41 protein-coding genes, 1 tRNA gene and 2 pseudogenes (1 of these 44 only partly in view) are annotated in these 44,025 nt (G+C 67.8%); 25 read left to right on the forward strand and 19 right to left on the reverse strand.

The features are described 5' to 3' along the window. Together CDN38_RS09790 and CDN38_RS09795 are read right to left on the reverse strand one after the other, a co-directional pair. Positions 1–469: the 5' portion of a DUF998 domain-containing protein gene (locus CDN38_RS09790; RefSeq protein WP_075511803.1), read on the reverse strand. It extends 29 nt beyond the left edge of the window; only the first 469 of its 498 coding nucleotides appear in the window; its start codon is at positions 467–469; its stop codon lies beyond the left edge, outside the window. Positions 470–543: 74 nt separating this feature from the next. Continuing rightward, positions 544–966 (reverse strand): DUF2784 domain-containing protein, encoded by a 423-nt coding sequence (locus CDN38_RS09795; RefSeq protein ID WP_233026835.1) that lies wholly within the window; start codon positions 964–966, stop codon positions 544–546. Between the two features lie 289 nt (positions 967–1,255). Here CDN38_RS09795 and CDN38_RS09800 point away from each other — a divergent pair, with 289 nt between their 5' ends. From CDN38_RS09800 to CDN38_RS09815, 4 genes are all read left to right on the forward strand, one after another. Next, positions 1,256–2,281: an SDR family oxidoreductase gene (locus CDN38_RS09800; RefSeq protein WP_233428392.1), complete on the forward strand. Its 1,026-nt coding sequence runs from the start codon at positions 1,256–1,258 to the stop codon at positions 2,279–2,281. Continuing rightward, complete coding sequence (locus tag CDN38_RS09805; protein WP_233026837.1) at positions 2,275–2,499, forward strand: DUF4396 domain-containing protein; 225 nt, start codon at positions 2,275–2,277, stop codon at positions 2,497–2,499. Before CDN38_RS09800 ends, CDN38_RS09805 begins: the two co-directional genes overlap by 7 nt. Before the next feature lie 35 nt (positions 2,500–2,534). After that, entirely contained in the window at positions 2,535–3,809 is a 1,275-nt protein-coding gene (locus CDN38_RS09810) for a cation:proton antiporter (RefSeq protein WP_099318919.1), read from the forward strand. 399 nt (positions 3,810–4,208) lie between these two features. Continuing rightward, positions 4,209–5,012 (forward strand): mycofactocin-coupled SDR family oxidoreductase, encoded by an 804-nt coding sequence (locus tag CDN38_RS09815; RefSeq protein ID WP_075511806.1) that lies wholly within the window; start codon positions 4,209–4,211, stop codon positions 5,010–5,012. Between the two features lie 35 nt (positions 5,013–5,047). On the opposite strand, the gene CDN38_RS09820 is transcribed toward CDN38_RS09815, so the two are convergent. Next, positions 5,048–6,169, reverse strand: coding sequence for an LLM class flavin-dependent oxidoreductase (locus CDN38_RS09820; RefSeq protein WP_075511807.1), 1,122 nt, complete (start codon positions 6,167–6,169; stop codon positions 5,048–5,050). A 733-nt stretch (positions 6,170–6,902) separates the two neighbouring features. Here CDN38_RS09820 and CDN38_RS09830 point away from each other — a divergent pair. Both CDN38_RS09830 and CDN38_RS31745 read left to right on the forward strand, forming a co-directional pair. Further along, entirely contained in the window at positions 6,903–7,250 is a 348-nt protein-coding gene (locus CDN38_RS09830) for a 2-thiouracil desulfurase family protein (protein WP_075511808.1), read from the forward strand. 256 nt (positions 7,251–7,506) lie between these two features. Beyond that, a complete protein-coding gene (locus tag CDN38_RS31745) occupies positions 7,507–7,635 on the forward strand; it encodes a hypothetical protein (protein ID WP_267888293.1) in 129 nt (42 codons plus the stop codon). A 16-nt stretch (positions 7,636–7,651) separates the two neighbouring features. Here CDN38_RS31745 and CDN38_RS09835 read toward each other — a convergent pair. Then, positions 7,652–7,735: transfer RNA gene (locus CDN38_RS09835), tRNA-Tyr, on the reverse strand. Between the two features lie 65 nt (positions 7,736–7,800). Between CDN38_RS09835 and CDN38_RS09840 the strand changes: the two genes are divergently transcribed. Together CDN38_RS09840 and CDN38_RS09845 are read left to right on the forward strand one after the other, a co-directional pair. After that, the gene (locus tag CDN38_RS09840) at positions 7,801–8,292 is read left to right on the forward strand and encodes a YajQ family cyclic di-GMP-binding protein (RefSeq protein ID WP_075511809.1); all 492 of its coding nucleotides are present in this window, start codon (positions 7,801–7,803) and stop codon (positions 8,290–8,292) included. A 146-nt stretch (positions 8,293–8,438) separates the two neighbouring features. Further along, complete coding sequence (locus tag CDN38_RS09845) at positions 8,439–9,935, forward strand: flavin-containing monooxygenase (protein ID WP_099318920.1); 1,497 nt, start codon at positions 8,439–8,441, stop codon at positions 9,933–9,935. Between the two features lie 26 nt (positions 9,936–9,961). Here the strand turns inward: CDN38_RS09845 and CDN38_RS09850 are convergent, their stop codons facing one another. Then, entirely contained in the window at positions 9,962–11,479 is a 1,518-nt protein-coding gene (locus CDN38_RS09850; RefSeq protein WP_075511811.1) for a trypsin-like peptidase domain-containing protein, read from the reverse strand. A 168-nt stretch (positions 11,480–11,647) separates the two neighbouring features. Between CDN38_RS09850 and CDN38_RS09855 the strand changes: the two genes are divergently transcribed. The 3 genes from CDN38_RS09855 to CDN38_RS09865 all read left to right on the forward strand — a co-directional run bounded on the left by CDN38_RS09855 (position 11,648) and on the right by CDN38_RS09865 (position 16,339). Further along, complete coding sequence (locus CDN38_RS09855; RefSeq protein ID WP_099318921.1) at positions 11,648–12,673, forward strand: NAD(P)H-dependent glycerol-3-phosphate dehydrogenase; 1,026 nt, start codon at positions 11,648–11,650, stop codon at positions 12,671–12,673. Positions 12,674–12,923: 250 nt separating this feature from the next. Next, positions 12,924–14,477, forward strand: coding sequence for a SulP family inorganic anion transporter (locus CDN38_RS09860; RefSeq protein ID WP_075511813.1), 1,554 nt, complete (start codon positions 12,924–12,926; stop codon positions 14,475–14,477). Between the two features lie 293 nt (positions 14,478–14,770). Then, positions 14,771–16,339 (forward strand): SulP family inorganic anion transporter, encoded by a 1,569-nt coding sequence (locus CDN38_RS09865; RefSeq protein ID WP_082277238.1) that lies wholly within the window; start codon positions 14,771–14,773, stop codon positions 16,337–16,339. Here the strand turns inward: CDN38_RS09865 and CDN38_RS09870 are convergent. The 3 genes from CDN38_RS09870 to grcC1 all read right to left on the reverse strand — a co-directional run bounded on the left by CDN38_RS09870 (position 16,304) and on the right by grcC1 (position 18,850). Further along, a complete protein-coding gene (locus tag CDN38_RS09870; protein WP_082277239.1) occupies positions 16,304–16,660 on the reverse strand; it encodes a type II toxin-antitoxin system HicB family antitoxin in 357 nt (118 codons plus the stop codon). The two genes, CDN38_RS09865 and CDN38_RS09870, sit on opposite strands and share 36 nt — an antisense overlap. A gap of 224 nt (positions 16,661–16,884) precedes the next feature. Next, on the reverse strand, positions 16,885–17,745 hold the full coding sequence (gene htpX, locus CDN38_RS09875) for a zinc metalloprotease HtpX (RefSeq protein WP_075509253.1): 861 nt from the start codon (positions 17,743–17,745) through the stop codon (positions 16,885–16,887). A gap of 97 nt (positions 17,746–17,842) precedes the next feature. After that, positions 17,843–18,850 carry a nonaprenyl/(2E,6E)-farnesyl/geranylgeranyl diphosphat synthase gene (gene grcC1, locus CDN38_RS09880; RefSeq protein WP_075509252.1) on the reverse strand — a complete coding sequence of 336 codons (1,008 nt, stop codon included), beginning with the start codon at positions 18,848–18,850 and terminating at the stop codon, positions 17,843–17,845. A gap of 21 nt (positions 18,851–18,871) precedes the next feature. Here grcC1 and menJ point away from each other — a divergent pair, with 21 nt between their 5' ends. Both menJ and CDN38_RS09890 read left to right on the forward strand, forming a co-directional pair. Continuing rightward, positions 18,872–20,092, forward strand: a complete 1,221-nt coding sequence (gene menJ, locus CDN38_RS09885) for a menaquinone reductase MenJ (protein WP_075509251.1) — start codon at positions 18,872–18,874, stop codon at positions 20,090–20,092. Between the two features lie 38 nt (positions 20,093–20,130). Continuing rightward, entirely contained in the window at positions 20,131–20,478 is a 348-nt protein-coding gene (locus CDN38_RS09890) for a DUF732 domain-containing protein (RefSeq protein ID WP_075509250.1), read from the forward strand. Here the strand turns inward: CDN38_RS09890 and CDN38_RS09895 are convergent. The 8 genes and pseudogenes from CDN38_RS09895 to CDN38_RS09930 form a co-directional block, all read right to left on the reverse strand. Next, a complete protein-coding gene (locus tag CDN38_RS09895) occupies positions 20,475–21,173 on the reverse strand; it encodes a demethylmenaquinone methyltransferase (protein WP_075509249.1) in 699 nt (232 codons plus the stop codon). The two genes, CDN38_RS09890 and CDN38_RS09895, sit on opposite strands and share 4 nt — an antisense overlap. A 106-nt stretch (positions 21,174–21,279) precedes the next feature. Continuing rightward, positions 21,280–22,641, reverse strand: a complete 1,362-nt coding sequence (locus CDN38_RS09900) for a PE family protein (RefSeq protein ID WP_099319364.1) — start codon at positions 22,639–22,641, stop codon at positions 21,280–21,282. Positions 22,642–22,778: 137 nt separating this feature from the next. Continuing rightward, a complete protein-coding gene (locus CDN38_RS09905) occupies positions 22,779–23,930 on the reverse strand; it encodes a glycosyltransferase family 4 protein (protein ID WP_075513199.1) in 1,152 nt (383 codons plus the stop codon). A gap of 62 nt (positions 23,931–23,992) precedes the next feature. After that, a complete protein-coding gene (locus CDN38_RS09910; protein WP_075513200.1) occupies positions 23,993–24,505 on the reverse strand; it encodes a DUF3592 domain-containing protein in 513 nt (170 codons plus the stop codon). Beyond that, a complete protein-coding gene (gene menD, locus CDN38_RS09915; protein WP_075513201.1) occupies positions 24,502–26,151 on the reverse strand; it encodes a 2-succinyl-5-enolpyruvyl-6-hydroxy-3-cyclohexene-1-carboxylic-acid synthase in 1,650 nt (549 codons plus the stop codon). Before menD ends, CDN38_RS09910 begins: the two co-directional genes overlap by 4 nt. Before the next feature lie 25 nt (positions 26,152–26,176). Then, entirely contained in the window at positions 26,177–26,974 is a 798-nt protein-coding gene (locus CDN38_RS09920) for an alpha/beta fold hydrolase (RefSeq protein WP_099318923.1), read from the reverse strand. Beyond that, positions 26,971–27,887, reverse strand: a pseudogene (locus CDN38_RS09925) (o-succinylbenzoate synthase). Before CDN38_RS09925 ends, CDN38_RS09920 begins: the two are co-directional and overlap by 4 nt. Positions 27,888–27,937: 50 nt before the next feature. Beyond that, complete coding sequence (locus CDN38_RS09930; protein WP_075513204.1) at positions 27,938–29,542, reverse strand: amidohydrolase; 1,605 nt, start codon at positions 29,540–29,542, stop codon at positions 27,938–27,940. 77 nt (positions 29,543–29,619) lie between these two features. Here CDN38_RS09930 and fadD8 point away from each other — a divergent pair, with 77 nt between their 5' ends. The 12 genes and pseudogenes from fadD8 to CDN38_RS32960 all read left to right on the forward strand — a co-directional run bounded on the left by fadD8 (position 29,620) and on the right by CDN38_RS32960 (position 42,151). Next, entirely contained in the window at positions 29,620–31,221 is a 1,602-nt protein-coding gene (fadD8, locus tag CDN38_RS09935; RefSeq protein WP_075513205.1) for a fatty-acid--CoA ligase FadD8, read from the forward strand. 88 nt (positions 31,222–31,309) lie between these two features. Then, positions 31,310–31,765, forward strand: a complete 456-nt coding sequence (locus CDN38_RS09940; protein WP_075513206.1) for a nitroreductase family deazaflavin-dependent oxidoreductase — start codon at positions 31,310–31,312, stop codon at positions 31,763–31,765. An 18-nt stretch (positions 31,766–31,783) separates the two neighbouring features. Further along, positions 31,784–32,686, forward strand: coding sequence for a 1,4-dihydroxy-2-naphthoyl-CoA synthase (locus tag CDN38_RS09945; RefSeq protein ID WP_075513207.1), 903 nt, complete (start codon positions 31,784–31,786; stop codon positions 32,684–32,686). Between the two features lie 34 nt (positions 32,687–32,720). Next, entirely contained in the window at positions 32,721–33,608 is an 888-nt protein-coding gene (locus tag CDN38_RS09950) for an SDR family oxidoreductase (RefSeq protein WP_075513208.1), read from the forward strand. A 169-nt stretch (positions 33,609–33,777) separates the two neighbouring features. Next, positions 33,778–34,185 (forward strand): VOC family protein, encoded by a 408-nt coding sequence (locus tag CDN38_RS09955; protein ID WP_075513209.1) that lies wholly within the window; start codon positions 33,778–33,780, stop codon positions 34,183–34,185. 97 nt (positions 34,186–34,282) lie between these two features. Next, complete coding sequence (locus CDN38_RS09960; RefSeq protein WP_075513210.1) at positions 34,283–35,527, forward strand: inorganic phosphate transporter; 1,245 nt, start codon at positions 34,283–34,285, stop codon at positions 35,525–35,527. After that, entirely contained in the window at positions 35,524–35,820 is a 297-nt protein-coding gene (locus CDN38_RS09965; protein ID WP_075513211.1) for a hypothetical protein, read from the forward strand. Before CDN38_RS09960 ends, CDN38_RS09965 begins: the two co-directional genes overlap by 4 nt. 58 nt (positions 35,821–35,878) lie before the next feature. After that, entirely contained in the window at positions 35,879–36,184 is a 306-nt protein-coding gene (locus CDN38_RS09970) for a DUF3349 domain-containing protein (RefSeq protein ID WP_075513212.1), read from the forward strand. 44 nt (positions 36,185–36,228) lie between these two features. Beyond that, complete coding sequence (gene menE, locus CDN38_RS09975) at positions 36,229–37,344, forward strand: o-succinylbenzoate--CoA ligase (RefSeq protein ID WP_075513213.1); 1,116 nt, start codon at positions 36,229–36,231, stop codon at positions 37,342–37,344. 11 nt (positions 37,345–37,355) lie between these two features. Continuing rightward, a complete protein-coding gene (locus CDN38_RS09980; protein WP_099318924.1) occupies positions 37,356–38,708 on the forward strand; it encodes a hypothetical protein in 1,353 nt (450 codons plus the stop codon). Between the two features lie 8 nt (positions 38,709–38,716). Continuing rightward, the gene (locus CDN38_RS09985; protein ID WP_099318925.1) at positions 38,717–40,006 is read left to right on the forward strand and encodes an APC family permease; all 1,290 of its coding nucleotides are present in this window, start codon (positions 38,717–38,719) and stop codon (positions 40,004–40,006) included. A gap of 442 nt (positions 40,007–40,448) precedes the next feature. Continuing rightward, positions 40,449–42,151 (forward strand): annotated as a pseudogene (locus CDN38_RS32960) (PE family protein). Between the two features lie 174 nt (positions 42,152–42,325). Here the strand turns inward: CDN38_RS32960 and CDN38_RS10010 are convergent. The 3 genes from CDN38_RS10010 to CDN38_RS33530 all read right to left on the reverse strand — a co-directional run. Next, entirely contained in the window at positions 42,326–42,988 is a 663-nt protein-coding gene (locus CDN38_RS10010) for a TIGR04282 family arsenosugar biosynthesis glycosyltransferase (protein ID WP_075513216.1), read from the reverse strand. Beyond that, positions 42,985–43,641 carry a glycosyltransferase family 2 protein gene (locus tag CDN38_RS10015; protein WP_075513217.1) on the reverse strand — a complete coding sequence of 219 codons (657 nt, stop codon included), beginning with the start codon at positions 43,639–43,641 and terminating at the stop codon, positions 42,985–42,987. Before CDN38_RS10015 ends, CDN38_RS10010 begins: the two co-directional genes overlap by 4 nt. A 33-nt stretch (positions 43,642–43,674) precedes the next feature. Beyond that, a partial coding sequence (locus CDN38_RS33530; protein ID WP_180276314.1) for a hypothetical protein occupies positions 43,675–44,025 on the reverse strand: 351 nt, incomplete at its 5' end.

Raw genomic sequence — 44,025 nt, forward strand, 5'->3', positions numbered from 1 at the left:
CCCAGAGCAATAGACCCAGCAATACCGCCGAGACCGCTACCGTCCGATACGTGCGCCGCCCCGGGACCGTCACCACGTCCCATGAGACGGCCAGCAACGGGCAGATCGCCAGCAGGACAGCACCGGCAGCGGCAGCCGCCAGGCGGGCGGTTGCGGTACCCAGTCGATCGGGCAGTGCGGCGACCGCCAGACCACAGCAGCCGGCCAGCCCCAGCACCACGCGGGGCAGCACGGCCAAGACACGGAGACCGCCGGCAGTGAGGATGAGGCAGCCGCCACTAACCACGAAACCAGCCGTCATAATCCATGCGCCCCGACCGCTGGCCGCCAGAATGCTCAGCGTCTCACTGACCGGGTCATAGGTCCGTGTGCGCTTCGAGGTGGCAACGGCAGCGCTGATCAGCAGGGCAAGCGGCGGTGCCACCGCCGACACAATCGCCCAGCACGGCACTGTCGACCGGGTCGACATGGTGCGCGGTTACCCGGCTCGCTGGCGTGCAATCGGCGTGCGCGGATTTTTCTTGCCGAATCGTCAAGCCGCTGTTACCCGGTGATCTCGAACAGGCTGTGGGGCTGCGGCCTGTTCTTCGCATCGACCGTTCGGCGGCGCGCCTGCCACCCCAACACCAGGATCCACGAGACGGCGACGAGCGCGAAGACGGCTATCGCGACCGGGCCAGACCACCCGGACGGATACACCACTCCGGTGATGTAGTGCGCGATGAAACCGTCCGGTGGCAGCGGCGCCATCCCGGCATGTGCCCTACCCCATCGCTCAAGGCCCGTCAGCGGACAGTTGAGGTGCCCGGTGAAGCTCACCACCGACCACGCCACCGCGAACGCGTGACAGGCAATCGTCCGACGCCATCGCAACGCGACAAACCCGCCGACCACCAGGTAGGCGATATAGGCGAAGTGGGCGGCAACCACCACGACGACTACGGCGATGTACATGTCTGCGGTCAACGGGTGCACCTTCCGTTACCCATCCAAGGGCCGCTTACCACGGTAGATCGAATGCCCCCCGTTTTCATCGAGACGGCCAGCGGTACGGAGCCCTCGTCGAGCGACAGTCATCAATTCCGCGACTTAACACCTGCCCAACGGGGTAACCGGTGGGCGGATGAGAAGCGCCCAGCGTCTCGATGGATGCCGCAGGCCGTTGTCCACGCAGTCATGTCCGCGGTGTCCGGCCGGCTACCGCAGCTGGTCGAACGGTTCGCCCCAACGAATAGCACTAGCAAAGGAGAATCCTGTGACTCACTCAAAGTCACCGTCGACGGTGGTCATCACCGGAGCCAGCGCCGGTGTCGGGCGCGCGGCCGCCCGCGAGTTCGGCAAACACGGTGCCCGAGTGGGGTTGCTGGCCCGCGGCCAAGCTGGGCTGGATGCGGCCGCTGCGGAGGTGGAGCAAGCCGGCGGGCAGGCGCTGACAATACCCACCGATGTCGCCAGCTACGACCAGGTCGATGCCGCGGCCAAGGAGGTGGAGAGCAGATTCGGCGCGATCGACGTATGGGTCAATGTGGCGTTCACTTCGGTGTTCGCCCCGTTCGACGAGATCACGCCCGATGAATACCGCCGCGCCACCGAGGTGACCTATCTGGGCTTCGTCTGGGGCACGATGGCGGCGTTGCAGCGCATGCGCCCCCGCGATCACGGCACGATCGTTCAGGTCGGGTCGGCCCTGAGCCACCGCTCGATACCCCTGCAGTCGGTCTACTGCGGGGCCAAACATGCGGTCAACGGGTTCACCGAGTCGCTGCGCACCGAGTTGCTGCATGACAACAGCAACGTCCACGTGACCGTCGTCCAGATGCCGGCGCTGAACACTCCGCAGTTCCCCTGGGTGCTGTCCCGGCTGCCGCGACAACCGCAACCGGTACCACCGATCTACCAACCGGAGGTCGCGGCGCGCGCGGTCTACTATGCGGCGAAACACCCCAGGCACAAGGAATACTGGGTGGGCGCCAGCACCACCGCGACCCTGTTGGGCCAGCGGCTTTTTCCCGCCCTGCTCGACCGTTACCTGGCCCGCAACGGCTACTCGTCGCAGCAGACCGACCAACCCAACACTCGAGACGCCAATCTGTGGCAACCGGTGGACGACGGAGACGGCAAAGATTTTGGCGCGCATGGAGATTTCGACAGTCGCTCGCACGCGGTCAGCGCCCAATGGTGGCTGCGCGAGAACGCCAAACCACTGGCGGTGGCGGCGGGCGCGGTACTGGCCGGCGTCGCCGGCGTCGCCGCTGCCTGGGGTTCCGCGACGGCATGGTAGCGGCGGCCAAGGCTGACGTCTTGTCGCTGACCGCATTTGAGGTGGGACTGTTCGGCTGGACGGCCGTGATGTCGTTCGTGCTGTTTCCGGCTTCGCCGCTACACCCCGACACCGCCGCGTACTGGTTTCTGATGCAGATCGGCATGATCATCGGGTTCGCGACGGCGTGGCCGGCGAACGTCTGGCTGATTAGCCGCGGAATCAAGGAAGCTATGTAGCGGCTGCGCGTTGCCACCACCGAAAAAGAGTTTCCGTGACCCTTGTCCTGGCGTTCGGCGTGGTGCTCCTCATCAGCGTGTCGCTGTCCGGGGTGGCTGCCCGGACGGTGCTGTCGGGTGCGCTGATGTTCCTCGTCGCCGGCGCCGTACTCGGGCCGGGGATCCTCGCCTGGGACAAGATCGGCCCGAACGACCCGCTCGTCGCCACGCTTGCCGACGTCGCGCTGTTCACCGTCTTGTTTACCGACGGTCAGCGAGCCAATCTTCAAGAGCTGCGCGAAAATTGGTCGTTGTCGGGACGCGCGCTGGGGATGGGCATGCCCTTGACGATGGTCGGGATCGCGGTGCCGGTCCATTTCCTTACCGGCCTGACCTGGCCGACCGCATTCTTGGTCGGGGCCATCTTGTCCCCCACCGATCCCGTCTTCGCAGCGGCTATCGTCGGGCGCTCCGACATCCCGCAACGGTTGCGCCGGCTGCTCAATGTGGAATCCGGTTTGAACGACGGCTTGGCTCTGCCCTTCGTGATGATCTTCCTGGCCACCGCCCGGGGCGCCGGGTCCGAACTGGTGAAGGTCGGCGTAGAACTGGTGCTCGGGCTGGCACTCGGCGTCGGCGTGGCCGCCGGCGCGGCATTGGCGTGGCGGGCGAAGATACTCACCGCAGAACCGCACCTGCAGCCTCTGGGCCCCATTGCGATCGCCGTGGTGGTGTATGCCGGCTGCCACCTCACGCACGCCAACCCCTACCTGGCCGCCTTTGCCGCCGGTTCGACGCTGGCCACCCTCGATCACGTCGCAGCAGCGGAGTTTCAACGCTTCGGCGATCTGCTGTCGCAGGTCACCAAGTTCGCCGCGCTGATTGTCTTCGGCGCGTTGCTCACCCCGGAACGATTGTCGGGATTTACCTGGCGCGCCTGGCTTTTGGCCGTGGTTATTATCGCGATGATCCGGCCGGCCGCGATGTTGCTGTCCCTTCTGCGGACACGCCTTACCCGACAAGAGCGTCTGACCGCGGCGTGGTTCGGGCCGAAAGGTTTCGCTTCCGTGGTCTACGGGCTGCTGGCGCTACAGACGGGGATAACCAACAGGGAGCTGGTTTTCGATATCGTCGCAGTCACCATTGGCCTGTCGATCGCGCTGCGCTCGTTCACCGACGCGCCGATAGCCAAGATGTTGCGCGTCGAACCACCGACGACTTACCGGGCTGCCGCCAGCAGGACCCAGCCGACGAAAGGTCGCCAGCGATCGCACGCTGAAACCAAGCGGTTGGCTCCTTCGCAGCCTGGGCTCCCCGGAAACCGATATTAGGCAAAAAGTTAAGATTATTATCTAAACCACGTCGCTGGCTGTGAGGAGGCGATTCCAGTGGTCGCCCTGAAGATGTTGATAGCAGGCGCATTCGGGGCAGCCGCGGTGGTGGCGGGCGATCCGATGGCACAGGCCGACCCGCTGACCCCCGGCCAGACGCAGTACGTCAGCGATGGTGAGGACGACCGGCCTTGCCCGGACGGCAGCTGCCAGCGGCCGCGCCAAGCGACCAAGCCACCTCGCGGTGTCATGGGGCGCGTAAGGGGTGTCTGCGTTCCCCGGCGCGTTCGCCCATAGCGTGCTGAACTGCCAAGCGCGAAATACCCGTCGCTGCAATCGGTTTCGCATCCCAGCCGGTGGTGTGTCGATGGCCGGGCATGGCTGCTAACGTTGCCGGCTATGGGTGCCTTGGATGGACGCGTGGCGTTAATCACCGGCGGGGCTCGGGGGCAGGGGCGTGCACATGCCCTGGCCTTGGCGGACGCAGGGGCGGACATTGTCGTCGGCGATGTGCCCGCGCCGATGGCGAATCTGAGCTACCCGCTCGGTACCGAGGAGGAGCTACGCGACACGGCCAAACTCGTGGAAGAGCTGGGCCGGCGCTGCCTGCCAATAATTCTCGACGTCCGCGACCCGGCCCAGGTCAGCGCTGCGGTGGAGCAGACGCTCGCCGACCTGGGCAGCCTCGACATCGTGGTGGCCAATGCCGGCATCGTCAGCACCGGGCCGCTGGAGGAAGTCAGCGATCAGGTGTGGCAGCAGCTGGTAGACACCAACTTGACCGGCACCTTTCATACCCTCCGGGCGGCCATACCGGTGATGCGCCGCCAGCGCTACGGCCGGATCGTGGTGACATCGTCGATGGGCGGGCGAATGGGTATCCCCGAACTCGCCGCGTACAACGCCACCAAGTGGGGTGTCATCGGATTGGCGAAGTCGCTTGCCCTAGAGGTTGCCAAGGAAGGCATCACGGTCAACGTCGTCTGCCCGACCACCACCCAGACCCAGATGGTGCAGCCGACGGGAAGTGACGACGTTCCCGACGATCTGGTGCGCCGCATGATGAAAGCCAACCCGATCCCGCTACCGTGGCTGCAGCCCGAGGATGTCAGTCGTGGAGTGGTCTACCTGGTCACCGACCCCGGGGTCATCACCGGCAGCGTCTTGGAGATCGGCCTCGGCGGCAGCGCCCGCATCCACTGACGTGGCCTGACGATCGGCCGCTGTGGAATCCGATCTCAAAGTGACCGTGCGATCCGCCCGGTAGCCGACAGTCCGTAGAGTGCGGCGCGTTTGGAGACCAGACCGGACACCGGAGCCAGCACTACGTGGCGCAGGCCCGCGTCGCCGAAAGCCCGAAGTTTGGTCACCACTTGGTCGGGGGTTCCCCACAACAGTGGCCCCTCGGCGACCAGGCTGTCCGGCACCGCCGCGATGGCGTCGTCCATCGTCGTGCGGTCGTAATGGTCGGGAACGAAATCGACCAGTGGGTTGAAGTGTTCGCCGAATGGGTGCACCACCCCGGCTTGCCGCCACAGATCGGCGGGGGTCATGAGCCCCAGCGCCCGGATGACCTTCGTCTTGAGCATGGCTCGCGCCTCGTGCTCGGTGGCTGCAATCACCATGAAGCGGCGCAGCGCGGGGGTGATGACGGCAGGGTTCCGCCCCGCGTCAGTGGCTGCGGCTCGTACCTTCGCCAGCTTGTCCGCGTACTCGCGTGGCGCGACGACCGTCGTGGGATACCACCCGTCGCCGTAGCGTCCGGTCAAGGCCAGCATGCGCGGACCGTGTCCGGCGACCCAGATCTCCGGCACCCTGTCTGGTGCGGGTTTGAGGTCCATCGTCGCCCGCTGTAGGCGAAAGTGCTTGCCGGAGAAGGTGATCGGGCCTTGCGTCGAAAGGCACAGCCGGATGATCTGCAGGGCCTCTTCCAGGCGAGCGACTGGGTGGGACGAGTCGAGCCCGTAGGGGTCGAGGTTCATCCGTTCGCCGGCCCCGATACCGAGGATGGGCGCGCGTTTGGTGACATGCGACAGCGTCATCATGGCCTGGGCGAGCAGCACGGGGTGGCGCCGAATCGGCTCGGTCACTCCGACACCGAGTCGCATGCGTCCTACGCGCGACGCGAAGTAGCCGAAAAGTACTTGGTAGTCGAAGAATTCGTGCGGTGTGGGCCGTCGTGCGGCGAGCCACGTCAGGTCCTTATCCCAGATGACGTTGGGAAAAATGTTCTGGAAGTGGTCGATGAGCATCACCGAGTCCAGCCGCATGGCCCGGGCTCCGAGGAGGAAGGCCCGGGTGGCGGTCAGCGGCGGTTGGGTTCCGAGCTGCAGCCCGACCGAAATTCGCGAACCGTTCACGACGACCTCACCCCGTTGTCCCGCGAATGCCCCAGGGTCGCCACCGCGTGGCCCGCGCACAATCGCCAGGGCCGAGTTGCGACGCTGCGGATACCCTCGTCGCTGTCGCCATGGCCTATCTCCTTCATACCGTTCGCAAGTCAAGTCACGCCTGCACTTACCGGCTAGTGCCGAAAGTCCTTGGAGAGGGACCATGCGGATGCTGGCTCGGCGGGCCGGCACAACCGGCCGCACACCGCCACGCCACTGCGCCGTCCTATGCCACGTAGTGATGACCTGGATCCCTGCCCGCCAGGGACTTCGGTCCCTAGCGATCGGTACCGGGTCAGCAAAGACTGAGTTTGCAGCGTCCGCGCCGCCGACTGGGGTTATAGCAGCCTGCCTTCGGCTCGGGCTTGCGGTAGTGAAAGGGGAACACCATGAATCGCGAGGTGTGCAAGTTCTTCTCCGGATCGTTCGCCGCGCTCGCATACGCCCATGCCGCGTATGCCGCGGCTACTCTGGTGGCATCGTCGATGAGCCGGTCTTCCTCGGCAGAAGGTGGGGCGTCGGACACATGTGGGCTGAGGCCGCCGTCTATGCAGCCGTCAGTCTGGCACTGGGGTACGCCGGCTGGATTTCCAAAACCCAAACACCCCAACATGAATCGACAATGCTCGACACCATCGAGCACAGCGGGCAGCAGGCTCTCGGTTCAGCTGACCAACAGTCTCAACTCGTGAAACATTGACTCATGTCGAAATCTCGCGAGTCGGCCCGGCTGCTGCTCGACCAGCTGGCAGACGAACGTAGCCGCGTTGTTCTGGTATCGCACTGCCTGCTGAACGAGAACACCCGTTATGCCGGCGGCGCTACCCGCCCCGGGGCGGTGGCGGAGGTGGTCAACGAACTGCTCACCGCACGCGCCGGCATCCACCAGCTGCCCTGCCCCGAGCAGCTGGCGTGGGGTGGTGTACTCAAACGCCACAGCCTGCGGCTCTACCACTCCAAGGGCGGACCGCTGTATGCGGTGCGCGGTGCGTTGCTGGGCGTATTCATCTTGTGGACGAAGATGGCGGAGGCCGCAACCAAGGATCATTAGGACTTTCGCCCGTCGACTAGCTAGGTAGGCGGCAGGGCCGGAAAGTTCACTGCGTGAGGCCGGCGATTCTCCTGACGAGCTTTTCGGTGAGCGCCGGGCGGTCGAGAGGTCCCAATTGCCGAAGATCGGCGCGGCTGGGCTTCTCGCGGGTGGCCATACGGTGCATGCCCACCAGAGCAGGAAGCTGTCTTCGTGCGGATCCGCGTTGGTCGACGAGCCGTCGCAACGCCGAACAAGTGGTGCACGAACTCGGGCTATGCGCAGGCCTGCGCCACATCGCCAAGCGCGGAAAGACACCGACGAGATAGTCGCGACCTGGACCGACCTACTGGTCTTCGTCATGGTGATAGTGGGCGCCGTCGGCATCACCATGTCGTCGAGCTGACACTGCCCCTGACCCGTGGTGGCAGGTACAGGATTCGAACCTGTGTAGCTTTCGCGACGGATTTACAGTCCGCTCCCATTGGCCGCTCGGGCAACCTGCCGCCAGACAGGTTACAACGACCGGGTAGACAAAGCACAAACGGCTATCGAAGAAGGGACGGATCGAATGGCGGACTCATCGTTCGACATCGTCAGCAAGGTCGACCGGCAGGAAGTCGACAACGCGCTCAACCAGGCGGCCAAGGAACTGGCCACACGGTTCGACTTCCGCGGCACCGACACCAAGATCGCGTGGAAGGGTGAGGAGGCCGTCGAACTGACCTCGTCGACCGAGGAGCGTGCCAAGGCCGCCGTCGACGTCTTCAAGGAAAAGCTGATCCGCCGAGACATCTCGATGAAGGCCTTCGACGCCGGCGAGCCGCAGGCCTCCGGCAAGACCTACAAGGTCACCGGCACCATCAAGCAAGGCATCAGCAGCGAGAACGCCAAGAAGATCACCAAGCTGATCCGCGACGAAGGACCCAAGACTGTCAAGACCCAGATCCAGGGCGACGAGATTCGGGTCACCAGCAAGAAGCGCGACGACCTGCAGGCCGTCATCGCGATGCTGAAGAACGCCGACCTGGACGTGGCGCTGCAGTTCGTCAACTACCGATAGGCGCCGCCGAGCGTAACGCCACGGCGAGATTTCGCGCCGAATTTCGCCCTGGCGTTACGCTCGCGGCGCCGCATTCGCGTCATGCAGTAACCGCGCGGCAGCCATCCCGTGGCCCGACCAACCGGTGGGTGCCTACTCTGGTGAGCATGACCGTGAACCCTCACGAAGCCATCGCCACGGCCTACCTCGACGTCGTCATCGTCGGCGCCGGGATCTCCGGCCTCGGCGCGGCCTACCGGCTGCTGCAACGCAACCCCGAACTCTCCTACACCATCCTGGAGCGGCGCGAGCGGATCGGCGGCACCTGGGACCTGTTCCGCTACCCGGGGGTGCGCTCCGACAGCAGCATCTTCACGCTGAGCTTTCCCTACGAGCCATGGACCCGAAAGGAGGGCGTCGCCGACGGCGAGCATATCCGCGAATACCTGACCACCACCGCCCACAAGTACGGCATCGACCGCCACATCCGGTTCAGCAGTCACGTCTTGGCAGCGGACTGGGATTCGGCCACCGACACCTGGACTGTCACCTTCGAGGAAGGCGGCGTCGTACAGCAATGCCGCAGCCGGTTCGTGTTCTTCGGCAGCGGTTACTACAACTACGACGAGGGCTACACCCCCGAGTTCCCCGGCATCGAGCAGTTCGGCGGCACCGTGGTGCATCCGCAGCACTGGCCGGAAGACCTGGACTACGCCGGCAAGAAGGTCGTGGTGATCGGCAGCGGTGCCACCGCCGTCACGCTGATCCCGTCCATGGCGGACAAGGCCGGCAAGGTGACCATGCTGCAGCGGTCGCCGACATATCTCATCTCGGCGTCCAAGTACGGCAGGTTTGCCGCTGGCGCTCGTCAAGTGCTGCCCCGCAAGGCTTCGCATCTGGCCATCCGGATGTACAACGCACTGCTGGAGGCGGCGCTCTGGTTCTTGTCCCGCAAGACGCCGCGACTCATGAAGTGGCTGCTGCGGCGCACGGCGATCAAGAACCTGCCCGCCGGCTACGACGTCGACACCCACTTCAAGCCCACGTACAACCCGTGGGACCAGCGGCTGTGCCTGATTCCCGACGCCGACCTCTACACCGCCATCGCCGACGGGCGCGCCGACGTGGTCACCGATCACATCGACCATTTCGACGCCACCGGCATCGCGCTCAAGTCCGGCGAACACCTCGATGCCGATATCGTCGTCACCGCCACCGGCCTGCGGCTGCAGGCGCTCGGCGGCGTCAAGATCAGCTTGGACGGCGTCGAGATCAATCCCTGCGACCGCTTCGTCTACAAGGCGCACATGCTCGAAGACGTGCCTAACCTGTTCTGGTGTGTTGGCTATACGAATGCGTCCTGGACGTTGCGTGCCGACATGACGGCGCGGGCGACGGCAAAGTTGTTGGCGCACATGGCTGCTCACGGCTACACCCATGCCTATCCGCACCGTGGCGACGAACCGTTGACCGAAAAGCCCTCCTGGGACATTAAGGCCGGCTATGTGCTGCGCTCGCTGCACGCGCTGCCCAAGTCAGGCACCAAACGGCCGTGGAATGTGCGGCAGAACTACTTCGCCGACGCCATCGACTACCGGTTCGACCGCATCGAGGAGGCGATGGTGTTCGGCCGTGCCGCCGACCGGGCGGCGGTAGCGGGCTAACGGCCGGTTAACGGCGGGCAGGCGGGCTAGGCGGGTTTCGCCGATTCGCCGGCTGGGATTTTCTTGCCGCAGTTCGGGCAGAACTTCTCGGCAGGGTGGTGCGCCGCTCCGCAGTTGGCACAGAAGTGCGGCTCGCTCGACGGAGCGGGAACAAGGCCCAGCGGCCGGACCGTGCCGTTCGCTCGCGGCGGCTGGGTATCCGCAGCAGCGGCTGCGGCGGCTTCGGCGGCGGCCTTGGCTTCGGCTATGGCTTCGGCTTCGGCTATGGCTTCGGCTTCGGCTTCGGTGCGACGCTGCCGACGGCTCTTGCGCACCATGAAGGTCACCCAGCCAGCCACCGTCAGCAGCAGCAAGACGCCGCTTACTGCGTACCACACCGGTTTTGAGCGAAGAAACACCGGCGCATCACCGTACTGCTGACGTAGGTTGGCCGCACTCGTCTTGAGATCGGCCACGCCCGGATAGTCGGGTGACAGCGCCAGGGCCTGGTCGAAATCGTAGATCGCGTCGCTGTACTGGCCCGAGAAGTAGTGGTTGAGCCCTTGGCGGTAGTACAGGTCGGCGGGTCCGAGCATCGGCTTGACACTCTTGCCGGCCAGTAGCGCCGCGAGACTGTCTGCGGGCGCGATGAAGTTGAACGGTTGCGGTTCGCCGACGGGGCCGAAACTGTTGACGCCGATCACCTTGCCGTTGAGTGCGATGGTCGGCCCACCGCTCATGCCCTCGGCGACCGGTGCATCGATCTCATACATCGGACTCGACCCCATGGTCGACTTCTTGCTCACCTTGCCGCTCTTGTTCGTCGGGTCCAGCGACATACCGGTGACCCGCTGCGTCGTCTCCGGGAAACCCACCGCGAGAACCGGCGCCCCGATGCTGACGTCGGCGTCGGTGGCGAGTTCCGACGACGGCAGGTTGTGCTTTTGCACGTTGAGCAGCGCGACGTCGCCTTTGCCCATCGGCCGGAAGTCCACGACGGTGGCCGGGAGCTTCTCGGCAAGCTTTGTCCCGGTTCCGTATCCCAGCATGAGGCTGATCTCGGGCCCCCGGTCGGGGGTCGGACCTTCGACCCGCGCGTTCTTGGTGAGCCAGTCCAGCGTCGCACCGGGATTCTGGCCCACCGGCGAGTCGGGATAATGCGCCACGTATTCACTGGCTGCACGCTTGAGTATCAGCTGCTTGGCCGTCTCCGGATCGACGCAGTGACCTGCGGTCGCCACCCACCCGTCAGGATTGACGACAAATGCGGTGCAAGTCCACGTCGCCGTGAAGGGGATACCCGAACCTTCGCCGAACAGTGACAGCAGCTGGCCGTCGGGCAGCCGGACCTGACCGTGAGCCTGGGCCGCAAGATATAAAACGGCCGGCCGGATCATCGCCGCCGCTCGCTGTTCCGGGTTAGCCTGCGGGCGCCCACCGTCGGCGGACGCGATCCCCGGCGACCCGGCCAGCAGCGCCAGCGCGGCCACGATCAGCGGTACGAACGTCCGGAGGCAACACGAGGGCAGACGCCTCTCGCGCGACCGGCTCGCTCGTCGCGACATGATTCCTCCTCGATAGAACAGCTATCCTTCACCATCCCGGCGTGGTCACCCCGCCGGGTAGGGACCGAAGTCCCATGGTCGGAGGTCGTTGGTTTCGACTTCGTCTCGGGGCCGCCGGCGGCGATCCACCGCTGTCAAATGTCGGGCTACCGCAATAGGCTGTGCCCCATGGCAGCTGCGAAGCGCGAACCCAAAGTCGTCGTCCTCGGTGGCGGTTCCTGGGGGACCACGGTGGCGTCCATTTGTGCACGGCGGGTGCCGACGTTGCAATGGGTGCGCTCGGAGGCGACCGCAAGCGACATCAACGACAATCACCGCAATAGCCGCTATCTCGGCAACGACGTCGTGCTCAGCGAGACGCTGCGCGCCACCACCGATTTTTCCGAAGCCGCCAACAGCGCAGACGTCGCAGTGATGGGAGTGCCCTCGCACGGCTTCCGGGGTGTGCTTACCGAGCTGAGCAAGGAACTGCGCCCTTGGGTGCCGGTGGTGTCCCTGGTCAAGGGGCTCGAGCAGGGCACCAACATGCGGATGTCGCAAATCATCGAAGAGATCCTGCCCGGTCATCCGGCGGGCATCCTCGCCGGTCCCAACATCGCCCGAGAAGTCGCCGAGGGCTATGCGGCCGCGGCGGTTCTGGCCATGCCTGATCAATATCTGGCAACCCAGCTGGCAGCATTTTTCCGGACCCGGCGCTTCCGGGTGTACACCACCGATGACGTCATCGGCGTCGAAATGGCCGGGGCTCTCAAGAATGTGTTTGCCATCGCCGCCGGTATGGGCTACTCGCTGGGCATCGGCGAGAACACGCGGGCGCTGGTGATCGCCCGCTCGTTGCGCGAAATGACCAAACTCGGCGTCGCGATGGGGGGCGACACCGAGACCTTCCCCGGATTGGCCGGTCTGGGCGATCTGATCGTCACCTGCACCAGCCAGCGCAGCCGCAACCGCCACGTCGGCGAACAACTGGGCGCGGGCAAACCCATCGACGAGATCATCGCGTCGATGAACCAGGTCGCCGAGGGTGTCAAGGCGGCCAGCGTGGTCATGGAATTCGCCAACGAGTACGGGCTGAACATGCCCATCGCTCGCGAAGTCGACGCGGTCATCAACCACGGCTCCACCGTCGAACAGGCCTATCACGGCCTGATGCTAGACGAGCCCGGACACGAGGTACACGGCTCAGGGTTCTAGCTTCGCTTGCATGGCCTTCTACCTAGTCAGCGCCTATTCCGCTTGAAATCTGCGTTCGGTATGCGGGCTGCGCGCCAGCTTGACCCCTGTTTAGCTGCCCGAATACTGTCAAGGGCAGTGTCGGGCGCCTGCAGAATACCTTCACCCGAATGTATTCGCCGGTGCGCCAACGACTTACGAGTAAGTGACCAAGGTAGTGCGGGGCGCGGTGTCGGACCGTCCCCGCAATGCCCAGACAGGGGAATTACCGATGCAGCCCACCGAACCACACCACAGCCAGGCCCCGGACAAGGGCCCGCAAGTGTCGCGTACTGACCGACTGCGATCCATCATCCGGCACGACTTGCCGTCGTCGCTGGTGGTCTTTCTGATCGCACTGCCGCTGTCGGTGGGGATCGCGATCGCTTCGGACGCACCGGTGCTCTCGGGCCTGATCTCGGCAGTCGTCGGAGGAATCGTCCTCGGATTCATCGGTGGGTCACCGTTGTCGGTGAGCGGTCCGGCGAACGGGTTGATGGTCGTTACCGCCGGTCTGGTCGCCCAGTTCGGTTGGCGGGCGACGTGTCTGATCACCGTGGCCGCCGGTGTCCTGCAGCTCATCTTGGGGCTCAGCCGGATTGCCCGAGCGGTACTGGCGATCTCGCCGGTCGTCGTGCACGCGATGCTGGCCGGCATCGGAATCACGATCGCACTTCAACAAACACACGTCCTGCTGGGCGGGGAGTCGCACAGCACCTCGTGGGAAAACGTCGTTCAGCTGCCAGGACAAATCATCGGCGCGCACAAGCCAGGTATGTTCCTGGGCGTGTTGGTGATCGCCATCATGGTCGCCTGGCGCTGGGCCCCGGCCAAACTGGCTCCGGTTCCAGGTCCGCTGGTCGCCATCGTGATCGCCACCATCATCTCGGTGGTGTTCCCGTTCGAGTTGGCCCGGATCTCGCTCACCGGGTCGCCGCTGGACGCGTTCCAGTTGCCGGGCCTTCCCGACGGGAAGTGGGGCGCCTTCGCGGTCAGCGTTCTCACCGTTGCCTTCATAGCCACCGTCGAGAGCCTGCTGGCATCGGTGTCGATCGACAGGATGCACCACGGTGCGCCCACCAACTTCAACCGCGAGTTGACCGGACAGGGCGTCGCAAACATCACCTCCGGGATGATCGGCGGCCTCCCGATCGCCGCCGCCATCGTCCGTAGCTCCGCGAATGTGCAATCGGGCGCCAAAAGCCGCGCCTCGACGATCATGCACAGCGTCTGGATCCTCGTTTTCACGCTGTTTTTTGCCGGGTTGATCCAGCAGATCCCCACCGCCGCACTTGCCGGCCTGCTCGTCTTCGTCGGGATCAGGCTGCTGCAGCCCGCCCATATCGAAACCGCCATGCGAAACGGGGACCTGGCCGTCTACCTGGTGACCGTCGTCGGTGTCGTATTCCTCAATCTCATGCAGGGCGTGTTAATCGGACTCGTCCTGGCCATCGCGCTGACCGCATGGCGGGTCATGTGGTTCCGGATCCACGCCCAGCCCGCCGGTGACGAATGGCACGTGGTCGTTGAAGGGGCGGCCACCTTCCTCTCCCTACCCCGGCTGACCCAGGTGCTGGCGTCCATTCCCGCGGGCAAGACGGTCAACGTCACCATGTCGGTCATCTACCTCGATCACGCCGCGCATCAGGCGATTGCCGACTGGCAGCGACGGCATCAAGCGACGGGAGGGGTGGTGCACATCCACGGTGGGGTCCATACCGGCCACCGTGCTCGCCGGGCGATGGACGACCTCATCGACGCTGAAGGACCCGAAACGGCGGCATAGCGAGGGACTCTAGAGCGAAGGCCGGATTATCGCTGGCTTGTGGCAGGCTAATGCATTCGGGCTTGGGAGCGTGGGTGCGCCGAAAAAATTTGCGTTCGCTATGCAGCTAGCGCGTCCGGTTGACCCTTGCTTCGCCGGCAAAATACCGTCGAACTCCGTAGCCAACGGGTGCCAGCCTCAAACATTGGAGTTTGGGTAGGTTTATCAGCCTGTGCGCCAACCTTTTACGACTACGTTATGTAATTCGGGGCGGGATCATCGGAACGTCCACCACGGAAACGAGGGAGCGACCGATGCAACACACAAAATGCCGAGGCAAGCCGTGCCTTGACCGCGGCGATCAGGTTGACCCAGGCAGCCAAGCGCAGTCACGAACCGATCGAGTTCGATCGGTCATCCGTCACGACCTGCCGTCTTCGCTTGTTGTTTTCCTGGTCGCGCTGCCGTTGTCATTGGGCATCGCCATCGCATCCGATGCACCGGTACTGGCAGGTCTGATTGCCGCGATTGTCGGCGGAATCGTCGGCGGAGCTGTCGGCGGATCACCGCTGCAGGTAAGTGGGCCCGCTGCCGGGCTGACCGTGGTCGTCGCCGATCTCATTGCCCAATTCGGTTGGGGATTAACCTGTTTCATCACCGCGATCGCAGGACTCATGCAAGTCCTGTTGGGGCTCAGTCGTGTTGCCCGGGCCGCCCTTGCAATCTCGCCCGTGGTCGTGCATGCGATGCTGGCCGGCATCGGGATCACCATCGCGCTTCAGCAAACGCACGTGCTGCTCGGCGGCGAGTCCCATAGTTCGGCCTGGGACAACGTCGTTGAGCTGCCTGCGCAGATTCTCGGCGCTCACACGCCCGGAGTGATACTGGGCCTACTGGTGATCGCCATCATGGTCGCCTGGCGCTGGGCCCCCGCCAAGGCGGCCGCCGTTCCCGGTCCGCTGGTGGCCATCGTGGCGGTCACCGTCGTCTCGGTAGTGTTTCCGTTTCACGTGTCGCGGATCGCGCTTGAGGGTTCACTGCTGGATGCACTGCAACGTCCGGCAATTCCGCACGGAAACTGGGGTGCCGTCGCGATCGGCGTCATCACGGTCACGCTTATCACCAGTGTCCAAAGCCTGCTGACGGCGGTCGCAACGGACAGGATGCACAGTGGCCCGCGCTCCGAACTGGACCGCGAGTTGATCGGGCAGGGCGCCTCGAACATGGTGTCGGGAGCGATTGGCGGCCTTCCGATCGCCGGCGTCATCGTCCGCACGTCCGCAAATATCAAGGCAGGAGCCAAGACTCGCGCGTCGACGATTTTGCACGGATTCTGGGTGATGTTGTTTGCCCTTCCGTTCGCAGGTCTCATCGAGCTGATTCCCAGTGCCGCGCTCGCCGGGCTACTCATCGTCATCGGAATTCAGCTACTGCAGCCGGCGCACATCGAAACCGCGGTCAAAACCGGCGATTTCGCCATCTACCTGGTGACCATTGTCGCCGTCGTATTCCTCAATCTCCTGCATGGGGTGATGATCGGGCTTGTTCTGGCCGTCGCGATGACTGGATGGCGGGTGATACGGGCCAAGATAGACGCTCACCCGATTGGCGACGAATGGCGTGTGGTAGTCGAGGGGACCTGCACCTTCCTGGCGCTGCCCCGACTGACGCAGGTGCTGGCCACTATCCCGGAACGCACCACAGTCACGCTTCATATCGCGGTCAACTACCTCGACGACGCGGCGCACCAAGCGATTACAGACTGGCAGCGCCGGCACCACGCCACCGGCGGGAATGTGCACGTCCACGGTGGCCTCACGAGGGGCCATTCGTCGCGTAAAACACCACTAATCGAAGGGGAAGCGTCCGAAGCTGCCGCCTGATTGACGATCTGCCAGCTTCTGAACTATCCATTGATTCATCGAAACACGTTGTTCGGCAGCCTCAATGGCAAGGCGGGCGTGGAGCGCCGGTGAGGTCCTGATCATCAGGGTTCCGCTGTAAGAACGTTCGCTTAGTGGCGTCGGCGCTTCCTCGCCGCACCCGCGCAGGGTAGACACATGCTGATCGACGGCGTCCTCGATAGCGGCGATCGCTTCCTGCGCTGTCGGCGCCCGCCCCGTCAGGTATGGCATTTCGATGCAGGTACCGATGTGTTCGTCGTATTCGGGGCACCATTGCACGCGATAGGTGTATCGGTTCATGCCGGATTGGTAGCATATGCGCTCGCGGTCCGGCATTCACCCGGGGCCGCCCCCGCTCCCCGCTCCCCGCTCCCCGCTCCCCGAAGGAATAGCCCCAGCAAACCTGATAGCGCGGGCGCTAGCGGATTCGAAAAGGCGCACATGGTGCCCACACCGAATTGGCTCTCCCGGGAAATAGGACTCCGCCAAACCTGATAGCGCAGGCGCTATCACAATGAGACTCATTAACCGCGTGCCATTGCCTCCAAGCGGCGGATGCGGTCCTCGATCGGCGGGTGCGTCGAGAACAGCGACCCGATCCGCTCGCCCGCCCGGAACGGGTTGGCGATCATCAGGTGCGCCTGGCTGGCCAGTTGCGGCTCCGGCGGCAACGGAGCCATCTGCACGCCGCCGGAGATCTTGCGCAAAGCCGACGCCAATGCCAACGGGTCACCGGTCAAGACGGCACCCGATTCGTCGGCCTGGTATTCGCGGGACCGCGACACCGCCAACCGCACCACCGTCGCGGCGATCGGGCCCAGCAATGAAACCAGAAGCAATGCAAAAGGATTGCTGTTTTCCCGGTTGCCACCGAACATGCCCATCCACATGGCCATGTTGGCCAGGGCGGTGATCACCGACGCCAGCGCGCCGGCGATACAGGAGATCAGGATGTCGCGGTTGTAGACGTGCGACAGCTCGTGGCCCAGCACGGCGCGCAATTCTCGCTCGTTGAGGATCTGCAGGATGCCGGTGGTGCAGCACACCGCGGCATTGCGTGGGTTGCGGCCGGTGGCGAACGCGTTGGGCGCCGCGGTGTCGCTGATGTACAGCCGCGGCATGGGCTGGTGGGCGGCGGTGGCCAGCTCGCGCACGATCCGGTACATCACCGGCGCCTGCAGCTCGGAGACCGGCTGCGCATGCATGGCCCGCAGGGCCAGCTTGTCGCTGTTGAAGTAGACGTAGACGTTCATCCCGACGGCGAACAGCACCGCCAGCCACATTGCCGTCGTACCGAACAGCCGGCCGGCGAACACGATCATCGCTGACATAACGACCAACAGCAGGAACGTCTTCAGCCTGTTGGCGTGCGAATGCCAGGTCATCAGTGTGTGTCCTCCTACGAACACCTCGGCTTGCCGATTTACTGCTGACTCAACGCCCGGAAGGGTCCGCCGGGTTCCGCGGGACCGATAATCGCTCTTAGCCGTGCCGGCTGACGGTGTAGTCGACCAGCGCCGCCAGTGCCCGCCGGCCCGGAACATCGGGCAGCAGGTCCAGCTCGTGACGCGCCGCGGCGGCGTATTGGCCTAGCACTTCCTTGGCCTTGGCCATCCCCGGCGACGCGCGCAACAGCGCCAGCGCCTCGAGCACCGCGTCGTCGTCGTGGATGGGTCCGGCCAGCAGCGCACGCAGGCGCGCGCCGTCGGGCCCGGTGTCGCGCAGCGCGTAGAGCATCGGCAGCGTGCGCACGCCTTCGCGCAGATCGGTGCCGGGCACCTTTCCGGACTCGTCGGAGTCGCTGTCGATGTCGATGATGTCGTCGGCGATCTGAAACGCGGTGCCGACGATGCCGCCCAGGCGGCTCAGCCGCTCGACCTGATCACCGTCGGCTCCGGAGAACATGGCACCGAACCGGCCCGCGGCCCCGATCAGGCTGCCGGTCTTCTCGTGCACCACCGTCAGGTACTGCTCGATCAGGTCCACTCCTTCCGGGGCGCCGCGAGTCTCGCGCATCTGACCGGTCACCAGGGCAGCGAAGGTGTCGGCGACGATCCGCACCGCGGCCGGTCCCAACCGCGACACCAGCCGCGACGCCGTCGCCAGCAGATAGTCGCCGGCCAGAATGGCGACGTTGTTGCCCCAGCGCGCGTTGGCGCTGGGGGCCCCACGGCGGACCTCGGCCTCGTCCATCACGTCGTCGTGGTAGAGCGTCGCCAGGTGGATCAGCTCGACGACCGCGCCGGCGATGATCACTTCCTCGGCCTCCGGGTCCGGCCCGACCTGGGCCGACAGCACGGTGAACAGCGGCCGGAACCGCTTACCCCCGGCCTTGAACAGGTGCAGGAGCGAGTCGACCATCACCACATCGGCGCTGCGCAACTCGGTGTCCATGAGCTGCTCGATCCGCGCGACACCGGCACGCACAGCCGTGGCGAATCGGGCGTCACCGAAGTCGACGCCTGCCACCACCGTCGCCGGAGTTCCCATTCGACCAACATACTGGTGAGCATGAAGACCCGAGCCGACCTGGTAGTCGTGGGCGCCGGACCGGCCGGGTCGGCGGCGGCGGCCTGGGCCGCCCGCAGCGGCCGCGACGTCCTCGTCATCGACTCGGCCGGTTTCCCGCGCGACAAAGCCTGCGGTGATGGCCTGACCCCGCGGGCGATCGCCGAACTGGAACGGCTGGGGCTCGGCCGGTGGCTGGCCGGCCGCATCCGCCACCACGGCCTGCGAATGAGCGGATTCGGCGGCGAGGTGGAAATCGCCTGGCCCGGACCGTCCTTCCCGGCGCACAGCAGCGCGGTGGCCCGCACCGAGCTCGACGAGCGCATCCGCAAGGTCGCCGAGGACTGCGGGGCCCGCATGCTGCTGGGCTCGAAAGTCGTTGCGGTGCATTATGACTCGTCGAGACGGGTGGTATCGGTCAGGTTGGCCGACGGTACCGAGGTCGGCTGCGGGCAGTTGGTCGTCGCCGACGGGGCGCGGTCGTCGCTGGGCCGCAAGCTGGGCCGCCGGTGGCATCAGGAGACGGTCTACGGCATCGCCGCCCGCGGTTACCTGACCACCCAGCGCGCCGACGATCCATGGCTCACGTCGCATCTGGAACTACGCTCGCCCGACGGCGCCGTGTTGCCCGGCTACGGCTGGATTTTCCCGCTGGGCAACGGCGAGGTGAACATCGGCGTGGGCGCGCTGTCGACCACCAAACGACCGGCCGAGCTGGCGCTGCGGCCGCTGATGTCGTACTACACCGACCTGCGCCGCGACGAATGGGGCTTTCCCGGCGAGCCGCGGGCGGTGGCGTCGGCGCTGCTGCCGATGGGCGGCGCGGTATCCGGAGTGGCCGGGCCGAATTGGATGCTGATCGGCGACGCCGCGGCGTGCGTCAACCCACTCAACGGCGAAGGCATCGACTACGGGCTCGAAACCGGGCGGCTGGCCGCCGAAGTGCTGGACGCACGCGACCTGTCCCGGCTGTGGCCGTCGCTGCTGCACGACCACTACGCCCGGGGATTCTCGGTGGCACGCAGGCTGGCGTTGTTGCTGACCTTCCAGCGGTTCCTGCCAACGACCGGTCCCGTCGCGATGCGCTCCACCAGACTGATGACGATCGCCGTGCGGGTGATGGCCAACCTGGTTACCGACGACGACGCCGACTGGGTGGCGCGGGTGTGGCGCGGCGCCGGGCGAGCGTCGCGGCTGATCGATCGCCGGCCGCCGTTCAGTTGAGCCCTGCGGTGCGTGTGACGAGGTGTATAGTCCGGCTAATGAAGGGAACGGGGCTGGCTCTTATCGCCTCCACGGCCGCGCTGGCGGTGGCTGCCATCTCACTGGCCGCACCCGCACAGGCCGACGACTACGACTATACGTTCAAGCAAACCGTCAACGGTTTCGGCGTTTACGGCCCGCAGGATCAGCTCGCGTGGCTGGCCAAGATCAGCTGCGAGCGGCTGGAACGGGGCGTCGACCACACTGCCTACAACTCGGCGACCTTCCTGCAGCGCAACCTGCCGCGCGGGACCACCCAGGGGCAGGCGTTGCAATTCCTGGGTGCCGCGATCGACCACTACTGCCCCGAGCAGGTCGGCGTCCTGCAACGGGCCGGCACCAGCTAATCGGGTTCGCCGGGCTTGTACCCGGCATGCAGCGCCACGATTCCGCCGGTCAGGTTGCGCCACCGCACCGCCGACCAACCGGCCCGCGAAATGTGGCCTGCCAGGCTCGCCTGGTCCGGCCAGGCCCTGATCGACTCCGCGAGGTACACGTAGGCGTCGGGGTTGCTGGACACCGCCCGCGCCACCCGCGGCAACGCCCGCATCAGGTATTCCTTGTACACCGTGGCGAACAATGCGCTTGTGGGCGTGGAGAATTCGCACACCACCAACTGGCCGCCGGGCCGGGTGACGCGGGCCATCTCGCGCAGCGCGGCCGGGAAGTCGGCCACATTGCGCAGCCCGAAACTGATGGTGACCGCGTCGAATACCCCGTCGGCGAACGGCAGCCGGGTCGCGTCGCCGGCGACCTTGGGCACCCTGCGGCCGCCACCGGCGGCCAGCATCCCGACCGAGAAGTCGGCCGCCACACACCATGCGCCGGACTTCGCCAGCTCCACGGTGGAAACCGCCGTGCCTGCGGCCAGGTCCAGCACCGTGTCGCCGGGCCCGATCCGCAACGCCGACCGGGTGGCGCGCCGCCAGGACCGGTCCCGGCCCAGCGACAGCACGGTGTTGGTCAGGTCGTAACGACGGGCGACACCGTCGAACATCGACGCGACGTCGCGGGGATTCTTGTCCAGGGCCGCGCGACTCACCAGCCAGACGCTACCCCCTCAGGCGGACTGCGAACTGCCGGCGCCGTTCGTCCGGCCACACCGCCCCCGTGACCACGGTTGCCAGCGTGGGCCCGTCAAGCGCGTATCACCCGGGCAGGCCGTCGTCGCCGGTCGCCCCGGTCTGACCGGCCTGGCCAGCAACGCCGCTCATCAACCCCGCTCCGGCGAAACCTCCGGGCCCCGGGTTGCCGCCGGTGCCGCCGGTACCCGCGCTGCCGCCGGCGACCGATGCGCCAGCTTGGCCCCAAAGCCCGCCTGCCCCGCCAATACCGCCGCTTCCGCCGTTGCCGCCGGCACCTCCGGTGCCGCCGTTGCCGCCGTTGCCGCCATTACCGCCGGCACCGGCCAGGTTCCCGACAACCAAGCCGGTGTTGCCGCCGCCGCCGCCGTTGCCGCCCATGCCGCCCTTGCCGCCACCGCCAGCGTTCCCCGCGATGCCACCGGCGCCGCCATCACCAATCAGGAAGCCACCGTCGCCGCCGGCACCGCCGGCGCCGCCGGTGCCGCCACTGCCCCCGATCCCTCCGACACCCCCGAATCCACCCGCTCCGCCGTTACCGTTGGCGCCTCCGCCCGCGGCGGGTCCGGCGCCGCCGCTGCCACCCTGACCACCGGCACCGGCGTTCGCTCCGGCGCCACCGGATCCGGCGACACCACCCGCGCCGCCGGATCCGCCATTGCCGATCAGTAGGCCGCCGTGACCGCCCGCGCCTCCGGCACCTCCGGAGCCGCCGGACCCACCCGCGGCGCCAACACCGCCCGGCCCGCCCGAACCGCCACCGCCGCCCACGAAGCCTGTGTATAAGAGACAGCCATTCTGGCCAGGCATGATGGCGTTGCCACCGGCCCCACCGGTCCCACCGGCGCCGTACAACAATCCGCCGCTACCGCCATTGCCCCCGGGCGCACCCGGCGCGCCCAGACCACCGCTGCCGCCGGAACCGAACAAACCGGCGTCACCGCCGTTGCCGCCACCGGGATGAGTGCCGCCGCCGGATCCGCCGCTGCCGCCGTTGCCGAACAGCAGCCCGCCGGCCCCGCCGTTTTGCCCGGTCCCGGGCGCCCCACTGGCACCATCACCGATCAGCGGGCGTCCCAGTAGCAGCTGTGTGGGCGTATTGATCACACCCAGTACCTGCTGCTCAAGGACCTGCAGGGGTGAGACGTTGGCGGCTTCAGCGGCCGCATAGGCATTCCCGGCAGCAGTGACGGCCTGGGCGAATTGGCCATGAAACGCCGCCAGCCGGGCGCTCAGCACCTGGTAGTTCTGGGCATGCGCAGCAAACAGCGCCGCGATGGCCGCCGACACCTCGTCAGCACCCGCCGCCGCCAACGCCGTTGTCGGCGCGGCCGCCGCGGCGCTGGCCGCACTGACTACCGACCCGATGCCCGCCAAATCCGTTGCGGCAGCTGTCACCAGCTGTGGTATGGCGGTCACATACGACACCATGCCGATCCTCCTCGCCAGCCCCCGAACACGCCGATGCTATCGCCGTGCCGGGTTGTGCATCGGCAAATTGAGCAACCAGGCGCCCAATGCCGCGACACGAGAAGGACACCGACCGTCGAAACCTGAAACGTGCCTTAGGCGCGGTGCATTCGCCACACCGAATCGCGCGCCCGCGCAGCTGGCGACAGCACCGCCTCGTAGTGGCCCAGCAGCTCGTCGCAGAGCACCGGCCAACCGCGGCCCAGCACGCTGCGCCGCGCCGCGAGTGCGTAGCGGTGGCGTTGCGAGACCAGGTGGGCGACGGCGGCCGGCAATCGGGCCTCGAATTCGGTGACCGGCAGCAGCAACCCGGTGCGGTTGGGAACAACCAGGTCGCGGGGGCCGCCGGCGTCGGGGGCGATCACCGGCAGCCCCGACGCCAGCGCTTCCTGCACGACCTGGCAGAACGTCTCGTGTTCGCCGGGATGCACGAAGACGTCCATGCTGGCATATGCTCGCGCGAGTTCGTCACCGTGCAGAGCTCCGGTGAAAAGTGCTGTGGGCATTGCCGATTCGAGTTTCCGACGGTCGACTCCGGCGCCGACGATCACCAGCCGCACCGCGCCGGAGGCACTCAGGGACGCGAGCCGCTCGACATGCTTCTCGGGGGCCAGACGGCCGACGAAGCCGACGATCGGCCGGCCGTCCGGCGACCATTGCCGGCGCAGCGCCTCGTCGCGGGCGGACGGCACGAACCGGAGCAGGTCGACTCCGCGTCCCCACCGGTAGACCCGCGGGATGCCCTGGGCGGCAAGGTCTTCCATGGTTGCCGTGGATGGCGCCAGGGTGCGGTCGGCAAGACCGTGCAGATGGCGAAACCAGGCCCACGCGGCGCGCGACGTCAGCGGAATGCCGTAGCTGGACGCGAAACCCGGTACGTCGGTCTGGTATACCGCAACCGTGGGCACGCCCAGACGGCGGGCCGCGCGCAGCCCGCCGTAGCCCAGCAGCGCCGGTGACGCCAGATGCACCACGTCGGGGCCGAAGCCGCGCAGCACCCGAAGGATTCGCGGGGCCGGCACACCCAGGGGCAGCGTGGTCACTTTGGGGAACATCCGCGCCGGCACCCGGTGGACCCGGACACCGTCGTGCAAACGGTCGGCGCGTGGCTCACCGGGCGGGTTGTCCGGGGCGATGACGAGGGCCTCATGACCGGTGCGGCGCAGGTGCTCGAGGATGCGCAGCACCGAGTTGCTGACACCGTTGACGTTGGGCAAAAACGACTCGGCGACAATCGCAACGCGCACCCGGCCACGGTGTCAGGCGATATTGTCGGCAAGGTTTCCGACGGGCATACGCGGCGCGAAAACTAGCCGCAGGGTGGGATGTTCAGGTGCTTGTCCAGCCGCCGATCGAGCAGGGCCAGACCGATCAGCGCGACTGTGGCGGCCAGCCAGGCCACGACCGCGATGGATCCGGCGGGGATGATCGCCAGCCCGGCGTTGCGGTGCTGTACCCGGACCAGATTGGGATCCTTCTTGTTGTATTCGACGTAGATCCGCATGCCGGTGGCCAGCTCGGACGGATACAGCACGCCGAGTTCGGGCCGATAGGTCACCCGTTCGGGCGTGACGAACTCGATGGTGGACCGGCGCGGCCCGGCGCTGAGCACCTCGGCCTGCGCCACCCCCATGTTGCGTTGGATGGCCAGGTCGTTACGCCAGGCGCCGGCCACCAACAGCACCGACTGCAGCGTGACCAAGGCGGCGACGATCAGCACGGCGATGCGGACCCACCGCACCACCCGACGCCGCCAGGTATCCGCCAGTTCTTCGCTGGTTCCGTGAATCAGGATGCGCAGCAACTTTTTTGGCGAGATCACAGCGCCGCCTTGATGGCGGCGTGCAATTGCCGCAGCGACGACCGGTCCGCCTTGACCTCGAGCACCCGCAGACCCGGGTTGGGTTCGTCCAGCGCGGCCCTCAGCTGCTCGGCCTCGATCTGGCGGCTCTCCACGTGGTAGGCGCGACACAGCGCGCCCACGTCGACGTCGTGGGGGGTGCCGAAGATCCGCGACGACACGTCGGAGAACCGCGGGTCACCCGGCTCGAGCAGTTCAAAGATGCCGCCGCCGTTGTCGTTGGACACCACGATCGTCAGCCGCTGCGGGGTGGGTTCGGTGGGGCCGATCAACAGCCCAGAGCTGTCGTGGACGAACGTCAGGTCGCCGATCAGTGCGATGGTGCGTCCCTGGCGCGCGGTCGCGGGAGCCCGCTCGAATGCCAGAGCCGCCCCGATGGCCGTAGACACGGTGCCGTCGATGCCGGCGACGCCGCGGTTGGACCGGACCAGAATGCCCCGGGTATTCAGCCCGACCAGCGCCGCGTCGCGCACCGGGTTGGACGCCCCGAGAACCAGCTGGTCACCGGGCCGCAGTGTGTCGGCCACCGCCGCGGCGACGTGCAGGCCGGTGGTCAGCGGGTGGGCCGCCAGCTGCTCGCGCACCGCGGCCAGCGCATGGCGATTCAGCTGCGCGCAGCGGCGCAGCCACTTCGGGTTGGGTGTGCCGGTGACGACCGCCCGGGTGCCGGTGGCCTGCGAGTTGCCCGAGACGTCCGGCCAGCGCGGCCCGGTGGTCAGCGCGTAGACCGGCACTTCCGGGTTGGCCAGCAGCGCCGACACCGGGCGATGCAGCGTCGGGCGGCCCAGCATGATCACCTGCTGGGGACGCAGCAGCGGCAGGGTGAGCGGATGCAACGGGTTGGGTGCATAGGGCGCGGTCGGTTCGGCGACGGTAGGCAACTCCGCCAGATTGGGGTGCACCCCGGCACCGTGCCCGGCGATGACGACGGTATCTGCCGACACGTCGATGTCCAGCGGCTGATCGAAGGTCACGGGCGGCGTGTGGGTCCAGGGTCTGCCGTCGAGACGGCCCGGTGGGGTAGCGACGCTCAGGTGTTCCGGATCGGGCACCAGGGGCTCGCGCAGCGGGATGTCGAAATGCACCGGTCCGGCGTTGGCGCTACGAGAACCCTTGGCGGCCACCAGCACCCGGCAGGTCGCCGATCGCCAGGTCGCGTTGAAGGCGGGCAGGCGTTCGGGCGCGTCCTCGGCCAGGCCCAGGCTGATGGTGGCGCGGACTTGCGTGCCGAAGTAGCCCAGCTGCTCCATGGTCTGGTTGGCGCCGGTGCCCAGGAGTTCGTAGGGCCGGTTGGCCGAGAGGACGATCAGCGGCACCCGGGCGTAGTTGGCCTCCACCACTGCCGGGCCGAGGTTGGCGACGGCGGTGCCCGACGTCATCGCCACACAGACCGGCGCGCCCGCCGCGACCGCCAGCCCGATCGCCAGATAGCCGGCGGTGCGTTCGTCGATGCGCACGTGCAGCCGAATCCGGCCGGACCGGTCGGCGTCCTGCAACGCGAACGCCAGCGGCGCGTTTCGTGACCCCGGACAGAGCACCACGTCGCGGACGCCGCCGCGAATCAGCTCGTCGACCACGACGCGGGCCTGGGTCGTCGAGGGGTTCACCAGTACAGGGTGTCACAACCGGCGGTCAAGGCGTTGCGGCCTTGACGCTGGCAAAGAACCTCAGCACCGCGGCGTTGACGGGCTCCGGCCGCTCGAAGAAGCCCAGGTGGCCGGCGTCGGGTATTTGCAGGTAGCGCCCGTTGGGCAGGGCGTCGGCGACCTCGCGTCCCAAATGCGGCGGGGTCACGATGTCGTCGGCGAAGCCGATCACCAGCACCGGCGCGGCGATATTGCGGTAGGCGGGCAACCGGCTGGTCTGCGGCGAGCAGTCCAACTGACACCGAAGTCCCGGTGTCGGCTTGACCGGCCACATGGAGAACATCGCGATCCAATCGGCCACGGCCGTGTCGTCGTTGAGCGTCTTGCGCGAAAAGCTTTCCAGCAGGCGAGCTCTCGCATCGTAGGCGGGCGGCAACTGGGTGCCGGAGTCATACAGCTCGGCCTCGGCGGTGCGGAAGAACTGCCGGGCGCGGTCCAGCCTGCCGCGGGTGGCCATCAACACCGCGGCGCTGACCAGTTCTGGGCGCACCACCATCAACTCCTGGGCGATGTACGAGCCCATCGACACGCTGACGATACGCACCGGGGCGATACCCAGGGATTCGATCAGCGCCGCGGTGTCGCTGACCATGGTCTGGGTGGTAAAGCCCTCGGCGTTCTCGGTGGCGCCGATCCCGCGATTGTCGAAGGTGATGCAGCGGTATCCGGCGGCCAGGAACGCCGGGACTTGGTGAGGATGCCAGGTGCGTCCGGCACCGCCGCGACCGGCGATAAAAAGGACCGGCTCACCGGTCCCTTTGTCGTCGTAAGCCAGGTTGATCACCCGAACGACGGTACAGCAGCGGGTAGCAGGCCCTGATCCGATCGATCCACCATTGCCGCCGGTCAGGCGACGCGGCCAGGGCTTGCAGCCGTGCCGGGTCAGGCGTGACGGGCCCGACCGCCAGACAACCGTCGACGGGCGCTGGGATCTCGGAGACGTCCTCGACGAACAGTCCCCCGGTGCCCAGCCCGCACGCGTGACGGAGCTCGGGCAGGGCCGCGGCCGCGGTGAGGCCCTGACTGATGCCGACGGCCGAATCCAGCGCGCTGGAGATCACCACCGGGATGTCGAGCTGCGCGGCGATGTGCAGCACCGCCGAAACCCCGCCCAGCGGAGCGACTTTGAGCACCGCGATATCGGCGGCCCCGGCGCCGGCGACGGCCAAGGGGTCGTCGGCCTTGCGGATGGATTCGTCGGCGGCGATCGGCACGTCGATCCGCCGGCGCAATTCAGCGAGTTCGGCGATGGTGGCGCAGGGTTGTTCGAGGTATTCCAGCGGCCCGTCAGCCGTCAGCGCGGCAGCCGCCTCGACGGCCTCGGTGACGCTCCAACCGCCATTGGCGTCCACCCGCACCGCCGGGACCAGTTCCCGCACCGCGTTGACCCGCGCGACGTCGTCGGCCAGGCGCTGCCCGGGCTCGGCGACCTTCACCTTGGCGGTGCGGGCGCCTGGGAACCGGGCCAGCACCTGCGGCACCTCGGCGGCGGCGACGGCCGGAACGGTGGCGTTGATCGGGATGCGGTCGCGTCGCAGCGGCGGCGGCTCGCGGTAGGCGGCCTCGACAGCCGAAGCCAGCCAGGCGGCGGCTTCTCGGGGCTGATATTCCAGGAATGGCCCGAACTCCCCCCACCCGGCCGGGCCGTCGATCAACGCCACCTCGCGGATGGTGATGCCGCGGAAGCGCACCCGCATGGGCAGTGCCACGACGTGCACGCGGTCCAGCAAGTCCGCCAGCGCGGGCGTCACTGCCGATAGACCTGCCGGCCCGCCAGAAACGTCGCCCGCACCTCGAGGTCGGCGATCTCCTCGGGCGGAACCGTCCGCGGATCCGCCGACAGCACCACCAGGTCCGCGTACTTGCCGACCTCCAGCGAGCCCACGACGTCGTCGGCGAACATCTGCCAGGCGGGATCGAGGGTCTGCGCGCGGATCGCCTGCTCGACCGTCAAACACTCCTCGGGGCCCAGCACCCGACCGCTGGGCGCCACTCTTGTCACGGCCACGCTGATGTTGCGCAGCGGTTCTTCCGGGGTCACCGGTGGATCGTTGTGCAACGAGATCCGCATGCCGGTGGCCACCGCGGACCCGGCCGGCATCCAGCGGGATCCGCGTTCCGGCCCGAACAGGCCGTCGACGACGACGTCACCCCAGTAGTGGATCTGGTCGACGAAGATGCTGCAGGTGACGCCGAGTTCGGCGGCCCGCTGCAGCTGGTCGGGCCGGATGGCGCCGACGTGCTCGAGTCGCAGCCGGTGATCGTCGCGCGGGTGGCGGCGCAGCACGTCTTCGTAGACATCGAGAATGGTGTCGACGCCGGCGTCGCCCTGCACGTGACAGGCCATCTGCCAGCCGTTGGGGAAATAGGCGCCGACGATTTCGGTGAGCTGTTCGCGGGTGTAGTTGGCGCAGCCGCACGAACCCGGTGTCACCCCGATGGTCCGGGTCGCGGGTGTGTCCAGGTAGGGAAAAGACAGGTCGACATTGCCGACATACGGGGAGCCGTCCACCCAGATCTTGATTCCCACCTGACGCACGATGTCGTCGCCCTGGCCGGGTGTGGCGTCGGTGGACATCCGCGCATTGGACATCTCGTAGGTGCGTAACCGCACCGTCAGGTCGTCGCGGACCTGGTCGACCAGTGGCCCGTACGCGGGATCGAAGGCCATTTCCGAGCACATGGTCAGGCCCGCACGGTTGAGCCGGGCACATTCGGCCCGCAGCATCGCCGGGTAGTCGTCGGGCTTGATCGCATCGCCCAGCAGGGGGAACACCGCCCCGATTTCCACGGCGGTGCCGTCGAGCTCCCCATCGGGGTCGCGGCCGTAGCTGGAGCCCTTGGGATCGGGAGTGTCGCGGGTCAGGCCGTTGATCCGGGCCGCGTGCGAATTGAAGAAGGCCTTGTGGCCGGAGTTGTGGATGATTACCAGCGGACCCTCGGGCGCCGTCTCGTCGAGCCAGGCCAGCGTGGGTTCCGGAAGGCCCGACTGCAGCAGCGGGTCCCAGCCGTTGAAGTAGGCGCCCTCGGCTCCCCGTCGAGCGACCTCGCCGCGGATCGCGTCGACGACGGCGTCGGCCCTGCCGATGGTGACCGGACGGATGTCGACGAACCGGTCCGACAGCGCGACCGCCTCCATCAACGGATGGCCATGGGCCTCAACGAAACCCGGCATGACACAGCCCGAACCCAGGTCGATGGTCCGGGTGTCGGGGCCGATGAGCTCGTTGACATCGGACCGGCTCCCGACGGCGACGATCCGGCCGTCAGTGACGGCCAGCGCTTCGGCGGTGGACCGCGCCTCGTCGACGGTGAGCACGGTTCCGGTAATGACGAGATCTGCATGGCCCATGAGCGGCGATCCTAGTGACAACTGCGGCCCGCGAGGGTGCGGTCACCCCGAATTGCAACACGTTCTAGTCTTGCCACATGAGGGACGAGGCGTTGCGCAACCCGGTCCATAACGGTCATCTGCTGGTGGGCGCGCTGAAGCGCCACACGAACAAGCCGGTGCTGTTCCTGGGCGACACCACGCTGACCGGTGGCCAGCTGGCCGACCGGATCAGCCAGTACATCCAGGCCTTCGAGGCGCTGGGTGCCGGTACCGGCGTGGCGGTCGGGCTGCTGTCGCTCAACCGTCCGGAGGTGCTGATGATCATCGGCGCCGGCCAGACCCGCGGCTACCGGCGCACCGCATTGCACCCGCTGGGGTCGCTGGACGATCACGCCTACGTGCTGTCCGACGCCGGGATCAGCTCGCTGATCATCGACCCCAACCCGATGTTCGTCGAGCGCGCGCTGGGGTTGCTGGAAAAGGTGGATTCGCTGAAGCAGATCCTGACCATCGGTCCGGTACCGGACGCCTTGGCAGATGTGGCGGTAGACCTTTCGGCCCAGGCCGCCCAATACGAGCCGCAGCCGTTGGTGCCCGCCGACCTGCCACCGGACCAGGTCATCGGGCTGACCTACACCGGGGGCACCACCGGAAAGCCCAAGGGCGTGATGGGCACCGCGCAGTCGATTTCCACCATGACGTCGATCCAGCTGGCCGAGTGGGAATGGCCGGAAAACCCACGGTTCTTGATGTGTACGCCGTTATCACATGCCGGCGCTGCGTTTTTCACGCCGACGGTGATCAAGGGCGGCGAAATGGTGGTGCTCGGCAAGTTCGACCCGGCCGAAGTGCTGAAAGTCATTGAGGAACAACGCATTACAGCGACGATGCTGGTGCCGTCGATGCTGTACGCGCTGCTGGACCACCCGGATTCACACACCCGGGACCTGTCGTCGTTGCAGACCGTTTATTACGGCGCGTCGGCGATCAACCCGGTGCGGCTGGCCGAGGCGATCGCGCGGTTCGGCCCGATCTTCGCCCAGTACTACGGCCAATCCGAGGCGCCGATGGTGATCACCTACCTGGCCAAGGGCGACCACGATGAGAAGCGGCTGACCTCGTGCGGCCGCCCGACTCTGTTCGCGCGGGTGGCGCTGCTGGGCGAGGACGGCCAGCCGGTGCCGCAGGGCGAGCCGGGCGAGATCTGTGTCAGCGGACCGCTATTGGCCGGTGGCTACTGGAATTTGCCGGACGCGACGGCCGAGACCTTTCGGGACGGCTGGCTGCACACCGGCGACATGGCCCGCGAGGACGAGGACGGCTTCTACTACATCGTCGACCGGGTCAAGGACATGATCGTCACCGGCGGCTTCAACGTGTTCCCCCGCGAGGTCGAAGACGTGGTCGCCGAGCATGCCTTCGTTGCCCAGGTGTGCGTGGTCGGGACGCCCGACGAGAAATGGGGCGAGGCCGTCACCGCGGTGGTGGTGCTGCGCGCCGACGCGCCCCGCGACGACGCCGCTATCGAGGCGATGACCGCCGAGATCCAGGCCGCGGTGAAGGAGCGCAAAGGCTCGGTGCAGTCGCCCAAGCGGGTGGTGGTTGTCGACTCGCTGCCGTTGACCGGGCTGGGCAAGCCGGACAAGAAGGCGGTGCGGGCCCGGTTCTGGGAGGGCGCCGGCCGCGCCGTCGGCTGATTCGTCGCCGAGCGTGACGCTGCAGGCGCGTTCGCGGCCGGGCGTGACTGTGGCGTCACGCTCGAGGGCGGTGACTACTGTGGCAGCCATGACTGACGGTGACCGCGTCCGCCCGCCGTGGTGGCTGAAGGCGACCAACAAGGTCATGATGATCGTGTCGCGGCTGGGAGTGGCTTACGGCACGGAAGGACCGGCAGTGTTGACGGTGCCCGGCCGCAAATCCGGGATTCCGCGATCTACCCCGGTCACGCCGATGACCGTCGACGGCATCAGTTATGTCGTGGCCGGCTTCCCGGGTGCCGACTGGGTCGAAAACGTCCGTGCCGCAGGCGAAGTCACCCTGACCCGGGGGCGTAAGGCCGAGCGCCTGCGGCTGGCGGAGCTGCCGCCGGACCAGGCTCGTCCGATCCTGCGCGCCTTTCCGGCCCAGGTGCCCACCGGCGTGCGGGTGATGAAGCGATGCGGCCTGATCACCGAGGGCAGCTCCGACGAGCTCGAGGCAATGGCCGGACGCTTCGTCGTCTTCCGGCTCGAACCGGCGTAAGAACGGAGTTCAAAAGACTTGAGCGACAATCCCTTTGACCCCAACGTGTGGCGGCTGGTCGACGGATTCGACGACCTGACCGACATCACCTATCACCGCCACGTCAGCGACGCCACGGTCCGGGTGGCGTTCAACCGTCCCGAGGTGCGCAACGCCTTCCGGCCGCACACCGTCGACGAGCTGTACCGAGTCCTCGACCACGCGCGGGTGTCACCCGATGTGGGTGTGGTCTTGTTGACCGGCAACGGGCCCTCGCCCAAAGACGGCGGCTGGGCGTTTTGCTCCGGGGGTGACCAACGGATTCGCGGGCGGTCCGGTTATCAGTACGCCTCCGGCGAGGCCGCGGACACCATTGATGTAGCCCGCGCCGGCCGATTGCACATCCTCGAGGTGCAACGGCTGATCCGGTTCATGCCCAAGGTGGTGATCTGCCTGGTCAACGGGTGGGCCGCGGGCGGCGGGCACAGCCTGCACGTCGTCTGCGACCTCACCCTGGCCAGCCGTGAACACGCCCGTTTCAAGCAGACCGACGCCGATGTCGGCAGCTTCGACGGCGGCTACGGCAGCGCCTATCTGGCCCGCCAGGTCGGCCAGAAATTCGCCCGCGAGATCTTCTTCCTGGGCCGGCCGTACACCGCCGAGCAGATGCACCGCATGGGCGCGGTCAACGAGGTGGTGGATCACGCCGAGCTGGAGACGGTCGGTGTGCAGTGGGCAGCGGACATCAACGCGAAATCGCCTCAGGCGCAACGGATGCTGAAGTTCGCGTTCAATCTGCTCGACGACGGTCTGGTGGGTCAGCAGCTGTTCGCCGGTGAGGCCACCCGGTTGGCGTACATGACCGACGAGGCCGTCGAGGGCCGCGATGCGTTCCTGCAGAAGCGCCCGCCGGACTGGAGCCGGTTCCCGCGTTATTTCTAGGGCGCCGCTGGGCTGCCGCCTAGACTGCCCAGCTGTGAGCAAGAGTCCGCTGCGCCGGTTGGCCGAACAGATCTCGCTGGCCACCATGCGGCCACCGGTGTCGCCGCAGCTGCTGGTCAACCGGCCCGCGATCAAGCCGATCAACCTCGACGGCAAGCGGATCCTGATCACCGGCGCCTCCTCGGGCATCGGCGAGGCCGCCGCCGAGCTGTTCGGCCGGCACGGTGCCACCGTGGCTGTCGTCGCCCGCCGCAAGGACTTGTTGGACGCCGTCGCGGACCGGATCACGACCTCCGGCGGGGCGGCGATGTCGATGCCCTGTGACATCTCGGACCTGGACGCCGTCGACGCCTTGGTGGCCGACGTGCAACGGCGCATCGGCGGCGTCGACATCCTGATCAACAACGCCGGCCGGTCCATCCGCCGACCCCTGGACGAATCGCTGCAACGCTGGCACGACATCGAGCGGACCATTGCGCTGAACTACTACGCCCCGCTGCGGCTGATCCGCGGACTGGCGCCGGGGATGCGCGAGCGCGGCGACGGCCACATCATCAACGTCGCGACGTGGGGCGTCTTATCGGAAGCGGCGCCGCTGTTCTCGGTGTACAACGCGTCGAAGGCGGCGCTGTCGGCGGTGAGCCGGACCATCGAAACCGAGTGGGGGCGAAACGGAGTGCATTCCACGACGCTCTACTACCCGTTGGTGTCTACCCCGATGATCGCCCCGACGAAGGCCTATGACGGGATGCCCGCGTTGACGCCACGGGAAGCGGCCGAGTGGATGGTGACCGCCGCGCGTACCCGGCCGGTGCGGATCGCGCCGCGGATCGCCCTGGCGGCCAAGGCGCTCAACACCATCGGGCCCCGCTGGGTCAATGCACTCATGCAACAACGCAACGACCACCTCGACGGCGATTAACTCGGGAGGGTGCCACGGCCAGGGCGACAAAGTCGTGGGCCCGCTGTTGTCGCGCTGCTCGCCACGGACGGGCCGAGTGGTCGGCTGCGACGACCTCACCGGCCCCGACGTGTCGACCCTGCGGAGCCGATGCGCCCCCAACTGACGACGACGTGATAGACACGACACCATGGAAATCCTGGCCAGCCGGATGCTGCTGCGGCCGGCCGACTATCAGAAGTCGCTGAGCTTCTACCGTGACCAGCTAGGGCTGGCGATAGCCCGCGAATATCCTTCGGGCACAGTGCTTTTCGCTGGCCAGTCGCTGCTCGAGTTGGCTGGTTACGGCGAGCCCGACCACTCCCGCGGCCCCTTTCCCGGGGCGCTGTGGCTGCAGGTGCGCGACCTGGACGCGACGCGGGCCGAGCTGGCCGGCCGGGGGGTGCCGATCACCCGGGAGCCACGGCGCGAACCATGGGGCCTCTACGAGATGCACGTAACCGACCCCGACGGCATCACACTAATTTTCGTCGAGGTCCCCCCAGGCCACCCGCTGCGCAAAGACACCCGCGGTGAACGCGGCGGGACTGCGGGTTAACGGCTAAGTAATATCTGGCGACGAGTCGCAGTACACCTGCGTTTCGGGTACTCAGTTATTCGACAGCGGATCAGCCCAACCACCAGAATCAGGTGCCGTGAGCCTCGACTTGTTCCTGTTGGTGATCGTCGTGATCACGGCGTTGGCGTTCGATTTCACCAACGGCTTCCACGACACCGGCAATGCCATGGCCACATCCATCGCCAGCGGCGCACTGGCGCCCAAGACAGCGGTCATTTTGTCGGCGGTGCTGAACCTGGTGGGCGCGTTCTTGTCCACCGCTGTCGCGGCCACCATCGCCAAAGGTTTGATCGACGCGAACCTGGTGACGCTGGAGTTGGTGTTCGCCGGCCTGGTCGGCGGCATCGTGTGGAACCTGCTGACCTGGTTGCTCGGCATCCCGTCGAGTTCGTCGCACGCCTTGATCGGCGGCATCGTCGGCGCCACGATCGCCGCCGTCGGCGGTCACGGCGTCATCTGGAGCGGTGTGGTGTCCAAGGTGATCGTGCCTGCCGTGGTGGCCGCGCTGCTGGCCACGCTCGTCGGGGCGGTCGGCACCTGGCTGGTATACCGAATCATCCGCGGCATTTCCGCGAAGCGCACCGAAAGCGGATTCCGGCACGGTCAGATCGGCTCGGCGTCACTGGTTTCGTTGGCGCACGGCACCAATGACGCCCAGAAGACGATGGGCGTGATCTTTCTGGCGCTGATGTCCTACGGCGCGGTCAGCAGATCCGCCACCATGCCGCCGCTGTGGGTCATCGTGGCCTGCGCGGTCGCGATGGCCGGGGGCACCTACCTGGGTGGCTGGCGCATCATCCGGACGCTGGGCAAGGGCCTGGTCGAGATCAAGCCGCCACAGGGCATGGCGGCCGAGTCGTCGTCGGCCGCGGTGATCCTGTTGTCCGCTCATTTCGGCTACGCGTTGTCGACCACCCAGGTGGCGACCGGCTCGGTGCTGGGCAGCGGCGTGGGCAAGCCCGGTGCCGAGGTCCGCTGGGCGGTAGCCGGCCGGATGGTGGCCGCGTGGTTGATCACGCTGCCGTTGGCCGGTCTGGTCGGCGCGATCACCTACTGGCTGGTGCATGTCATCGGCGGGTACCCGGGCGCATTAATCGGCTTCGGCCTGCTGTGCCTGGTCGCTACCGTCATCTGGCTACAGTCGCGCAAGGCGCGGGTGGACCACAGCAACGTCAACGCCGAGTGGGAAGGCAGCCTGACGGCCGGGCTCGACCGGTCGGTCCAACCGGTTCCGCCACCTCCGACAACCACCGTCGCATCGAATGGTCAGCTACCGGAGTTCGGTGCCGACGACGTGGTCAAGACCGGTAACGCGTCATGAATCACTGGTTCAATTACGAGGCCACGGCGAAGATCCTGATCGTCAGCGTGCTGCTCGGCGCCGGGCTGCCGGCGCTGTTCGCGCTCGGGGTGCGGATGCAGGCCGCCGGGAGGACGGGCACCGTCGGGGAGGCCGGGGACCACGCCGCTCCGCGGCGCCCGGTGTTGGTCGCGATCGGGTGGGCGATCTTCGGGCTGGTGCTTTCGGTGGTTGTCATCGGGGTGCTGTATATCGCCCGCGACTTCATCGCCCATCACCTCGGCTGGCACCTCCTCGGAGCCCAACGCGCGTAGCGTCGGATTGGTCCTGACATAGAGTTTTCTGGCGGGCCTGAGGGGAAGTTGTAACAGCGTGAACCGATTTCTCACCTCGATCGTGTCGTGGCTGCGGGCGGGCTATCCCGAGGGAATTCCACCGACTGACTCGTTTGCCGTCCTGGCCCTGCTGGCGCGCCGACTGACCAACGACGAGGTGCAGGCCGTCGCCAGCGAACTCATCCGGCGCGGTGAGTTCGACCAGATCGACATCGGGGTGGTGATCACCCAATTCACCGACGACCTGCCGTCACCGGACGATGTGGAGCGGGTGCGCGCCCGGCTGGCCGCTCACGGCTGGCCGTTCGATCCGCTCGACGATACCCGCGAGGACCACGCATAGCCGTCCTGCGGGCGCTGAGCGTCCCACCCGGTTGCGCCGTCTCGTTGCTGCTGCCCGCTCTGCAGCGAGTTCTCGAGGACCGCGACCCGGCGCTGGTCGTGACGGCGGCACCCGATGAGTCTGCTTCGGCCGCTTTGCGGGTGGGGGAAGAGATCGACGACGACGTGGCGCTGGTGGTGACGACGTCGGGAACCACCGGTGCGCCCAAGGGCGCGTTGCTGACCGCCGCCGCTTTGACCGCCAGCGCCTCGGCCACCCACCACCGTCTCGGCGGCCCGGGCAGCTGGCTGCTGGCCGTGCCGCCGTATCACATCGCCGGACTGCAGGTGCTGGTTCGCAGCGTGCTAGCCGGTTGCACGCCGGTCGAGCTGGATGTCTCCGCGGGCTTCGACGTCACCCAATTGCCCGGCGCGGTAAGGCGATTGGCTCCGGGGCGGCGATACACGTCGCTGGTGGCCGCCCAGCTGGCCAAGGCGCTCACCCACCCGGCCGCCACCGCAGGGCTGGCCGAACTGGACGCCGTGCTGATCGGCGGCGGACCGGCGCCGCGGCGCGTCGTGGACGCCGCGGCGGCGGCCGGTATCAGGGTGGTGCGCACCTACGGCATGAGTGAGACCGCGGGCGGCTGCGTGTACGACGGCGTACCGCTCGACGGGGTCCGGGTGCGGATCCTGGCCGATGGCCGCATCGCGCTGGGCGGCCCGATGCTGGCGAAGGGCTACCGCAACCCGGTCGATCCCGACCCGTTCGCCGAACCGGGCTGGTTCCACACCGATGACCTTGGCGCGGTGGAGGATTCGGGTGTGCTGCGGGTCCTGGGGCGGGTCGATGATGCGATCAGCACCGGTGGACTGACCGTGCTGCCGGGGCCGGTGGAGATGGCACTGGGCAGCCATCCGGCGGTGGCTGACTGTGCGGTTTTCGGGGTGGCCGATGACCGGTTGGGCCAGCGCGTGGTGGCCGCGATCGTGGTCCGCGCTGGTTGCGCCGCGCCGACGCTGGAGGCATTGCGAGCGCAGGTCGCGCGCACGCTCGATGTCACCGCCGCGCCACGCGAGCTGCACATCGTCGACGAGCTACCGCGACGCGGCATCGGCAAGATCGACCGGGCGGCGTTGGTGCGCCGCGTCGCCGGCGATCAGGTCGCCAGCGATCAATAGGCTGAGCGATCGTGAGAATTGCCCGCCGGGAAACGTCAGCCGTCGCGGTCGGGGTCGTCCTGGTGGCAGCCGCCTTCGTGCTGCCGCGGATGAATCTCGGTGTGAAACCGCGCCGCGACATCGACCTGGAACGCTTCGCCTCGCGGGCCGGCGCCGCGCCGATCTTCGGCTACTGGGACATCCACGCCAGCTGGGGCACCTGGGCCGCGATCATCATTGCGCTGGCCGTCGTGGCGTGGGGCCCGGCTGTGGCGCAACAACTTTCGTGGCGGATGCTGATCCCCGGCAGCTGGGTCACCAGCTGCGCCTGGGCGTTTTCGCTGGCGATGATCGACGGCTGGCAGCAAGGCTTCGCCGGCCGATTGACCGCCAAGGACGAATATTTGTTTGAGGTGCCGGGCGTTAAAGACATCCCGGCGACGGTCCGGACGTTCGCCGGCCGGATCGTCGACTTCCAGCCGAATTCCTGGACCACCCATGTCTCCGGGCATCCGCCGGGCGCGCTGCTGACGTTTGTGTGGCTGGATCGGCTCGGCCTGCACGGCGGGGCCTGGGCCGGGCTGCTGTGCCTGCTGGTCGGTTCCAGCGCCGCCGCGGCGGTGGTGATCGCCGTCCGCGCTTTAGCCGGCGAGCACAACGCGCGGCGCGCCGCCCCTTTTCTCGCGCTGGCGCCGACCGCGATCTGGGTCGCGGTGTCGGCCGACGGATATTTCGCCGGCATCGCGGCGTGGGGTATCGCGCTGCTTGCGGTTGCGGTGCACGGTGGGACGCGGTTTCCCGTGCTGGTGGCCGTCGGGGCGGGCCTGCTGCTGAGCTGGGGCGTCTTTCTCAGCTACGGGCTGCTGCTGATGGGGCTTCCGGCATTGGCGGTGCTGGTATCCGCGAAGAACTGGCGGGCCGCGCTGCGGGCCCTGGGGCCGGCCGTCTTGGCCGCGGCGGCGGTGGCGGTGGCCTTCGCCGTCGCCGGGTTCTGCTGGTTCGACGGCTATACCCTTGTGCAGCAGCGGTATTGGCAGGGTATCGCGAAGGACCGCCCGTTTCAGTACTGGGGATGGGCCAACCTGGCTTGTGTGGTGTGCGCCATCGGGCTGGGCAGCGTCGCCGGCATCAGCCGGGTGTTCGACCGCGACGCCATCGCTCGCCGCTCCGGGTTTCATCTGTTGCTGCTGGGGGTGCTGGCCGCCATCGTCTGCGCGGACCTGAGCATGCTGAGCAAGGCGGAGACGGAACGGATCTGGCTGCCGTTCACCATCTGGCTGACCGCAGCGCCGGCGCTGCTGCCGGCGCAGTCCGACCGGCTGTGGCTGGCGGTCAACGCCGCCGGTGCCTTACTGCTGAACAGCATCATCTTCACCAACTGGTAGGCGGATACATGGAAGGGTCACTGGCACGTCGGCTCGGCACCACCGATGCGGTGGTGATCGGGCTGGGATCGATGATCGGCGCCGGGGTGTTCGCCGCGTTTGGCCCGGCCGCCCGGGCTGCCGGCGTGGGGCTGCTGATCGGGCTGGCGCTCGCCGCGGCGGTCGCCTATTGCAACGCGATCGCTTCGGCCCGGCTGGCCGCGCGGTATCCGGTTTCCGGCGGCACCTACATCTACGGGCGCGAACGCCTGGGACCGTGGTGGGGCTTCCTGGCCGGTTGGGGATTCGTGATCGGCAAGACGGCCTCGTGTGCGGCGATGGCGTTGACTGTCGCCTCCTACACCGTCACCGGGCCGGGGTGGGCGCAGCGAGCCGTAGCGGTCAGCGCCGTGGCGGTGCTGGCCGCGCTGAATTATCGCGGCATCACCAAGACCGCGATGCTGGCCCGAATATTGGTGGCGTGCACCATTATTGCGCTCGCCGTCGTGGTGATCGGCATCGCCGCGGCCCGGCCCGGGTCTACCCATCTGATCGAAGGCTGGTCCGTCGTCACGCCCTACGGAGTGCTGCAGGCGGCGGGACTGCTGTTCTTCGCGTTCGCCGGTTATGCGCGCATCGCCACGATGGGTGAAGAGGTCCGTGACCCGGCCCATGCCATCCCCAAGGCGATCACCCTGGCGCTGACGATCACGGTGGCGACCTATCTGGTGGTCGGGGTGGCGGTCCTGTCGGCCGCCGGCCCGGACCGGCTGGCCACAGCCGCGGCGCCGCTGGCCGAGGCGCTGCGCGCCGCCGGTGCCACGTCGTTGGTGCCGGTGGTGGCCGTCGGCGGCCCGCTGGCCTCCCTCGGTGCGCTGCTGGCGCTGATCGCCGGGGTCGGCCGCACCGCGCTGGCGATGGCCCGTCATCGGGACCTGCCCCGCTGGCTGGCCGCGGTCCATCCGCGCTATCAGGTGCCGCACCACGCCGAGATCGCGCTGGCCGTCGCAGTATGCGTGCTGGTGGCCACCGTGGATCTGCGCGGCGCGATCGGTTTCTCGTCCTTTGGCGTGTTGATCTACTACGCGATCGCCAACGCCGCCGCCTACACCCTGGCGGGCCGCGTCCGGCTGCGAGCGCTGAGCGTCTGCGGGCTGATCGGTTGTCTGGTCCTGGTGGTCACACTGCCGTGGGAATCGGTCGCCGCTGGGCTGGGCATATTTGCCGTCGGGGTCGCCGGGCGCTGGGTGGTGCTGCGCCGCCGAACCCGCCCCGATGGCCAGCCCGGCAACAGCCCCGACGCGGCCACAGCCGAGTGAGGCAGCAGGGTTGGGCGCTGCGGTCGCTGACAGCTGCGCCGTAGCTGGTGGTCCGGCGTGCCACCGGCGACGAGGCGCATCGGGTCTGACCGCGGCGAACGACTCGCCGCGCTTGCGTCACCGTCGGCGCGGTACGCCAAGAGGTGTGTCCGAACGAATGTCCGGGCGCGCCGCACGTTTCGCCGCTGGGCGTCGCACCGCCGTGCCTGCCGGTCGCGGCACTGCGCGAGGCGCTGCCGCAGCTGAACACCCAACCGGCGAGCATGGCCGGGTCGGCGCCAGTAGTGGTGCGCCGAACCCCCACATCCCCACCGAAGCGGCGTTATCATCCGCCCGGACAGGGCAGGTCGATACCGGCCAGCCGGGCTGGCAGGTGTTGACGGGAGAGGCTATGTCGTCTGTGATCGCCGCGCCACAAGCGCTGAGCAGTGCGGCTGTGGAAATGGACATGATCGGTTCGGCGATTCGTCAGGCCACCGCCACCGCGGCTGCCCCGACCACCCAGATGATGGCAGCCGCCAGCGACGAGGTGTCGGCGGCGATCGCGGCGGTGTTTCGGGAACACGGCAGCGTCTATCACTCGATCAGCGCTCAGGCAGCGGCGTTCCATGACCAATTCGTGCAGGCGATGACGGCGGCTGCGGGGTCGTACGCCGGCGCCGAGGCAGCCAACGCTGCACCGCTGCAGCATGCACTGAACGCGATCAACGCGCCCGTACAGTCGTTGACCGGGCGCCCACTGATCGGCAACGGCGCAGACGCGGTAACCCCGGGCGGTAACGGCGGCACCGGCGGTTGGCTGTACGGCAACGGCGGCAAGGGCGCCGCCGGCTTGCCGGGCCAGGCGGGTGGTAGCGGCGGCAACGCCGGCTTGATCGGCAACGGCGGCGCCGGCGGTGCCGGTGGAGCGGGGGCGGCCGGTGGCGCGGGCGGCGACGCCTGGCTGTTCGGGACCGGCGGAGCCGGCGGCAACGGCGGCCGGCACGGCCGGAGCGCCTGGGGTCAACCCGACTGAGAACATCACTCAGCCCCAGGCCACCAACGGCGACAACGGTTCATGCTGGGACCGGTGTCGGCGGCGGCGGCGGCGTCCAAGGCAATGGCGGGCAGCAAGGCGGCGATGGCGGCGCCGGCGGCAGCGGAGTGACCGCCAGCAATCAGGCCGGCGGTGGCGGCGGGGGTGGTGCCGGCGGGCCCGGCGGATTCGGCGCTCCGGGCGGAACCGGCGGGGACGGCGCCGCCTTGGTCAATCAGGGCGGCGGTGTCATCGACGGTGGCGGTAGCGGCGGTAGCGGCGGTGGCGGCGGCGTCGGTGGCGCCGGCGGAGCCGGTGCACCCGGTGGCACCGGCGGAGCAGGCGGAAGCGGCGTTGATTCCCCGCTTGGTCTTGGCGCCGGCGGCGGCGGAGGAGGAGTCGATGGGTCGGGCGGTCTCGGTGACGGCGCCACGAACGGCCCGTCGGGCGGAGCCGGGATCAACGGCGGGGCCGTCGGTCTTCCGAACTTCGGCACCCAGCCCACCGCTGGTGGTGGCGGCGGCGCCGGCGGCGGAGCCCCCAACACTGGATTGAGTTCTAACGGTGGTGGCGGCGGCGCCGGCGGCGTTGGTGGAATCGGCGCCGACGGCGGTACCCGGGGTGCGGGCGGCGCCGGTTTTGGATTGGGCAATTTCGGCGGTGACGGCGGACAAGGCGGCGCCGGCAGCGCCGGCACTCCCGGCGAGGCCGGTATGAGAGGCGGCTCAGGAGGAGCCGGCGGTCGTGGTGGGTGGCTGTTCGGCAACGGCGGGAACGGCGACTCCGGCGGAAACGGCGGCGCCGGGGGCGTGGGCGGTCCAGGTGAGGTCGGCGTGGCTGCCGGGGGCAACGGCGGCGCCGGCGGCCCTGGCGGCGCCGGTGGCAGCGGCGGCGACGGCGGGGCCGGCGGAAACGGCGCCGCCGGTGGGGCAGGCGGCCTCTTCGGTCACGCCGGTGCAGCCGGTGCCGGTGGGGTGGGCGGCACCGGGGGTAGCGGCGGCTCGGGTGGCGGCGGCGGTGCTGGCGCTGCCGGCGGACTCGGCAGCACCAACGGCGCCACGGGCGCATCAGGTGCGGCTGGGCTGGCCGGCGTCGCTGGGCAGCCAGGACAATCCGGGCAGCCCGGCTGACAGCCTGAGACCGCGTCGTTGTAGCCCGGTCGCGCGGTCACCCGCTTGAGGCGACCATCCGGGGCACACGGCGCCGGGGCGACCCGGACTGGCACTAACGGATCAACCGCCACGCCAGACCACTGCGGCTATCGGGCGCAACCGGCTGACACTAGAAGCATTCGACCGCCTGGCTCACCATCCGGCCGCGCGGGTGACCCGCGCGAAGCGACTGTCCGGGCCGCATGCCTCGCGTACCACCGCGAGGTCGTCGACAACGTCGACGTCGGTCAGGCGCGGCACCGAAGCCACGTCAATACCGTTGTCGCGCAACGCCTTCAGGGTGAGTTCACCGGTATCAGGCTGCGACATCGGGATGCCGCGCAGGCACTCCGCCGCAGCAGGGCTGTGGACTCCGAGCACCCACCAGCCACCGTCTATTGCCAATCCGAGCACCGCCGGCGTCTCGAGTAACCGTCGTGCGCAATCGCCCAGCAGTCCGGGCCTCACCTGCGGGGTGTCCATTCCGATTTGCAGTACGGGATACCCGTCTGCGGCATCGGCGTGTGCGTTGGCCAGCCGGTCGGCAAAGCCGTCGCCACGCTGCGCGATGACCGTGAAGGCCTTCAGCCGTTGCCGGATGTCGTCGGCGTTGGCCGCCCCGTCCAAGTTCCCGGTGAGCGCCACCACCCGCGCGGCCACCGGCGCCGCGGCCACCGCATCCAGCGTGTCCAGCAACGCGGCGGCGGCAATCTCCGCCGCAATCCGGTCACCAACCGTCGCGGCCAGCCGCGTCTTGGCGAATCCGGGCTCCGGGGCCTTGGCGACCACCAGCACCGTGACCGGCAGCACGCTCACGAGATCACCTTCCAGAAGTCCAGAATCGCGATGATGCTGCCGCGTAACGAACCACTGACCTTGGACTTTCCGCCGGTCCGGGGACCGTAGCTGACGTCGAGTTCGACCACCCGCCAGCCGGCCGCCGCCGCACGGACCAACAGTTCCAGCGGATACCCCGACCGTCGATCGGCGACGCCCAGTTCCAGCAGCGCCTCCCGCCTGGCCACCCGCATGGGCGCGATGTCGTGTACCGGCAAGCCGTGACGGGTGCGCAGCCGCCAGCTCATCACCACCGTGCCCAACCGCGCCACCCATGGCCAGTGCAATCCGCGAACCGGACGGCGCCGACCGGTTACCAGGTCGGCGCCCCGCTCGAGTTCGGCTACCAGCCGGGGCAACTCACCGGCATCCATCGAGCCGTCGGCGTCGATCACCGCCACAATCGGGGTTGTCGCGGCTTCCACGCCCGCGTGCACCGCAGCGCCGTAACCTGGCCGCGGCTCACCGACCACCCGTGCACCGTGGCGGGTCGCCACCGCCGCCGTGTTGTCGGTGCTGTTGTTGTCCACCACCAGCGCCCCATAACCGGCCGGGATGGCGGCCAGCACCGCCGGTAGCGACTCTTCCTCGTTGAGACAGGGCAGCACCACCGTCACCGCATCGCCGGGCATGCCCTCCGACCTTAGGCGATGCCGCGCCCGGGATCAGTCCCCGGAGCGGCCGCCGCCGCTGCCGCCGCTGCTGCCGCTGCTGCCACTGCTGCCGCCGCTGCCGCCGCTGCCGCCGCTGCCGCCGCTGCCACCCCCGAGTGGCGGCTGCGGCGCCGGGGCCACCGTCTGCGGCGCCGGGGCCACCGTCTGCGGTGCCTGCGGGGCCACAGTCTGCTGCTGGGTTGGTGCCTGTTGGGTTGGTGCCTGTTGGGTTGGTACTTGCGTCGGCTGGGGAGCGGCGGTCGTCGGAGCGACCGTGGTCGGAGGAACGGTCGTCGGAGCGACCGTCGTGGTCACTGGGGCCATCGTCGTGGGCCTGTCTCTTATACACATCTGACGCTGCCG

It is taken from the genome of Mycobacterium ostraviense, from assembly GCF_002705925.1.
Taxonomy (GTDB): domain Bacteria; phylum Actinomycetota; class Actinomycetes; order Mycobacteriales; family Mycobacteriaceae; genus Mycobacterium; species Mycobacterium ostraviense.

Bases quoted from the DNA above. Each gene is read 5' to 3' on its own strand.
- CDN38_RS09845 (WP_099318920.1), top strand. From the start codon at position 8,439: ATGACCGTGAACCCTCACGAAGCCATCGCCACGGCCTACCTCGACGTC.
- grcC1 (WP_075509252.1), bottom strand. From the start codon at position 18,850: ATGGGAACTCCGGCGACGGTGGTGGCAGGCGTCGACTTCGGTGACGCC.
- CDN38_RS09930 (WP_075513204.1), bottom strand. From the start codon at position 29,542: ATGGGCCATGCAGATCTCGTCATTACCGGAACCGTGCTCACCGTCGAC.
- CDN38_RS09860 (WP_075511813.1), top strand. From the start codon at position 12,924: ATGCAGCCCACCGAACCACACCACAGCCAGGCCCCGGACAAGGGCCCG.
- CDN38_RS09850 (WP_075511811.1), bottom strand. From the start codon at position 11,479: ATGTCGCGACGAGCGAGCCGGTCGCGCGAGAGGCGTCTGCCCTCGTGT.
- CDN38_RS09940 (WP_075513206.1), top strand. From the start codon at position 31,310: ATGACTGACGGTGACCGCGTCCGCCCGCCGTGGTGGCTGAAGGCGACC.
- CDN38_RS09985 (WP_099318925.1), top strand. From the start codon at position 38,717: ATGGAAGGGTCACTGGCACGTCGGCTCGGCACCACCGATGCGGTGGTG.
- CDN38_RS09865 (WP_082277238.1), top strand. From the start codon at position 14,771: ATGCAACACACAAAATGCCGAGGCAAGCCGTGCCTTGACCGCGGCGAT.
- htpX (WP_075509253.1), bottom strand. From the start codon at position 17,745: ATGACCTGGCATTCGCACGCCAACAGGCTGAAGACGTTCCTGCTGTTG.
- fadD8 (WP_075513205.1), top strand. From the start codon at position 29,620: ATGAGGGACGAGGCGTTGCGCAACCCGGTCCATAACGGTCATCTGCTG.
- CDN38_RS09870 (WP_082277239.1), bottom strand. From the start codon at position 16,660: ATGAACCGATACACCTATCGCGTGCAATGGTGCCCCGAATACGACGAA.
- CDN38_RS09890 (WP_075509250.1), top strand. From the start codon at position 20,131: ATGAAGGGAACGGGGCTGGCTCTTATCGCCTCCACGGCCGCGCTGGCG.
- CDN38_RS09965 (WP_075513211.1), top strand. From the start codon at position 35,524: ATGAATCACTGGTTCAATTACGAGGCCACGGCGAAGATCCTGATCGTC.
- CDN38_RS09955 (WP_075513209.1), top strand. From the start codon at position 33,778: ATGGAAATCCTGGCCAGCCGGATGCTGCTGCGGCCGGCCGACTATCAG.
- CDN38_RS09815 (WP_075511806.1), top strand. From the start codon at position 4,209: ATGGGTGCCTTGGATGGACGCGTGGCGTTAATCACCGGCGGGGCTCGG.
- CDN38_RS09840 (WP_075511809.1), top strand. From the start codon at position 7,801: ATGGCGGACTCATCGTTCGACATCGTCAGCAAGGTCGACCGGCAGGAA.
- CDN38_RS09855 (WP_099318921.1), top strand. From the start codon at position 11,648: ATGGCAGCTGCGAAGCGCGAACCCAAAGTCGTCGTCCTCGGTGGCGGT.
- CDN38_RS09805 (WP_233026837.1), top strand. From the start codon at position 2,275: ATGGTAGCGGCGGCCAAGGCTGACGTCTTGTCGCTGACCGCATTTGAG.
- menJ (WP_075509251.1), top strand. From the start codon at position 18,872: ATGAAGACCCGAGCCGACCTGGTAGTCGTGGGCGCCGGACCGGCCGGG.
- CDN38_RS09830 (WP_075511808.1), top strand. From the start codon at position 6,903: ATGTCGAAATCTCGCGAGTCGGCCCGGCTGCTGCTCGACCAGCTGGCA.
- CDN38_RS31745 (WP_267888293.1), top strand. From the start codon at position 7,507: ATGCGCAGGCCTGCGCCACATCGCCAAGCGCGGAAAGACACCGACGAG.
- CDN38_RS10015 (WP_075513217.1), bottom strand. From the start codon at position 43,641: ATGCCCGGCGATGCGGTGACGGTGGTGCTGCCCTGTCTCAACGAGGAA.